The sequence below is a fragment of the Mesorhizobium sp. M0590 genome, from assembly GCF_040320905.1.
Lineage (GTDB): Bacteria > Pseudomonadota > Alphaproteobacteria > Rhizobiales > Rhizobiaceae > Mesorhizobium.
The window spans coordinates 281,076-336,595 of record NZ_JAMYQN010000003.1 but is presented as its reverse complement, the minus strand read 5'-3'; the positions used below and the strand labels follow the sequence as shown (position 1 = coordinate 336,595).

The 55,520-nt window shown below is 63.0% G+C and carries 55 protein-coding genes and 1 pseudogene (2 of these 56 cut by a window edge); 23 read left to right on the top strand and 33 right to left on the bottom strand.

The window, feature by feature from the left end:
- Both NKI52_RS08725 and NKI52_RS08720 read left to right on the top strand, forming a co-directional pair.
- Positions 1-1,295: part of an OmpA family protein coding region (locus NKI52_RS08725; RefSeq protein WP_502897746.1), annotated on the top strand (this coding region is incomplete at its 5' end). Its footprint begins 528 nt before the window's first position; the window shows 1,295 of its 1,823 annotated nt.
- 239 nt (positions 1,296-1,534) lie between these two features.
- On the top strand, positions 1,535-2,050 hold the full coding sequence (locus NKI52_RS08720; RefSeq protein ID WP_352683754.1) for a TIGR00645 family protein: 516 nt from the start codon (positions 1,535-1,537) through the stop codon (positions 2,048-2,050).
- 54 nt (positions 2,051-2,104) lie between these two features.
- Here the strand turns inward: NKI52_RS08720 and NKI52_RS08715 are convergent, their stop codons facing one another.
- From NKI52_RS08715 to NKI52_RS08705, 3 genes are all read right to left on the bottom strand, one after another.
- Positions 2,105-2,971 (bottom strand): SDR family oxidoreductase, encoded by an 867-nt coding sequence (locus tag NKI52_RS08715; protein ID WP_352683848.1) that lies wholly within the window; start codon positions 2,969-2,971, stop codon positions 2,105-2,107.
- A 114-nt stretch (positions 2,972-3,085) separates the two neighbouring features.
- Complete coding sequence (locus NKI52_RS08710; RefSeq protein ID WP_352623574.1) at positions 3,086-3,721, bottom strand: helix-turn-helix transcriptional regulator; 636 nt, start codon at positions 3,719-3,721, stop codon at positions 3,086-3,088.
- A 7-nt stretch (positions 3,722-3,728) separates the two neighbouring features.
- Entirely contained in the window at positions 3,729-4,598 is an 870-nt protein-coding gene (locus tag NKI52_RS08705; RefSeq protein WP_352623573.1) for a S1C family serine protease, read from the bottom strand.
- Between the two features lie 169 nt (positions 4,599-4,767).
- Here NKI52_RS08705 and NKI52_RS08700 point away from each other — a divergent pair, with 169 nt between their 5' ends.
- Positions 4,768-5,718, top strand: coding sequence for a S1C family serine protease (locus NKI52_RS08700; RefSeq protein ID WP_023678284.1), 951 nt, complete (start codon positions 4,768-4,770; stop codon positions 5,716-5,718).
- Here NKI52_RS08700 and NKI52_RS08695 read toward each other — a convergent pair.
- Positions 5,715-6,140, bottom strand: a complete 426-nt coding sequence (locus NKI52_RS08695) for a VOC family protein (protein WP_352697666.1) — start codon at positions 6,138-6,140, stop codon at positions 5,715-5,717. The two genes, NKI52_RS08700 and NKI52_RS08695, sit on opposite strands and share 4 nt — an antisense overlap.
- Before the next feature lie 66 nt (positions 6,141-6,206).
- Between NKI52_RS08695 and NKI52_RS08690 the strand changes: the two genes are divergently transcribed.
- Positions 6,207-6,833 (top strand): TetR/AcrR family transcriptional regulator, encoded by a 627-nt coding sequence (locus NKI52_RS08690; protein ID WP_352697664.1) that lies wholly within the window; start codon positions 6,207-6,209, stop codon positions 6,831-6,833.
- On the opposite strand, the gene NKI52_RS08685 is transcribed toward NKI52_RS08690, so the two are convergent.
- Positions 6,766-7,722, bottom strand: coding sequence for a LysR family transcriptional regulator (locus NKI52_RS08685; protein WP_352697662.1), 957 nt, complete (start codon positions 7,720-7,722; stop codon positions 6,766-6,768). The genes NKI52_RS08690 and NKI52_RS08685 overlap by 68 nt on opposite strands.
- Before the next feature lie 110 nt (positions 7,723-7,832).
- On the opposite strand from NKI52_RS08685, the gene NKI52_RS08680 reads away from it, so the two are divergent.
- The 3 genes and pseudogenes from NKI52_RS08680 (at position 7,833) to NKI52_RS08670 (ending at position 12,560) form a co-directional block, all read left to right on the top strand.
- Positions 7,833-8,477 carry an FMN-dependent NADH-azoreductase gene (locus tag NKI52_RS08680; RefSeq protein ID WP_352697660.1) on the top strand — a complete coding sequence of 215 codons (645 nt, stop codon included), beginning with the start codon at positions 7,833-7,835 and terminating at the stop codon, positions 8,475-8,477.
- Positions 8,478-8,608: 131 nt separating this feature from the next.
- Positions 8,609-9,987: pseudogene (locus NKI52_RS08675) on the top strand (3' terminal RNA ribose 2'-O-methyltransferase Hen1).
- Positions 9,984-12,560 carry a polynucleotide kinase-phosphatase gene (locus NKI52_RS08670; RefSeq protein WP_352570977.1) on the top strand — a complete coding sequence of 859 codons (2,577 nt, stop codon included), beginning with the start codon at positions 9,984-9,986 and terminating at the stop codon, positions 12,558-12,560. The pseudogene NKI52_RS08675 and the gene NKI52_RS08670 overlap by 4 nt, the downstream one beginning before the upstream one ends.
- An 8-nt stretch (positions 12,561-12,568) precedes the next feature.
- Here the strand turns inward: NKI52_RS08670 and NKI52_RS08665 are convergent, their stop codons facing one another.
- Complete coding sequence (locus tag NKI52_RS08665; RefSeq protein ID WP_023678291.1) at positions 12,569-12,859, bottom strand: HlyU family transcriptional regulator; 291 nt, start codon at positions 12,857-12,859, stop codon at positions 12,569-12,571.
- Positions 12,860-12,972: 113 nt separating this feature from the next.
- Positions 12,973-13,656: a PadR family transcriptional regulator gene (locus NKI52_RS08660; protein ID WP_352570976.1), complete on the bottom strand. Its 684-nt coding sequence runs from the start codon at positions 13,654-13,656 to the stop codon at positions 12,973-12,975.
- Between the two features lie 270 nt (positions 13,657-13,926).
- Between NKI52_RS08660 and NKI52_RS08655 the strand changes: the two genes are divergently transcribed.
- On the top strand, positions 13,927-14,184 hold the full coding sequence (locus tag NKI52_RS08655) for a DUF2798 domain-containing protein (protein ID WP_352570975.1): 258 nt from the start codon (positions 13,927-13,929) through the stop codon (positions 14,182-14,184).
- Between the two features lie 62 nt (positions 14,185-14,246).
- On the opposite strand, the gene NKI52_RS08650 is transcribed toward NKI52_RS08655, so the two are convergent.
- The 5 genes from NKI52_RS08650 to NKI52_RS08630 all read right to left on the bottom strand — a co-directional run bounded on the left by NKI52_RS08650 (position 14,247) and on the right by NKI52_RS08630 (position 20,224).
- A complete protein-coding gene (locus tag NKI52_RS08650) occupies positions 14,247-14,627 on the bottom strand; it encodes a thiol-disulfide oxidoreductase DCC family protein (RefSeq protein ID WP_352457540.1) in 381 nt (126 codons plus the stop codon).
- A gap of 210 nt (positions 14,628-14,837) precedes the next feature.
- Positions 14,838-15,131, bottom strand: coding sequence for a GYD domain-containing protein (locus tag NKI52_RS08645; RefSeq protein ID WP_023678296.1), 294 nt, complete (start codon positions 15,129-15,131; stop codon positions 14,838-14,840).
- A gap of 206 nt (positions 15,132-15,337) precedes the next feature.
- A complete protein-coding gene (gene rpoD, locus NKI52_RS08640) occupies positions 15,338-17,359 on the bottom strand; it encodes an RNA polymerase sigma factor RpoD (protein WP_023678297.1) in 2,022 nt (673 codons plus the stop codon).
- Positions 17,360-17,733: 374 nt separating this feature from the next.
- On the bottom strand, positions 17,734-19,695 hold the full coding sequence (dnaG, locus tag NKI52_RS08635; protein WP_352567921.1) for a DNA primase: 1,962 nt from the start codon (positions 19,693-19,695) through the stop codon (positions 17,734-17,736).
- A 157-nt stretch (positions 19,696-19,852) separates the two neighbouring features.
- Positions 19,853-20,224, bottom strand: coding sequence for an RcnB family protein (locus NKI52_RS08630; protein ID WP_352567922.1), 372 nt, complete (start codon positions 20,222-20,224; stop codon positions 19,853-19,855).
- A 378-nt stretch (positions 20,225-20,602) separates the two neighbouring features.
- Between NKI52_RS08630 and NKI52_RS08625 the strand changes: the two genes are divergently transcribed.
- From NKI52_RS08625 to NKI52_RS08615, 3 genes are all read left to right on the top strand, one after another.
- Entirely contained in the window at positions 20,603-22,267 is a 1,665-nt protein-coding gene (locus NKI52_RS08625) for a Na/Pi cotransporter family protein (protein WP_352638252.1), read from the top strand.
- Positions 22,268-22,398: 131 nt separating this feature from the next.
- On the top strand, positions 22,399-22,608 hold the full coding sequence (locus NKI52_RS08620; protein ID WP_023678301.1) for a DUF2061 domain-containing protein: 210 nt from the start codon (positions 22,399-22,401) through the stop codon (positions 22,606-22,608).
- A 128-nt stretch (positions 22,609-22,736) separates the two neighbouring features.
- A complete protein-coding gene (locus NKI52_RS08615) occupies positions 22,737-23,918 on the top strand; it encodes an MFS transporter (protein WP_352450716.1) in 1,182 nt (393 codons plus the stop codon).
- Between the two features lie 2 nt (positions 23,919-23,920).
- Here NKI52_RS08615 and NKI52_RS08610 read toward each other — a convergent pair whose 3' ends face one another.
- Positions 23,921-24,478, bottom strand: coding sequence for a GNAT family N-acetyltransferase (locus NKI52_RS08610; protein ID WP_352697658.1), 558 nt, complete (start codon positions 24,476-24,478; stop codon positions 23,921-23,923).
- Between the two features lie 56 nt (positions 24,479-24,534).
- Complete coding sequence (locus NKI52_RS08605; RefSeq protein ID WP_352697656.1) at positions 24,535-24,984, bottom strand: GatB/YqeY domain-containing protein; 450 nt, start codon at positions 24,982-24,984, stop codon at positions 24,535-24,537.
- Between the two features lie 318 nt (positions 24,985-25,302).
- On the opposite strand from NKI52_RS08605, the gene carA reads away from it, so the two are divergent.
- Positions 25,303-26,520, top strand: a complete 1,218-nt coding sequence (gene carA, locus NKI52_RS08600; protein ID WP_352567928.1) for a glutamine-hydrolyzing carbamoyl-phosphate synthase small subunit — start codon at positions 25,303-25,305, stop codon at positions 26,518-26,520.
- A gap of 54 nt (positions 26,521-26,574) precedes the next feature.
- Here carA and NKI52_RS08595 read toward each other — a convergent pair whose 3' ends face one another.
- The 3 genes from NKI52_RS08595 to mntR form a co-directional block, all read right to left on the bottom strand.
- A complete protein-coding gene (locus NKI52_RS08595; RefSeq protein ID WP_352567929.1) occupies positions 26,575-27,843 on the bottom strand; it encodes a TCR/Tet family MFS transporter in 1,269 nt (422 codons plus the stop codon).
- A 150-nt stretch (positions 27,844-27,993) separates the two neighbouring features.
- Complete coding sequence (gene ypfJ / locus NKI52_RS08590; protein WP_352567930.1) at positions 27,994-28,911, bottom strand: KPN_02809 family neutral zinc metallopeptidase; 918 nt, start codon at positions 28,909-28,911, stop codon at positions 27,994-27,996.
- Between the two features lie 225 nt (positions 28,912-29,136).
- Positions 29,137-29,592: a manganese-binding transcriptional regulator MntR gene (gene mntR, locus NKI52_RS08585; RefSeq protein WP_023678308.1), complete on the bottom strand. Its 456-nt coding sequence runs from the start codon at positions 29,590-29,592 to the stop codon at positions 29,137-29,139.
- Between the two features lie 236 nt (positions 29,593-29,828).
- Between mntR and NKI52_RS08580 the strand changes: the two genes are divergently transcribed.
- Both NKI52_RS08580 and NKI52_RS08575 read left to right on the top strand, forming a co-directional pair.
- Positions 29,829-31,196 (top strand): Nramp family divalent metal transporter, encoded by a 1,368-nt coding sequence (locus NKI52_RS08580; protein WP_352450711.1) that lies wholly within the window; start codon positions 29,829-29,831, stop codon positions 31,194-31,196.
- Between the two features lie 153 nt (positions 31,197-31,349).
- Positions 31,350-32,003 carry a dihydrofolate reductase family protein gene (locus NKI52_RS08575; protein WP_352697653.1) on the top strand — a complete coding sequence of 218 codons (654 nt, stop codon included), beginning with the start codon at positions 31,350-31,352 and terminating at the stop codon, positions 32,001-32,003.
- A 53-nt stretch (positions 32,004-32,056) separates the two neighbouring features.
- Here the strand turns inward: NKI52_RS08575 and NKI52_RS08570 are convergent, their stop codons facing one another.
- Positions 32,057-32,926 (bottom strand): LysR family transcriptional regulator, encoded by an 870-nt coding sequence (locus NKI52_RS08570; protein WP_352697651.1) that lies wholly within the window; start codon positions 32,924-32,926, stop codon positions 32,057-32,059.
- A gap of 92 nt (positions 32,927-33,018) precedes the next feature.
- On the opposite strand from NKI52_RS08570, the gene NKI52_RS08565 reads away from it, so the two are divergent.
- Entirely contained in the window at positions 33,019-33,618 is a 600-nt protein-coding gene (locus tag NKI52_RS08565; protein WP_352697649.1) for a LysE family translocator, read from the top strand.
- A gap of 11 nt (positions 33,619-33,629) precedes the next feature.
- Here the strand turns inward: NKI52_RS08565 and NKI52_RS08560 are convergent, their stop codons facing one another.
- Positions 33,630-34,421 (bottom strand): SDR family NAD(P)-dependent oxidoreductase, encoded by a 792-nt coding sequence (locus tag NKI52_RS08560; protein ID WP_023678313.1) that lies wholly within the window; start codon positions 34,419-34,421, stop codon positions 33,630-33,632.
- Positions 34,422-34,618: 197 nt separating this feature from the next.
- On the opposite strand from NKI52_RS08560, the gene NKI52_RS08555 reads away from it, so the two are divergent.
- Complete coding sequence (locus NKI52_RS08555; RefSeq protein WP_023678314.1) at positions 34,619-35,077, top strand: MarR family winged helix-turn-helix transcriptional regulator; 459 nt, start codon at positions 34,619-34,621, stop codon at positions 35,075-35,077.
- 37 nt (positions 35,078-35,114) lie between these two features.
- Here the strand turns inward: NKI52_RS08555 and NKI52_RS08550 are convergent, their stop codons facing one another.
- The gene (locus NKI52_RS08550; RefSeq protein WP_352586884.1) at positions 35,115-36,293 is read right to left on the bottom strand and encodes an MFS transporter; all 1,179 of its coding nucleotides are present in this window, start codon (positions 36,291-36,293) and stop codon (positions 35,115-35,117) included.
- A 193-nt stretch (positions 36,294-36,486) separates the two neighbouring features.
- On the opposite strand from NKI52_RS08550, the gene NKI52_RS08545 reads away from it, so the two are divergent.
- Both NKI52_RS08545 and NKI52_RS08540 read left to right on the top strand, forming a co-directional pair.
- Positions 36,487-36,840: an ArsR/SmtB family transcription factor gene (locus NKI52_RS08545; RefSeq protein WP_352457526.1), complete on the top strand. Its 354-nt coding sequence runs from the start codon at positions 36,487-36,489 to the stop codon at positions 36,838-36,840.
- A gap of 94 nt (positions 36,841-36,934) precedes the next feature.
- On the top strand, positions 36,935-37,681 hold the full coding sequence (locus NKI52_RS08540) for a metallophosphoesterase family protein (protein WP_352648573.1): 747 nt from the start codon (positions 36,935-36,937) through the stop codon (positions 37,679-37,681).
- Between the two features lie 86 nt (positions 37,682-37,767).
- Here the strand turns inward: NKI52_RS08540 and NKI52_RS08535 are convergent, their stop codons facing one another.
- On the bottom strand, positions 37,768-40,194 hold the full coding sequence (locus NKI52_RS08535; RefSeq protein WP_352697647.1) for a DNA/RNA non-specific endonuclease: 2,427 nt from the start codon (positions 40,192-40,194) through the stop codon (positions 37,768-37,770).
- A gap of 263 nt (positions 40,195-40,457) precedes the next feature.
- Between NKI52_RS08535 and NKI52_RS08530 the strand changes: the two genes are divergently transcribed.
- Together NKI52_RS08530 and carB are read left to right on the top strand one after the other, a co-directional pair.
- The gene (locus NKI52_RS08530) at positions 40,458-41,321 is read left to right on the top strand and encodes an SH3 domain-containing protein (protein ID WP_352697645.1); all 864 of its coding nucleotides are present in this window, start codon (positions 40,458-40,460) and stop codon (positions 41,319-41,321) included.
- A gap of 360 nt (positions 41,322-41,681) precedes the next feature.
- The gene (carB, locus tag NKI52_RS08525) at positions 41,682-45,185 is read left to right on the top strand and encodes a carbamoyl-phosphate synthase large subunit (RefSeq protein WP_352697643.1); all 3,504 of its coding nucleotides are present in this window, start codon (positions 41,682-41,684) and stop codon (positions 45,183-45,185) included.
- 1 nt (position 45,186) lies between these two features.
- On the opposite strand, the gene NKI52_RS08520 is transcribed toward carB, so the two are convergent.
- The 7 genes from NKI52_RS08520 to NKI52_RS08490 all read right to left on the bottom strand — a co-directional run bounded on the left by NKI52_RS08520 (position 45,187) and on the right by NKI52_RS08490 (position 49,378).
- On the bottom strand, positions 45,187-46,350 hold the full coding sequence (locus NKI52_RS08520) for a branched-chain amino acid ABC transporter substrate-binding protein (protein WP_352697641.1): 1,164 nt from the start codon (positions 46,348-46,350) through the stop codon (positions 45,187-45,189).
- Positions 46,337-46,468, bottom strand: a complete 132-nt coding sequence (locus NKI52_RS08515; RefSeq protein WP_352697640.1) for a hypothetical protein — start codon at positions 46,466-46,468, stop codon at positions 46,337-46,339. Before NKI52_RS08515 ends, NKI52_RS08520 begins: the two co-directional genes overlap by 14 nt.
- 139 nt (positions 46,469-46,607) lie before the next feature.
- A complete protein-coding gene (locus tag NKI52_RS08510; protein WP_352697638.1) occupies positions 46,608-46,937 on the bottom strand; it encodes a Rid family hydrolase in 330 nt (109 codons plus the stop codon).
- Positions 46,921-47,385, bottom strand: a complete 465-nt coding sequence (locus NKI52_RS08505; protein WP_352697636.1) for a DUF6644 family protein — start codon at positions 47,383-47,385, stop codon at positions 46,921-46,923. Before NKI52_RS08505 ends, NKI52_RS08510 begins: the two co-directional genes overlap by 17 nt.
- Complete coding sequence (locus NKI52_RS08500; protein ID WP_352697634.1) at positions 47,386-47,769, bottom strand: DUF6152 family protein; 384 nt, start codon at positions 47,767-47,769, stop codon at positions 47,386-47,388. It abuts the gene before it with no gap.
- Positions 47,770-48,120: 351 nt separating this feature from the next.
- Positions 48,121-48,609 carry a GNAT family N-acetyltransferase gene (locus tag NKI52_RS08495; protein WP_352697633.1) on the bottom strand — a complete coding sequence of 163 codons (489 nt, stop codon included), beginning with the start codon at positions 48,607-48,609 and terminating at the stop codon, positions 48,121-48,123.
- Positions 48,602-49,378 (bottom strand): transglycosylase SLT domain-containing protein, encoded by a 777-nt coding sequence (locus tag NKI52_RS08490; RefSeq protein WP_352697631.1) that lies wholly within the window; start codon positions 49,376-49,378, stop codon positions 48,602-48,604. The genes NKI52_RS08495 and NKI52_RS08490 overlap by 8 nt, the downstream gene beginning before the upstream one ends.
- Positions 49,379-49,585: 207 nt before the next feature.
- Here NKI52_RS08490 and NKI52_RS08485 point away from each other — a divergent pair, with 207 nt between their 5' ends.
- The gene (locus tag NKI52_RS08485; protein WP_352586862.1) at positions 49,586-50,158 is read left to right on the top strand and encodes a methylated-DNA--[protein]-cysteine S-methyltransferase; all 573 of its coding nucleotides are present in this window, start codon (positions 49,586-49,588) and stop codon (positions 50,156-50,158) included.
- 52 nt (positions 50,159-50,210) lie between these two features.
- Here the strand turns inward: NKI52_RS08485 and NKI52_RS08480 are convergent, their stop codons facing one another.
- The gene (locus tag NKI52_RS08480) at positions 50,211-50,537 is read right to left on the bottom strand and encodes a hypothetical protein (protein WP_023719370.1); all 327 of its coding nucleotides are present in this window, start codon (positions 50,535-50,537) and stop codon (positions 50,211-50,213) included.
- 300 nt (positions 50,538-50,837) lie between these two features.
- Here NKI52_RS08480 and NKI52_RS08475 point away from each other — a divergent pair, with 300 nt between their 5' ends.
- On the top strand, positions 50,838-51,050 hold the full coding sequence (locus NKI52_RS08475) for a cold-shock protein (protein WP_023678332.1): 213 nt from the start codon (positions 50,838-50,840) through the stop codon (positions 51,048-51,050).
- A 332-nt stretch (positions 51,051-51,382) separates the two neighbouring features.
- Here the strand turns inward: NKI52_RS08475 and NKI52_RS08470 are convergent, their stop codons facing one another.
- From NKI52_RS08470 to NKI52_RS08460, 3 genes are all read right to left on the bottom strand, one after another.
- Complete coding sequence (locus tag NKI52_RS08470; RefSeq protein ID WP_352586860.1) at positions 51,383-51,991, bottom strand: glutathione S-transferase family protein; 609 nt, start codon at positions 51,989-51,991, stop codon at positions 51,383-51,385.
- Positions 51,992-52,253: 262 nt separating this feature from the next.
- Complete coding sequence (locus tag NKI52_RS08465) at positions 52,254-53,108, bottom strand: EAL domain-containing protein (protein ID WP_352586858.1); 855 nt, start codon at positions 53,106-53,108, stop codon at positions 52,254-52,256.
- Positions 53,105-53,998: an EAL domain-containing protein gene (locus tag NKI52_RS08460; RefSeq protein WP_352697629.1), complete on the bottom strand. Its 894-nt coding sequence runs from the start codon at positions 53,996-53,998 to the stop codon at positions 53,105-53,107. Before NKI52_RS08460 ends, NKI52_RS08465 begins: the two co-directional genes overlap by 4 nt.
- 202 nt (positions 53,999-54,200) lie before the next feature.
- Here NKI52_RS08460 and NKI52_RS08455 point away from each other — a divergent pair, with 202 nt between their 5' ends.
- Positions 54,201-55,403 carry a pyridoxal phosphate-dependent aminotransferase gene (locus NKI52_RS08455; protein WP_023678337.1) on the top strand — a complete coding sequence of 401 codons (1,203 nt, stop codon included), beginning with the start codon at positions 54,201-54,203 and terminating at the stop codon, positions 55,401-55,403.
- Between the two features lie 6 nt (positions 55,404-55,409).
- Here the strand turns inward: NKI52_RS08455 and NKI52_RS08450 are convergent, their stop codons facing one another.
- Positions 55,410-55,520 carry the end of a (R)-mandelonitrile lyase gene (locus tag NKI52_RS08450; protein ID WP_023678338.1) on the bottom strand. The gene runs 285 nt beyond the window's last position, so the window shows 111 of its 396 coding nt (coding positions 286-396); its start codon lies off the right edge, out of view; its stop codon occupies positions 55,410-55,412.

Genomic DNA, 55,520 nt, shown 5'->3' with positions numbered 1-55,520 from the left:
AGAAACGTGGCAAGAGGCCTGTCGGCGAACAGCCGGTGACAGGAGAGCAACAGCCCTCGACCGGCGAACAGCCTTCGACTGGCCAGGCCGCGCCTGTCCAGGGTGAAAATCCGGTCCAGGGTGAAGCCCAGGCCAATCCGAACGAGGCACCTGTTCTGGACAGCCAGAAGGATGTCTTGCGCAAGCGCAAGGGTGGCAAGGAGCGCGGCCAAAATGCCGGTAAGCAGCAGGGCAACCAGCCCGCCCAGCAGGGCGAGAACCAGGTGGAAGCCCCGAAGCCGGCTCCGGTCGATCAGGGGCCGCCGCCCACCGACGACCGGGCAGCCCAGCGGGAGATCAAGCCTGAAAAGATCGTTCCGGTGACCGAGGAAAAAGGCAAGCGCGTCGAGCGTGCGCCGGACATCGAGGATGTTCGTCGTCGTCCGCGCCCCCAGGGTGCCAACGTCGTCAGGGAATTCGGCGACCGCGTCATCCTCCAGTTCAACAACCAGACGTTCGTCGAAAGCAGCGATGCACCGCGCATGCACCGCGGCGCCAGGAATGTCTATTATGAGGACCTGTCGGGCGATCGCACCCGGGAAATCGTCGAGCGTGACAATGGTGTCCGGATCGTCACCATCCGCAACCGCTACGGCGACGTCATCCAGCGTTCACGCATCGCGCCCGACGGCCGCGAATATGTGCTGAGCTATGTCGACGAGCGGAACTATGACGATGATGCAGACTGGCGCGACCCGGGCGACGACCTGCCGCCGATGCGCCTTACCATCCCGCAAGAGGAATACATTCTGGATTCCGAAGAGGTCGAGGATCCGGACGACTACTACACCTTCCTCGAACGGCCGCCGGTCGAGAGGGTCCAGCGCCTCTATTCGATCGACGAGGTCAAGCGCTCGGCCCGCGTGCGCGACATCGCCCGCCGCATCGACCTCGACACGCTCAACTTCGAATTCGGTTCGGCCTCGATTTCCGACACCGAGGTCCAGAAGCTGGAGGGTGTTGCCAACGCCATGGACAAGCTGCTGAAGAAAAACCCGGCCGAGAGCTTCCTGATCGAGGGCCATACCGACGCTGTCGGCACACCGGAAGCGAACCTTGCTCTGTCCGACCGCCGCGCCGAGGCGGTCGCCGAAGCCTTGACCAACGCCTTTGGCATCCCGCCGGAGAACCTGACGACGCAGGGCTATGGCGAGGAGTATCTCAAGGTCAACACGTCGGGACCCAACCGCGAGAACCGCCGCGTCGCCATCCGCCGGATTACCCCCCTGGTAGCGCCGGTGGCCAGCGCCCAATAAACCGCAATGTGAACCGCGCGATTTGATCAACCATTGAATCGCGCGGTCATCAATCTTGAAACGCGCGGTTACCCATCCCAGATTCTGGAAAGGGCGTTCCCTGCCCTGTCCCGACTCCAGCGGGACACACGAGCCCCGCCGGTTCCCCTCCCCGGCGGGGTTTCGTTTTTTTGAAACCTTGCAAACCGCCGCAGCCTGCCCGAAATACGGCGCTCCGACAACGGAGCCCGAATCGCCGCATGAAGCGCCTCGAACTCGCCATCGAATCGATCATTCTCGCCTCGCGCTGGCTGCTGGTCGCCTTCTATCTCGGACTGGGTGCGGCACTTGCCATCTATGCCGTGTCCTTCGGCAAGAAGCTGTTCGAGTTCGTCTCCGTCGCCTTCACGCTCGATGACACCGACACCATCCTGAAAATACTCGGCCTCATCGATGCCGCGCTGGTCGCCTCACTGGTGGTGATGGTGATCATCTCGGGTTACGAAAACTTCGTCAGCCGCTTCGATGAAAATGACGGCAAGGTGCATTGGCTGGGCACGATCGATGTCGGCTCTCTGAAGGTCAAGGTCGCCTCGACAATCGTAGCGATCTCCTCGATCCACCTCTTGCAGGTGTTCCTGAACTCGGTCTCCTACACGACCGACCAGCTGATGTGGCTGACCATCATTCATCTGGCCTTCGTTCTGTCGGCACTGATGCTTGCCTATATCGACCGGCTGATGGGTCTTGGCAAAGCCAAGAAAGCCGGGGAGTGAGCACGCGTCTGTGCCGGTCTTTTGAGAGATACTTCTGTAGCGAGATACTTTCCGTCAGTAGATACCTTTGATTTTGGTATCCGACCGGCCGAACACCTCGTCCGGCACAAAAAAGTCGGCGGCGAGCGGGCCTGTCGCACCCGGCGCATAGGCCGAGAAATCGCTGACGCCCTCAGCGCGCAGCACTTCTTCGTCAATGTAGAAATTGCCGGTCGCTTCACGCGACGGCCTGACCAGGATGGCGTATGCCGCATCGGCCATGATGTCGGGCGAACGGCTCATCGCCGCCACCGTCGCCCCGCCCAGGAGGTTACGCACCGCCGCGGTGTCGATGGTCGAGATCGGCCATAGCGAATTGACCGCAATGCCATCCCTGGCGAACTCGGCGCTCATGCCCAGCGTGCACATCGACATGCCGAACTTCGCCATCGTGTAGGCGACATGGTTCTTGAACCACTTGGCCTTCATGTCGAGCGGCGGCGCCAGATTCAAGATGTGAGGATTTTCCGCCAACCTCAAGTGCGGAATGCACATTTTGGAGACGAGAAAAGTGCCGCGCGCGTTTATCTGGTGCATCAGATCGTAGCGCTTCATATCAGTCTCCAGCGTGCCGGTGAGTTGGATGGCACTGGCGTTGTTGACGCAGATATCGATGCCGCCGAACCTCTCCACGGTCTTGGCGACCGCTTCGGCGACCTGTTCTTCATCCCGAATGTCGCACAGCACCGGCAGCGCCTTGCCGCCGGCCTGCTCGATCTCGTGCGCCGCCGTGTAGATCGTCCCGGGCAGCTTCGGATGCGGCTCGGCGGTCTTGGCCGCGATCGTCACATTGGCGCCATCGCGCGCGGCGCGCAGCGCAATCGCCAGCCCGATGCCGCGCGACCCGCCGGAGATGAAAAGCGTCTTTCCCTTGAGCGACATCCTTGCGCCTTCCTGCAACATGAAAGACACGATCCTTGCGCGGCTGAGAACCGCCGCGCAAGGCCCAACACACCGCATGCGGGTTACGCTGCGTCGGCCTTGAGACAATCTGAGCTAGACCAGCACCAGGCCCTGCCGCATGGCGATGGCAATCGCATCGGTGCGGTTGGCGGCACCGAGCTTCGTCAGAATCGCTGCGACATGGAACTTCGCCGTATGCACGGAGATGTTCAGCCGCCGCGCGATGACCTTGTTGGGGGCGCCCTCGGCCAGCAGCGCCAGCACCTCGCCTTCCCGCGGCGAAAGCGTCGGCCGGACGATATGCTCGTCAGTCGGTTCCTCTTCGAACCGGTCGCTGTCATGGAAGATCAAATCGTGATGCCGATCGGATAGAGCATGGCTGTCGCGCGAAATCCGGTAGCCCGCAGCCGCGAGCCGCGCGGCGGCGGCGATCAGCAACTCGTCCGCTTGCACCGGCAGCACGGCAAACACTGTATCGGCCGGCCGTTCGCGGGCCGCTCGCGACGATAGCAGCACGCGAGGCATAGCCGCGTCGACGAGCCCGCCTTGTAGCCCATGATCACCGACGATGGCGACATCCGCCGCCTCACGCCCGTCGACTTCGCCGGCCAGAACCGGCCGCAGATCATCGGTCGCGGCGAGAGCCGCAGACAGACTTCGTGCGCGCTCGGCGTCACCGAGCGCGATCAGCACCGTCAGCCGTCTGCCAGCGACCTCACCGCTTACCATCAATCCCTCAGCTCAGTGGTTTTTCACCGATGGTCAGGGAAACCTCACGATTCTCGCCGCCGCGCACCACGCCGAGTGTCACCAAGGCACCGGCGCTGTCCGGCCCGAGCTTGCGGATCAGCTCGCGCGGCCCATGCACCGTCTCTGCGTTCCACGACACGATGATGTCGCCGAGACTGAGACCGGCTGCTTTCGCCGGCCCGTTATCGTCGAGGCTCATCACCATGGCGCCCTGTGTATCACCATTGCGGACCGGATGCAGGCCGGCGCCAAGATAGCCGCGCGCCACATGACCCTTCTCGCGCAGCGTCGTGACTGCCCGCTCGATCGTTTCGTAAGGCATGACCAGCGCCCGCCGGCGTGGCCCGAACAGCAGCATGCCGATCAGTCCACCCTTGGCGTCGAGCACAGGGCCACCCTCGAAACGGCCGCCGGCATTGACGGCAAGATTGATGCGCCGGTCGATCGTGCCGCCGCGCATTGAACGCCAGGCCGGGCCGACCTCGCCGACCGTACCGAAGGTAGCGAGCGAGGTGCCGTCGCTATTGCCCGCCACGACCGCCAGGTTGCCCGGCCGCACCGCATCCGCCTTTACCAGTGACGGGGCGCCCGGCGCGCCGGCCGGTTTCAAAACGGCCGTGCCGGTGGACGGGTCGCGGCCGACCAGTTCCGCCTTGACGGCTTCGCCCGAAGAAAACGTCAGCTCGATCTCCTCGCCGGCCTCGACCGCCTCCTCGGCAGTGACGAAATAGCCGTCCCGCCAGTGGAAAGCAGTTGACGTCCGGTGGTGCGTCGCGAAGCTGGCCGTCGCTGGTGCCGCGGCTGCCGCGATGTCGGCAATGGCGTCGGAAAACGTGCTCAGATTGAAATCGCTCATGATTTATCTCCTGGGTTCTTCGTGACCCAGATATCGCCCGGCAGGGCGATGGCGGATACTCGCCTGACGGCTAGTTGGGCATTTGACTGGCCATCTGGTCAGGTCGCGGCCGGTCCGGCCGCTCCGCACATATAGGCATTGTTCATCTTGTTCCAAACGGAGCCCTCGGATGGCCCTGCCCGCCCAGCAATTGCAATATGACGATGCCCTTCTCGATGCCTATTCGGCGACGGTCGCCGATGCCGTCGACCGCATCGGGCCCGCCGTCTGCCGCATCGAGCGCATCGGTGGCCCGGGTGGCCATGGCTCCGGCTTCGTCATCGCGCAGGACGGGCTGGTCGTCACCAACTTCCACGTCGTCGGCGATGCGCGCAGCGTGCGCGTGTCAATGCCGGACGGCGCCTCCAGGGAAGGCCGCGTGCTCGGCCGCGATCCCGACACCGACATTGCGCTGGTGCGCGCCGACGGCAACTTTGCCGACGTTGCGCCGCTTGGCGATTCCAAGCGTCTGAGGCGCGGCCAGATCGCCATTGCCATCGGCAACCCGCTCGGCTTCGAATGGACCGTCACCACTGGCGTCGTCTCGGCACTCGGCCGCTCGATGCGTGCCTCCACCGGCCGGCTGATCGACGACGTCATCCAGACCGACGCCGCGCTCAACCCCGGCAATTCCGGCGGACCGCTGGTGTCCTCGGCTGGCGAGGTGATCGGCGTTAACACCGCGATGATCCACGGTGCGCAAGGCATCGCCTTCGCGGTTGCCTCCAACACCGCCAATTTCGTCATCTCGGAAATCATCCGCTTCGGCCGTGTGCGCCGTGCCTTCATCGGCGTTTCCGCCGACACCACCAACCTGCCGCGCCGCGCAGCCCTTTTGTCGCAAGTGTCGAGCAGCACGGCGGTGCGCCTGCGCACCGTCGAAAAGAACAGCCCGGCGGCCAAAGCCGGCCTCAGGGAAGGCGACATTATTGCCGCCATCGACGGCCGTCCGGTCACCGGCGTCGACGATCTGGTGCGCATGCTCGACGCCGAGCGAATCGGCCGCGAGACACTGTGCACGGTGGTGCGCCGCTCCGGCATTACTCAGGTCACCGTGATGCCGTTGGCGCGGGCGAGTTAGCGCGCCGCAGCACGCTGCGCATATTGCGCCATAAATTCTGGGCTCGCCGGGATCGGCCTGATCACGTCGATCAGCACGCCGTTGGGATCCTTGGTGATGAAATGGCGCTGGCCGAAGGGTTCGTCGCGCAGCGTTCGCAGGATCGGCAGGCCAGCGGCGGTGATCCGCTCATAGATGGCATCCGGATCCCTGACCTCGAAATTGATCAGCAGGCCAGATGTGCGGCCCCGCCCTTCCTCCGGGATCGTCTCATGATCGCCCTGGACGATGCCGAGGTTGACGCGACGGTCTTCGGCCGAGCGCAGATGCACGTACCAGTCGGCCTCAAACAGCGGCTTGAAGCCGAAATGCGCAACATAAAAGGCTGCCGTGCCGGCAACGTCGCTCGTCATCAGCACCGGATAATAGCTCGTCGTCCTCATCTTTCCTTCTCCCGGCAAATAACATACAGTCTGCATGTAAATGGCAATAACATACAGGCTGCATGTATGCAACAGGGATCTGCTCGTCGCTCCAACCGTGATCGCACCGCGGCGACACGCGCCGAGCTCATCGCCGCGGCTCGCAAACTGTTCACCGAAAAGTCCTATGCCGAGACCGGTACACCCGAGATCGCCGCCGCTGCCGGGGTTACCCGCGGCGCGCTCTATCATCACTTTGCCGACAAGCAGGCGTTGTTTGCCGCTGTGGTCGAACAGGAGGCGCAAGCCGTCTCGGAAGAGATCGAACGCGCGTCGCCGCCTTCGCTATTTGCCCGCGATGCGCTGATTGCCGGCTCGGATGCCTATCTGGCTGCCATGCGTGCGCCCGGCCGTACGCGGCTCTTGCTGCTTGATGGCCCGGCCGTGCTCGGCCGCGCCGCCATGGATGCGATCGACAATCGCCATGGCAACCGTTCGCTGCGCGAAGGCCTTGTTGCCGCGATGCGCTCGCACTCCATGACGAGACTGCCTGTGGAAGCACTGACCGCGTTGCTCGCAGCCGCCTTCGACCGCGCAGCGCTCGCCATCGAAACTGGAGCATCGATCGAGGACTATCGCGCCGTTCTCATGGCGGTGATCGACGGCCTGTCTCCGGCTGCTCCTCGGGTATCTCACCCGGTTCGAACTCGTTGAAACAGCCTAGCTGGCGCTTGAACTGGTCGATCAGCCAGGCGGCCGCCGGTTTCGGGCTGCGATCGGCGCGGTGCATGGCATAGAGCGGCGAGCGGACTTCGCTGTAAGGCTCGAGATCGAGTTCGACGAGCCGGCCGTTCGCCAGATCATCGGCGATCAGCCACCGCGGCAGCCCGCCCCAGCCCAGCCCCTCGCGCATCAGCACGTGCTTGGTGCGCACATCCGTCAGCCGCCAGGTGCGGTAGGCGAAGACGCCATAGTCACGCCCGCGCGTACGCTCGGACTGGTCCGAGACGACCAGTTGGATGTGTTCGCGGACATCCTCTAGCGCCACTGGTCTCGGCAGCAGCGCCAGCGGGTGATCAGGCGCTGCGGCTGGCACCAGGGAGAAGAAGCCGATGCGAAGCAGATTCACGTCCGTCTCACCCAGAAGCCCCCCGATGCCGAGATCGGCCTGTCCGCCGACAACATGATCGAGGATAAGGCCAAGCGAGCCGATATGCAGACGCAGCGTCACGGCAGGGAACTGCGCCTCGAATGCCTTCAGCACCCGAACCAGCACCGGCGACGGTAGCGTCACGTCGACCGACAGCGTAACTTCCGCCTCCAATCCCTGCCGGTATCCGTCGACACGCGAGCGGATGCGTTGCAGCACGCCGACCATGCGCCGCGCATCTTCCAGCGTCGCCTTGCCGACATCGGTCAGTTGCGGTTCACGCGTGCCCTCGCGCTCGAACAGCTTCAGCCCGAGCTGCGCTTCGAGGTTGGCGATGGCGTAGCTGATCACCGATTGCGCCCGATTCAATTTGCGCCCGGCGGCCGAGAAGCTGCCGGTCTCGGCCACCGCAACCAGGATCTGCAATTGGTCAAGCGTCGGGTTCGGTTGCATCGTTCAATCCACATTTTAGATGGATAATATACAAAATATACCAGTTTTTCAAATGGGTCTGCGCACACATGTTTGCCGGGAGATTTTGATCCAACACTGGAGACCCCATTATGTCCATCCTTCTTGTCACATCGAGCCCGCGCGGCGCTGCCTCGCACTCGACCCGAATTGCTACTGAATTCGCTGAAAAGCTTGTTGCCGCCGATCCGTCGAACACGCTTGTCGTGCGCGACCTCGTCGCCAATCCGTTGCCGCACATCGATGCCGATTATGCGACCGGCATCTACACGCTGGCCGAAGCGCGCACCTCACGCCAGGCTGAAGTCGTTGGCGTCTCCGATGTCGTGCTGGATGAACTGTTCGCGGCCGATACGGTGATTCTCGCCACCGGCTTCATCAACTTCAACATCTCCTCGACGCTGAAGTCCTGGGTCGATCACATTGCCCGTTCCGGCAAGAGCTTTGCCTATGGCGAGAACGGCCCCAAGGGGCTCGTCACCGGCAAGAAGGTCTACATCGTACTGGCTTCGGGCGGCATCTATTCCGAAGGTGCGGCCGTGCAGTTCGATCACGCCATTCCCTACCTGCGCAGCGTGCTTGGCTTCCTCGGCATGACCGATGTCGAGGTCATCCGCATCGAAGGAGTCGGCATGGGCGCCGATGCGGTGGCAGCAGCGCTGGCCAAGGCCTCGACCAAGGTCGACGCCATTGTGGCCGCGACCGGTAATGCCGAGCGCGTCGCCACCGCGGCGTAAAAGCGTCAGCATCGTCTGAATTGTACAAGGGCAGGCGCCCGGCGCCTGCCCTTGTTTTTCGTTAGCGACAGCCTGTGGTGGGCCACACAACCGCCATTGGTTATTCCGCTTGTCTGCGCTATCGGTCGCGGATGTTCCTTTCCGTTGCCACAACGCACCGTCCGGCCACCGATCTCGGCTTCTTGCTGCACAAGCATCCGGATCGCCTGCACGAGACCGACCTGTCTTTCGGCAAGGCGTGGCTGTTCTATCCCGAGGCAACCGAAGAGCGTTGCGAGGCTGCACTCCTGCTCGATGTCGATCCTGTGGGCCTGGTGCGGGGCAAGGGCCAGAAGGCCTGCTCGACCAATATGTGAACGACCGGCCTTACGCAGCATCATCCTTCCTGTCGGTGGCGCTGAATAAAATGCTGCGGACGGCGATGACCGGTATATCGAAGGAGCGCCAGGAACTGGCCGACAGCGAACTGCCGCTGGAAGCCGTGGTCACGCCACTGCCAATGCGCGGCGGTGAGGTTCTGGTTCGAAGTTTGTTCGAACCCTTGGGCTGGACAGTCGATCTGACGCCAATCGAAGGAATCGGGGGTGCTGCAGGCGAGCCCCGATACGGCCATCTGAAGCTGACCGGCACGGGCCGGCTCAGCGCCTTGTTGAATCACCTCTATGTGCTGATCCCGGTGATGGACGATGCCAAGCATTACTGGGTCGGCGAAGCAGAGATCGACAAGCTGCTGTCCAAGGGAGAGGGCTGGCTGGGAAACCATCCGGCCAAAGACCTGATCGTGCGCCGCTACCTTGGCAATCGCCGGGCTTTGGCCCGCATCGCCCTGGAGCGGCTAGCTCCCGAGACGGCTGGCGAGGCACAACCTGCCGAGCTGCGCGTCACGCCCGAGGAAGCGCTTGAGACGCCTATCCGGCTCAACGATCTGCGCATGGACGCAGTTGTCCACGCCATTCGGGCGACGGGAGGAACCACGGTTGCGGACCTGGGATGCGGTGAAGGCAAGCTGCTCGACAGGCTGGTGCGCGAGCGATGGATCCACAAGCTGTTCGGTCTGGATCCGGCGGCGCGCGAACTGGAATGGGCCGCAAAGCGTCTCAAGCTGAACGAATTAGGCGGGCCGCCCGAGGGCCGGGTCACGCTGCTGCATGGATCGCTGACCTACCGGGACAGCCGTTGGGCCGCAGCCGACATCGCCGTTCTGGTCGAGGTCATCGAGCATCTCGACGAGGACAGGCTGCCCCTGGTCGAACGCATCGTTTTCGGTGAGACGGCGCCCAAATCCGTCATCGTGACCACTCCGAATGCGGACTACAACGCTCTGTTTCCAAGACTGGTCTCTGGCGCATTTCGCCATCCCGATCACCGTTTCGAATGGAGCCGGGCTCAGTTCCAAGCCTGGGCGGCCAAAATCGGCGAGATCTATGGCTATGCAGCCACCTTCAGCGGTATCGGAGCCGAGGACCCGACCCTCGGCGCCCCCACACAGATGGCGGTGTTCACCCGATGAGAGAACCCGATAAGACCAACCTCACCATTCCTGACTTCGCCCTCGTCGTGCTGATCGGCTCGACCGGATCGGGCAAGTCGACTTTCGCCGCCAAGCATTTCCTGACGACCGAGATTATCTCCTCGGACCAGTGCCGGGCGCTGATCTCCGACGACGAGACCGACCAGGACGTCTCTGCGGATGCCTTCGATCTGGTTCGCGAAATAGCCGGCAAACGGCTTAAACACCGCAGGCTGGCCGTCATCGACGCCACCAATGTGCGAGCCGCCGACCGCAAGGCCTGGATTGAGCTGGCGCGCAAGTGGCACGCTTTGCCCGTCGCCGTGGTCCTCGATCCAGGCGTCGAGGTGTGCGTCGCACGCAATGCGGTGCGAGCCGACCGGCAGTTCGGCGCCGGGGTCGCCCAGCGCATGACAACCGAGATCCGCAAGGGTCTTGGCGCCCTGCAACGCGAGGGCTTCCGCCAAGTCTGGAAGCTTACCAGCGAGGCCAGCATCGACGCGGCCGAGGTGTCGCGACAGCCGCTGTGGACCGATAAGCGCGACGACCATGGCCCGTTCGATATCATTGGCGACATCCACGGCTGTTCGGATGAGCTTCATATCCTGCTCGCTCGATTGGGCTACAGCATCGTCTGGTCTGAGCATCAGGGCGACCGAACGGTCACCGTGGTCCCACCAGAGGGCCGCAAGATCGTCTTTGTCGGCGACCTCGTCGATCGCGGCCCCAACTCGCCCGACGTGCTGCGCATTGCCATGAGCATGGTCGCGGCTGGAACCGCATACTGTGTCCAGGGCAACCATGAAGGCAAACTCAGCCGCTGGCTAGAAGGCCGCAAGGTCACGGTCGCTCACGGCCTCCAGCAGACTGTCGATCAGCTAAATGCACAGGACCGAGGCCTGCGCGAGGCGCTGCCGGCCTTTCTCGACGGCCTGCGCAGCCATGTCTGGCTCGATGGCGGAGGCCTCGCCGTCGCCCATGCCGGCCTCAAGGAAGAGATGATCGGACGCGGTTCCGGCGCTGTGCGCGAGTTCGCTCTGTACGGCGAGACCACAGGCGAGACCGACGAGTTCGGGCTGCCCGTCCGCGCCGACTGGGCCGCGGCCTATCGTGGCAAGACGGCCATTATCTATGGACATACGCCCACGCTATCGGCTGAATGGGTCAACAACACCCTGTGCATCGACACCGGATGCGTATTCGGCGGCAAGCTGACGGCCTTGCGCTGGCCGGAACGCGAACTGGTCGAGGTGCCGGCAATCCAGACCTGGTCGGAGCCGATACGTCCGCTGGGCGGGTCCGGTCCCGGTAAATCGGCACAGGCCGACGCCGACGGCGTGCTCGATTATCAGGATGTCTCCGGTCGCCGTTGGATCGAGACCGGACTGAGGGGCCGGATTGTCGTGGCCGAGGAGAACGCGTCGGCAGCACTGGAGGTGATGAGCCGCTTCGCGCTCTCGCCGCAATGGCTGATCTATCTGCCGCCGACCATGTCGCCGTCCGAGACCAGCAGCCAGGACGGCTGGCTGGAACGTCCGGAGGATGCCTTCGCTTACTTCCGCGAGCGCGGCGTTGCGCAGATCGTGTGCGAGGAGAAGCACATGGGTTCGCGGGCAGTGATCGCGCTCTGCCGCAACGCGCAGGCGGCACGCAGCCGCTTCGGGGTCCCTGGCGACGAAACCGGCGCAATCTGGACCCGCACCGGACGCTCCTTTTTCAACGACAGTGCCATGACGGAGGGCCTGCTCGCCCGTCTCCGCGCCGAGGTCGACACGGCGGACCTGTGGAAGGAATTGAACAGCGACTGGCTGCTGCTGGACGCCGAGATAATGCCTTGGTCGGCCAAGGCCGGCAGTCTGATCGAAAGCCAGTATGCGCCTGTGGCCACATCCTCTGCCGCCGGTCTCAAGGCCAGCAGCGAAGCGCTGGCCCGTGCTATTGCGCGCGGCGTCGATGCAGCCGGCCTGAACGCACGCCTTGAAGACCGGGCCGTCCGCGCAGCCAAATACGCCACCGCCTGGGCGCCCTACGTATGGCCAGTTTCGGGCGTCGAGGACCTTAAGGCCGCGCCTTTCCACCTGCTGGCCAGCGAGGGACGTATTTGGTTTGACCAGGACCATGTCTGGCACATGTCGCTCGCGGACCGTCTGGCTGCCCGTGGCGGCGTGGTCACGCCGACTCGAAGGCGTATGGTTGATCTGGCCGACGGCGGCGCGTGTGCCGAGGCCGTCGCCTGGTGGGAAGCGCTGACTGGCTCAGGCGGCGAAGGCATGGTGGTCAAACCACGCGACTTCGTCAGCCGTGGCAAGAAGGGGCTCATCCAGCCGGCGCTGAAGGTCCGCGGCCCGGAATATTTGCGCATCATCTATGGTCCCGAATATGACGCGCCCGACAATCTCGTCCGCCTCCGAGAACGCGGCCTGGCCGGCAAGCGCAGCCTGGCGCTCCGGGAGTTCGCGCTTGGCCACGAAGCACTGACGCGATTTGTCGCCAAGCAGCCGCTACGCCGGGTTCACGAGTGTGTCTTCGCCGTGCTGGCGTTGGAAAGCGAGCCAATCGACCCAAGGCTGTAGTAGCCGATCTATCCGAAGATCTTTTCGCCTTGCTCGTCGACCAGCTGGATGCCCTTTTTAATCGAGATGTCGACGGCATCATCAAGCCCGGCAAAGCGGTCGGCGCGGATGAATTTGTGCTCCTTCATCACGCCGTCGATCTCCTTCGAAACCACGCCGCAGGTCTGGTACTGGCCCTCCGCCTTGTAGGGCGTGGCGCTGATCAAAAATCCCTTGTGCTCGATCTGCTTTGCCGGCGCCGCTGTCTTTGGCTCGGCGGCTTCGTTGCCTCCGCCGAAAAGACGCTTCAGAAAAGACATGGGGTATCCTCCAACGGCAATCATCCTGCACCACATAGCGCGGTGTAGGATGATTTTCAGTACCGGTCCTTGGCCGAGCGGGCAAGGGCCGCAGCTAGCTTGGCACTCAGAGATCAGTCGCGCGACAACGCTTCCAAGGCCTCTGCGGCAGCTTCCAATATGCTGATTGCCTCGGCCTGCTTTGCTTCAGGCGCATCGGCGATTTCGCCGAGCGCGGCGCGCAGCCGGTGGCGCACGGCGCGAAACTCGTCGCGCTTTTCCGAGCGGCCGCGGCCGCGCCGGCCGCCGTCCTCGCCTTCATCGTTCCAGCCGAACCAGTCGCGCGCCTTCGCCATCTTGCGGCCGAAGCGCTCGAGGTGGTCGAGCACGTGGTCGATCATCTCGCGATTTTCGTTGAGATGCGCCTGCCCCGCCTCGGTGATCGAAAACACCTTCTTGTTGCCTTCCGGCGCAGAAACGGCGTAGCCGGCCTCCTCCAGGAAGGTCAGCGTCGGATAGACCACGCCGGGGCTCGGGCTGTAGACGCCGCTGGTGCGCTCCTCCAGCGCCTTGATGATGTCGTAGCCGTGCCGCGGCGCCTCGGCCAGCAGCGACAGCGTGATCAGCTTGAGATCGCCGTCGGCCAGCATGCGGCCGGCGCGGAACATGTCGCCCGGCCCGCCGCGTCCGCCGCCTCTCATGCCATGCCCGAACGGGCCAAAGCCGCCGCGCCCACCGAACTTGCCGGCCATATGCATGAAAACGCGCTCGGCGTGTTCGCCAAAACGATGATGCCCGAAATGATCGCCTTTGTGCATTGTCTGCTCCTTGAGTTATGTCTTACGATATATCTCAACTAAGTGCCCGCCACGGTCGAGTCAAGATATATCTTACGATGTATCTGAAAATGGCACCAGCAGGATTGATTTCGCCAGCGAGGGCAGCTAGAGGGTGCATGAGGGCCGAAGGCCGCTCCGTAAGCGTCTGACGTGAAGCAACGCATCCACCCCGGTCGTTCCGGGCAGTTACGCCGACAATACCGGCGAATGGATGCAAGGCGACGAACCGGATGCTTCAGGGAAATCCAAATGACCATGAACACCCCGCGCAGTAAGCTGCCTGCGCGCTATGCCGCCGTGCTCGGCCCGCTGGTGCTGTCGTTGCTGATGACGTTCATCGTGTCGTTCATCTCGACACTGAAAAGCCTTGGCTTCCAGCCCGACATGCTGGCCACTTGGCTGACGGCTTGGGGTCTGTCCTGGCTGGTGGCCTTTCCGACGCTGCTGCTGGTGCTGCCGGCGGTGCGCTGCATCATTGGCTGGCTTTGCGAGCCCGCGGCTCGATAGCAGGGCACGCGAAAGGCCTGGAAACAATCTCCGGACCTTTCGGTGCGGAGCGAATAATACCGTTACCAGCGGCCTTTGCGCCGATTCCAGGCGTAGAGCAGATCGGCGAAACGATCATAGCCATAGCGCGTCAACGGCAGTGCGCCGGGATTGCCGAACAGCGTTGCGAGCCAGCCTTCGCCGGGCGTCGTCCGCCATACAGCAATGGCAACATCGGCGCCGGCCAGCAATTTGCCGTCGGCGTCGATCGCATACAGCCGGCGCCGGATGTCCTCCAGCCCGATGCCGTATCCGGCCAGCGCCGCCGGTTCGGCATTGATGTCGCGAAATTCGATCCGCCCGGCCTTGACCGCCTCGATCAGTCGCCGCTTCTGCCGGCTGATACCGGCATCGCAGACCGGACAGCGCGTATTGTACCAGACAGTCAGCAGAGGCTTGGCCATGTTTCGAAACGGCACCAGAGGACACGCACGGATTATCCGAGAAATGCCGTTGCGCCGCAACGTGACACGATACCGGCGGAATGGCCGGTTTCGCTGATCCAGGTCGCCCAAAGGGTACGCAGCGGTTTTACGATAACGACATGCATAAAAAGAAGAGCTTAAAGCGCGTCGCAAGGGCCGTTCAGCGCGACGCGCTTCAGGAGCAGCGGCTCACCCGAGCGAGGTGATGATCTCGCGATAGGCATCCTCCGGGAAAGCCTTGAGCGTCCGCGTCCTGACGTTGCCAGCCGTCGCCAGCATTAACGAGAAACGAGCCAAGACGGCATCGTCGGGCGCTTCGAGCACCGCCACCATGTCGCAATCCCCCATGGTGAGATAAAATGCCTTGAATGATCCGCCCATGTCTCCCAGCATCTTCTTGGCGGCATCGAGCCGCTTCGGCGACTCGCGCACGTTTTTGGCGCCTTGTTCCGTCCAGTTGATCAGCACGATGTAAGTTGTCATGGCACACCTCCCTCCGGGGCCACGGAGCACGGCGTCAACCGCCGGGGCGGGCATCCGGGTTTGTCGCCCAGAGAATGCGTCCGTCGCGGAATTATCCTCTCGTAGGGCACGACACGCAAGAGCGGCGCGTTCAATCGTGATCGCCTCTGCCCAAACGGAAAAGGGCGCCACCGGCGCCCTTGAAACTGCTTATCCGTCACCCGGCCTCAGCTGTCGAGGAAGCTTCTGAGCTTGCGCGACCGGCTCGGGTGCTTGAGCTTGCGCAGCGCCTTGGCTTCGATCTGACGGATGCGCTCGCGGGTGACCGAGAATTGCTGGCCGACCTCTTCAAGCGTGTGGTCGGTGTTCATGCCGATGCCGAAGCGCATTCTGAGCACGCGCTCTTCGCGCGGCGTCAGCGAGGCCAGCACGCGCGTCGTCGTCTCGCGCAAATTGGCCTGGATCGCCGCGTCGATCGGCAGGATCGCCATCTTGTCCTCGATGAAATCGCCGAGATGCGAATCCTCCTCGTCGCCAACCGGCGTTTCGAGCGAGATCGGCTCCTTGGCGATCTTCAGCACCTTGCGCACTTTTTCCAGCGGCATTGCGAGTTTTTCCGCCAGTTCTTCCGGCGTCGGCTCACGGCCGATCTCATGCAGCATCTGGCGCGAGGTGCGCACGATCTTGTTGATCGTTTCGATCATGTGCACCGGAATGCGGATGGTGCGCGCCTGGTCGGCGATCGAACGGGTGATCGCCTGCCGGATCCACCACGTCGCGTAGGTCGAGAACTTGTAGCCGCGGCGGTATTCGAATTTGTCGACCGCCTTCATCAGGCCGATATTGCCTTCCTGGATCAGGTCGAGGAACTGCAGGCCGCGATTGGTGTATTTCTTGGCGATGGAGATGACGAGGCGCAGATTGGCCTCGACCATTTCCTTCTTGGCGATCGCGGCTTCGCGCTCGCCCTTCTGCACCTGGTTGACGATCTTGCGGAATTCCTGGATCGAAATCGCCGTCTCGGTGGCGAGGTTCTGGATCTCGGCGCGCAGGTCGCGGATGGCGTCCTTCTCGTTCTTGGTGAATTCCTTCCAGCCGCGCGAAGTCAAATTGCCGATCGAGCGGGTCCAGTTCGGATCGAGCTCCGAGCCCTGATATTCCTTGAGGAATTCCTCGCGGCGCACGCCATAGCTTTCGGCCAGCCGCAACAGCTTGCCTTCGTTCTGCACCAGGCGCTTGTTGATGTCGTAGAGCTGCTCGACCAGCGCCTCGATGCGCGCCGTGTTCAAGGACAGCGACTTCACCGCCTTGATCAGTTGGTCCTTCAATTCCTTCAGCCGGCGGTCCTGACTGGGCGACAGCGTGCCGGCGGCGGCCAGCCGGTTCTCGACCTGCTGGTCCTGCAGCTTGCGCAGTTTCTTGTAGGTGTCGGCAATGACGTCGAGCGTCTCCATCACCTGCGGGCGCAGTTCCGCTTCCATGGCCGCCAGCGACAGGCTCGCCTCGTCATCGTCTTCCTCGTCGTCGTCCACCAGGCCACGCGTGTCGCCGCCGACATTGGTGATGTCGTCCTCGTCCTCGCGCGAACGGCGCGACTTTTCCTCGGTCTTGGCTTCCTCGATACGCTCGACAACCGGCGCCTGCTTGGCCTCCGGCCCGGCATAGGTCGCCTCGAGGTCGATGATCTCGCGCAGCAGGATCTTCGATTCGTTGAGCTCGTCACGCCAGATGATGATGGCCTGGAAAGTCAGCGGGCTTTCGCAAAGGCCCGCGATCATCGTCTCGCGGCCGGCCTCGATGCGCTTGGCGATCGCGATTTCGCCCTCGCGCGACAGAAGCTCCACCGAGCCCATCTCGCGCAGATACATGCGGACCGGATCGTCGGTTCGGTCGGTCGGCTCTTTCTTGGTCGTGGTGGCGGCGACGGCGGTGCCGGTCTGCTCGGCGAGCTCGTTGGCGTCTTCCTCGGCATCAGCGGCGGTGTCGGCGGCTTCGGGCTCCTCGCCCTGCTCGTCGTCCTCGACCACGTTGATGCCCATGTCGGAAAGCATGGCCATCGTGTCCTCGATCTGCTCGGAGGTCACTTCCTCCGAGGGCAGCACCGAATTCAGCTCGTCCATGGTGACATAACCGCGCTTCTTGGCGGCCTTGATCATCTTCTTGACAGCATCGTCGGAAAGGTCGAGCAGAGGGCCATCGGTCGCGGCCTCGCGTTCGGTCTCGACTTCTTCCTTTTCTTTTGTCGCCATAGTCTTTATTTTCTCCAAGCGGCTGAGTATCAAAGCCGCGTAAGCTGCCGGTCCGGTCAAATTGGATGCGCTCCTTCCAGAACGCGCTTTACCGGGCCAGTAACTGCATCTCTCGTTAAGTCCAGATTAACCCTGATATCTGTGGCAAGCTGACTGCCTGTCCAGTGATCAGTACCTTACATCGCTGCATTCCCGTCGATGCCGGGGCGGGTTAACGTTTCGAATCGACCTGATTCCGCCATTCTGCCGGAAGGTCAAGCGCCTCTCGCATGATTCGCATGAAAAAAGCGAATCAATTACCCGACTTAGAGCACCGCACGCTTGATTCAACGCGCAAGCACGGCCTTACATTTCAGTCTTCTGGAGGCTTCGATCTAAACGCGCCCAGCTCTGCCCGACGATACGCCAAACCCTTCGATCAGCGCTTCCGTTGCCTGCACATCACGAAATTGCGCCTGGATTTCGACCAGGTGCCGGTAATTTTCGTCCGTGGGATCGCTGGCGAGCGCTGCTTCCGCCTGCTTCAGCTCCTTATGTAAGGTGCGCGCGCTGCGCTGCAAGTGGAGAGCTTGGCTGAACGCATCGCGAGCATCGTCGAGTGCTGCCGTTTCCAGCGCCGGCCATTGCCGCGCACGTTTGATCAGCGCCACCGCGCGCTGCCAGATCTCACCGCAGCCGGCCCGCTCGATCGTCGCGATTACAGCCTCGCGGTTGTTGGCCATATCGTGCGCCATGGCGTCGAGGATGGCCGCATGCAGCCGCTTCAGATCGGAATTGGCGAGATCGAGGAACTCGACATGGGCGAAATTCTCGTCGATCAGCACGGGATGGTTGACGAGGGCCGCAATGATCGTCGCCTCGCGCACCGACATGCCCTCGCCGCCGCGTTTGACCAGCGCCGAGCGGCCGAGGCTTTCGGTGATCGCGGTGCGCCCACCGGCACCGCCGCCACGTGCAAACTGTCCGCCGGGTGCTGAGACCCTGCCCGGGAAGCGCTCACCGGGTCGTCCGTCCTGACGTCCCTGGCGTCCGCGCTGGGCACCGAAGAAGCTCTGCACGCGCTCGCGCATTTCCTGTTGGTAGTGATAGCGAAGGCTCTCGTCGCGGATGCGGCTGGTCAGTTCGCGTAGCGTCTTTTCGAGCTCCGCCCGCCGTTCCGGCGTGTCGAAGATGCCGCCGGCGGTCTCGCGCATCCACAAGAGGTCGGCCAGCGGCCGCGCCTCGGAAAGCACGGCGCGGAACGCATCCGGCCCGTCACCCTTGACCAGATCGTCGGGATCCTTGCCCTCCGGCAGCAGGGCGAAGCGCACGGAGCGGCCTGCCTGGACCGCCGGCAGCGCCATGTCGGCGGCGCGCCACGCTGCCTTCAACCCGGCTTGGTCGCCGTCGAAGCACAGCACCGGCTCGCCAGCCATGCGCCATAGAAGTTCGAGCTGGTTTTCAGTCAACGCGGTGCCGAGCGGCGCCACCACGTTTTCGAAGCCGGCCTGCGCCAGCGCGATCACATCCATGTAGCCTTCGACGGCAATGACGGTGCCGCCCTTGGCCAGCGCCCCCTTTCCCAGTGCTTGCCGCGCACGGGCGAAATTGTAGAGCACGTTGCCCTTGTGGAAGAGCTCCGTATCGGGCGAGTTCATATATTTGGCCAGCGCATCCGGCGCCAGTGCCCGCCCTCCGAAGGCGATGATCTTGCCCCTGGAATCCGGGATCGGGAACATGATGCGGTCGCGGAACCAATCATAGGAAACCGGGACGTCGTCGCCATGGCGCACCAGCCCGCACGCCTCGATGTCGGCCTTGGGGACACCCTTGGCGGCAAGATGCTCCTTCAGCGCATTGCGGCTGTCGGGGGCATAGCCGAGGCGGAAAGACTGCTGCGTCGCCGGTGTCAGCCCCCGGTCGCGCAGATAGGCGCGGGCCTTTGCCCCTTCCGGTCCCTGCAGCCGTTCCTGGAAGAACGCCGTCGCCATCTCCATGACGTCAGTCAGGCTGGCGCGTTCCTTTTCGCGCCGCTCCTCCTGGGCATCGCGAACCGGCATCGGCACGCCGGCCATGTCGGCGATCTTCTCGACCGCTTCAGGAAAGCTCATCCCGTCAAGTTCGGTCAGGAACTTGAAATGGTCGCCCGAAACCGAGCAGCCGAAGCAATGGTAGCGGCCCTTCTTGTCCTCGCAGTGGAAGGACGGGCTCTTCTCGCCATGGAAGGGACAGCACGCCCAATAGTCGCCGCGCGGCGCGTTAGTCTTCTTCCTGTCCCACGCGACGCGCTGGCCGATCACCGAAGAAATCGGCACGCGGTCGCGGATCTCGTCGAGGAAAGCAGGTGGAAAGCGCATGGGGGGACAGCCCGTTTGGCCTCCATATAATCACACGGGCGAAGCCCGACGACTCCTAATGGCGATCATACCCGGTTTTCACAGGCCAAAAAGAGAAGGCGGCCCGCGGGCCGCCTTCTCGATCTAAACCGACGCAGCGCGGTCAGCCGTTCCGGGCTCATTGCGCGGCGATAGCACCGAAGATCAGGCCGGAGAGAACGCTGACCAGCAGATAGTCGTTGCCGACCCGGATCCATTCCTGCCCGGGACCCGGACGGCGCAGGCCATAGTGGCGATAGTCGCGGATCGGCTGGTGACGCTTCCAGCTGGAATATCTCTGGCCGTTGCGCCAATGGCTGCGCTTCACGACGATCTTTTTCTTCACTACGACGCGCTTGTTCACGTCGACATGCCTGCCGGGCCTTTGCCAGTCGACCTGGCTGTAGTTCGACTGCGGCGCGTTTGGTGTGTTCAGAGGTGCAGCCTGGCCCTGCCAGGTGGTTGCAGCCAGCATCGAGAAGGCAATGGCGGAAAGAACGACGCGTTTCATGGCGGGTACTCCTTGGTTGTCGATGCCTAGGGAATAGAGCCGGACGGATGAACCGAAACTGAACACCGAGATTACGTTTTCGTAATGATTTCTTATATTTAGAACGACTAATTCAGCGCTACCTTTAAAGCTGGCATCCGCGAATGGACGCATGACCCGCCGCAACTCCGCAGTCTATGCAACCATTTTGTCAGCCATCCATTTCCGACACGCTCCGTCGCGTGCCAACAGGCGTCGGAACCGGGCAAAATTTATTATTCGGCTAAAATAAATCGGAGTAATATCAACCTCTGCAATGTCCACGATTCGCGCCCACTTTTGCACCCTTGACGTCACGGCGCCCGCGTCGCTGGCATCTGTTGGGTTGCGGGGTCGGGCATGAGTGGCTCTGTCGTTTTGCTGCACCTTGCCGGTGCGGTCGCATTGATGCTGTTTGCCACCCGTTTGGTGAAGACCGGCGTCGAGCGCGCCTATGGCGATGTGCTGCGCCACAAACTGCGCGCCACAATGCGCAATCCGTTCATGGCGGTTCTGGCCGGCTGCGGCCTGGCTGTCGCGCTGCAAAGCTCGACCGCCGTCACCTTGCTGGTCGGCTCATTCGCCGGCTCCGGTATTGTCAGCGGCATGTCGGGCCAGCTTGCGGTGCGCGGCGCCGAGATCGGCTCGGCACTGGTGGTCAAGCTGCTCACCTTCGATCTGTCGCTGCTGGTGCCGATCTGCCTGGTCGCCGGCACCGTCATGTTCATGGCCACCGAGCGGCGCGACTGGCGCCAGTTCGGCCGCATCCTGGTCGGCATCGGCCTGCTGCTTCTGTCGCTGGAGATGATCGGCCAGGCGTCGGAGCCACTGCGCCAGAGCACGCTGATGCCGCTCATCGTCGATTACTTCTCCGGCGATCCGGTCACCGCCTATCTTCTGGCGGCGTTGGTCACCTGGCTGTTCCATTCCTCGATCGCCGCGGTGCTGCTGATGGTGACGCTGGCCGGCCGCGGCTTCATCCCGCCCGAACTCGGCATCGTGCTGGTGCTCGGTGTCAATCTCGGCTCTTCGATCATTGCGCCGCTTCTAACCCGCAACGCAGAACCCGGCGTTCGTATCGTGCCGATCGGCAATCTCCTGATGCGCGGCATGGGTTCGCTGATCATGCTGATCCTGTTCCTGACGTTCAAGCCGCCGGTCGCCTTCTTGGGCAGCACGGTGCCCGAGCAGATCGTCAATGCCCACATTGTCTTCAACATCCTGATCCTGATCGCCGGCCTACCGCTGGCGAGCCTGGTCTATCGCGCCTCGGAAAGGATCGTGGCGTTGGGCACCAAGCCCCAGGCCGCCAACGCGCTCGACGTCGTCGAGCTTTCGGCGCTCAACGAAAGTGCGCTCGACGTGCCGAGCCAGGCATTGGCCAACGCCACCCGCGAGGTGGTGCGGGTCTGCGAAACGGTCGAGATCATGCTGAAACGGATCATCGAGCTCTATGAGAGCGCCGATGCCGACAAGATCGGCGCGTTGGCCGCACTCGACGACCGTGTCGACAGGAAGCACGCTGCGATCAAGCTCTATCTGGCCAAGGTCACCAAGAACCCGTTGAGCGAGGACGAGGCGCTGCGTTGCCAGGAGCTGATCGGCGCCTGCGTCAAGCTGGAGCAGGTCGGCGACATCATCGTGCGCAACATGCTGGTCCACGTGAAGAAGAAATTCGAGCGCGGGCTGGAGTTCACGCCGGAAGGCTGGCGTGAGCTTTGCGCCTTCCATGGCTTGGTGCTTGCCAATGCCAGGCTTGCCTTCAACGTGCTGGTATCCCGCGATCCGGAGACCGCTCGCCAGTTGGTGCTGGAAAAGGACCGGCTGCGCGACCGCGAGAAGGAAACCAGCCAGAGCCATTTCGTGCGGCTGCGCGACGGCACCCCCAAGAGCGTCGAGACCAGTTCGATCCATCTCGACACCATTCGCGACCTCAAGCAGATCAACTCGCTGCTCGCCTCGATGGCCTATCCCGTACTTGAAGAGCGCGGCCTGCTCACCGGTTCGCGGCTGAAGGCCGGATAGATTGCATCCACAGGCCGGGTAGCTTCAGAACATCGCCTAGAAAATTGCTGTTGGCCAATGCGCAAAAATTATCTTTGCGCCACCTCCTGTCTGTCGGCTAAAGATCGCCGCATCTACCGGAAGGAAAGTCGATGGACACCCATTCCCGCAGCTTCGCCAAAGCGCTTTCCTGGCGCGTCACCGGCACCATCGACACGATGATCATTTCGCTCGTCGTGACCGGAAGCATCAAGCTCGCCGCGGCCATCGGCCTGACCGAGGTCGTCACCAAGTCGCTGCTCTACTATCTTCACGAGCGAGCGTGGCTGAAAATTCCTTATGGAAGGAAGGCAGCCGCCTAGCTCTTGCCTCCGCGGCGGGCGCCTGACCGGCGATCAAGAAAAGCTAAAGCGGCGTCGACAATTTCTGGATTGCCCGCTGCCCTCATCCGTGGTTTGAGGCGACCTTATCCGAGGATCGCCTTTCCGCCATGCTCCCCCTCATTGCCCTGTTCATTGCCGCCTTCGCCTTCGGCACCACCGAATTCGTCATCGCCGGCGTGCTGCCGCAGGTGGCGGAGGGCCTTGGCGTCGCGATCCCGACCGCCGGCTATCTCGTTTCCGGCTATGCCGGCGGCATTGCAGTCGGCGGCCCGCTGCTGGCGCTCGCCACCAAAAGGTTCTCCCGCAAGGCCCTGCTGCTTGGACTGACTGCAGCCTTCACCATCGGCCAGGCCGCCTGCGCGCTGGCGCCCGACTTCGCTTCGATGCTGCTGTTGCGGATAGCGGTGGCCGTGGCGCATGGCGCCTATTTCGGCGTTGCCATGGTGGTGGCCGTCGGCCTCGTGCGCGAAGACCAGCGCGGCATGGCGGTGGCGCTGATCCTGTCCGGCCTCACCGTATCGAACGTAATCGGCGTTCCGGCCGGCACGGCAATCGGCAACATCTGGGGATGGCGTGCGACATTCTGGGTGATGTGCGCGCTCGGTGTGGTGGCCTTCACGGCAATCGGCGCCCTGCTGCCGCGCAAGACGGGATCGTCGAGCCCGTCGGCGAGCCTTGGAAGCGAGGTCCGCGTGCTCGCACGCCAGCAGGTCTGGACCTCGCTCATTATTATGCTGATGCTGATGATCGGCCAGTTCGGCCTGTTCACCTACATCACGCCGACGCTGCTTGAGGTCACAGGCCTCGACGAGAAATGGATACCTTGGGTGCTCTTGCTCAATGGGGTCGGCGCAACGATCGGCGTCTTCGTCGGCGGGCGGCTCGCCGACTGGAAGCTGATGCCGTCGCTCATCGCCATGCTTTTCCTACAGGCGGCAATGCTCGCCTTGATCTACGCTGTCAGCCCTTACCCGCTGCCGATGGTGATAGCGATCTTCGTCTGGGGCGGCCTCAACTTTGCCATCGGCACGCCGATCCAGACCCGCATCCTGACCTGGACCGCAGACGCCTCCAACCTTGCCTCGTCGCTCATCCCGTCGGGCTTCAATGTCGGCATCGCGCTCGCCGCATCGCTCGGCGCGGCGATGCTCAATGCCGGCTATGGCTATCGCAGCCTGCCGGTGGTTGGCGCGATCGCCATGCTGGTCGCGGTCGCGGTTGCGCTTGCCTCGCATGTCTGGGAATGGCGAAGCCGGGCTGCGCCGCCGCTGCCGGCTGCCGCCGAATAGGGCTACAGATCGATCCGGTAGCGCAGGCTTTCCGCGCCGCCATAGGCGGCGTCCTCGAAGAAACGCCCGACGAGCCGGCCGCCATTGGCCAGAACGACCTTCTGCGAGGGCACATTGTGAGGCTTGCAGGTGATTTCGACGAAGGGCAGGCCAACCGCCCTCGCCTCCACCAGCATCAGCCGCAGCGCCTCGGTCGCATAGCCGCGTCCCCGTTTCCACGGCACCACCGCATAGCCGATGTGGCCGAGCACATGCGACGGCAGCGCCGCGGTGCCGTGCTGCCAGCGCAGGCCGATTGAGCCTGCGACTTCCCCGTCCCAGATCCAGCGCCGGAATCCGGGCAGCCGCGGCACCGTCGAACCGTCGGGCAAGGTGATCGGCGGTCCCTTGCCATCGGAATCGTCGAGATCGCCAAGGAAAGTCGCTGGATCCTTTTCGATAGCCGCAAGCTGCTCGCGCGTCGCGTCGAGCAGCCCCACATTGTCCGGCGACCAGCCGCGCTCGAGGGCCGCCTTGTAGGACGGCAGGTGTTCAAGCGCCGGTTTGACGAGTTTGATCACGGGCGCGAGCTTTTGGCTGCCGGATTGCGGGCGCGACGGCAAGGGCCTTCGGCAGCTTACTGAAGCAGGCTCTTGACGATGCCGCTCGCCTCGGAAAAATCCATCTGACCGGCGTATTTCTCCTTGAGCGCCGCCATCACCTTGCCCATATCCTTGACGCCGCTGGCGCCGGTCTCGGCGATGGCGGAACGGACGGCGCTTTCCGTCTCGGCCTGACCCAGTTGCGTCGGCAGGAAGTCGCGGATGATGGCCATCTCGTCGCGCTCCTGCGCTGCAAGCTCCGGCCGCTTGCCGTCATCGAACGCCTTGGCCGATTCTTCGCGCTGCTTCACCATCTTGGCCAGGATCTGCAGGATTTCGTCGTTGCTGGCCGGCTCCTTGCCGGCGCCGCGATTGGCGATGTCGCGATCATGAATGGCCGCCTGGATCAGCCGCAATGTCGGCAGCCGGCGCTTGTCCTGCGCCTTCATCGCACTCTTCAGGGATTCGGCGATTTTGCCTCGCATGGTGCTTTCTCCTTCGAATGCCGCGGACAATAGTCGTGCCGATAGCTCAAGGCAAATTCGATAGCGTCCGGCAAACCGCTGATATTATTCGACGAAATAAATCCAGGCACGCACGGCGCGGCATCATTGACCGCCTTGGCGCCTTCCCCTATGTACTGGGCCTTGCATGAATTGAATTCTAGTGCACGTCGCCCAAAAATGCGTAGCGGTTTTGGCAACGACAGGCACAAATGAAAACTTAGCGCGCCGAGGCTGTGAGATCGCCGCTTCGCGCCTTTTGTTGCGCCGACTGAGGGCGCAACCTTTAGGAGTGCCGCCATGGCAACGAAGACAGCCGCGTCGACCCCCCCTTGGGCCAGCGAGAGGCCGACAGCCCTGCTGGTGCTGGCCGACGGCACTGTCATAGAGGGCCGCGGTCTGGGCGCCACCGGCTCCGCCGTCGCCGAGGTCTGCTTCAACACCGCGCTGACCGGCTACCAGGAGATACTCACCGACCCATCCTATGCCGGCCAGATCGTCACTTTCACCTTTCCGCATATCGGCAATATCGGCACCAATGACGAAGACATCGAGGACCTCAACCCGCTGGCCCGCGCCGGCGCCGTCGGCGCCGTGTTCAAGGCCGATGTCACCAACCCGTCGAATTACCGCGCCGGAACCGGTCTCGACCAGTGGCTGAAGAAGCGCGGCATCGTCGCACTTTCGGGCATCGACACGCGGGCGCTGACCGCGCTGATCCGCGAAAAGGGCATGCCCAATGCCGTCATCGCGCACGCGCCCGACGGTATCTTCGACGTCGATGACCTCAAGCGCCGCGCCGCCGCATGGTCAGGGCTTATCGGGCTTGATCTCGCCAAGGAGGTGACCTCCGGCCAGTCATCGGTCTGGCGCGAGACGCCCTGGGTCTGGAACGAGGGCTTTGGCGAACAGGCTGATCCGTCGATGCACGTCGTTGCCGTCGACTACGGCGTCAAGCGCAACATATTGCGCCTGCTGGCCGGCCTCGGCGCCAAGGTCACTGTGGTGCCGGCAAAAACCGGCGCCGAGGAGATCCTGGCGATGCGGCCCGACGGCATTTTTCTATCCAACGGCCCCGGCGATCCGGAAGCCACCGGCGACTACGCCGTTCCGGTCATCCAGGATCTGTTGAAGACCGAAATCCCGCTTTTCGGCATCTGCCTCGGCCACCAGATGCTGGCGCTGGCGCTGGGCGGCAAGACCGCAAAAATGCATCAGGGCCACCACGGCGCCAATCATCCTGTCAAGGACCACACCACCGGCAAGGTCGAGATCGTCTCGATGAACCATGGCTTTGCCGTCGACGCCGACTCATTGCCGAGCGGCGTCGAGGAAACGCATGTCTCGCTGTTCGACGGTTCGAATTGCGGCATTGCGCTCACCGGCAGGCCGGTCTTCTCGGTCCAGCATCATCCCGAAGCCTCGCCCGGCCCGCAGGATTCGCACTATCTGTTTCGCCGCTTCGTCAATCTCATCCGCGAAAAGCGCGGCGAGCCGGCACTGGCCGAGCGTGTTTAGCGCATGCGCAAAAACGGATTTGATTGACGGCGCCGGCCGGGCTCCCGGCGCCGATCAAGCCCCGTCCGTCACCGCTTCCTGCGCGTGCATGCGTTTGACTTCCTTCGGCGTCGGCTTGGCCACCCTGGTGACGAAGACGACGAGCGCCAGCGTGAGGAAAATCGCGCCGAGCAGATACGGGGCACCGCCGAAAGCTACGGGCGCGCTCGGCCCCGTGAACCAGGAAAAGATCGCCGTATAAAGCAGCGGTGTGATGATCGAGGTGATCGAGAAGATCGAGGTCATTGCGCCCTGGAGTTCGCCCTGGGCGGAAGGTGGCACCTTGGCGGCCGCAAGGCTTCTGAGCGGCGGGTCGGCCAACGCCTCGAGACATCCGACGACGATCACTGCATAGATCATCCAGCCTTGTGACGCGAAGGCGTAGCCGAAGGCGCTGAGTGCGGTAAATGCCAGACCGATTACCGCCGTCTTCCACTCGCCAAGCTTAGGGATCACGCGCGGCAGGACTGTCGCCATGACGATCGCCCCGCACAGGCCGAAGGCGCCGAGCGAGAAGCCGATCTGTTGTTCGCTCCAGCCATAGCGATAACTGGAGACGAACGACCAGACCGCAGGATACATCATGTGCCCCAGCGTCATCAGAAAGAAGACAAGTCCGATCCAGCCGATACCTTCGTAGTTGCGCATCTGGACGAGCGTGCCGACCGGGTTCGCGCGTTTCCACTCGAAGCGGCGACGGTGCTTGTTATCAAGTGTTTCCGGCAACAGAAACAGCGCGATCAGAAAGTTTGCGAAAGCAAGCCCGGCAGCGAAATAGAACGGCACACGCGGCCCGAACGTGCCGAGCAACCCGCCCAGAACCGGCCCTATGACGAAGCCGACGCCGAAAGCAATGCCGAGCAGGCCGAAATTCTTCGCACGATTTTCGTCGGTCGAGATATCGGCAATGAACGCCGATGTCGTGGAATAACTGGCGCCGGAAATGCCGGCCAGCACGCGGCCGATGAACAGCATCGGATAGGACCAGGCGATAGCGCAGATCAGATTGTCGATAGCGAACGTCAGCACCGAGGCGAGCAGAATTGGCCGCCGCCCGAACCGGTCGCTCAACCCGCCCATCACTGGTGCGAAAACGAACTGCATTGCCGCATAGACGAAGAACAGCCAGCCGCCCTCGATAGCCGCCTCGCTGATGCCGACGCCGGTCAATTCCCTGAGATAGGCCGGCAGCACCGGCATAATGATGCCGAAGCCGATGACGTCGAGCAGCAGGGTGGTGAAAACAAGCGCAAGGCCCCGCCTGGCGGTTTTGGGGTCTATCATGATGGTATCTCCTCGGGCCGCCCGAGCGAACGGGAACACACCTTATAGGCGAGCACATCGCTGGGAACAATGAGGGAACGGGCCGAGTGCTTTCATCCTGACATCCCCTGACTGCGATCCAGTCTCTCGGATTACGAGAAAACCGGCGGCTCAGATCGGGTTGTTGAACGTGTCGCAGTCCGAAAGCTTGCCGTTCTGGAAGCCTCGCGCCAGCCAGGTCTGCCGCTGCTGCGACGTGCCGTGGTTGAAGCTTTCCGGCACGACGTAGCCCTGCATCTTCTTCTGCAGCGTGTCGTCGCCGATCTGCTTGGCGGCGTTCAGTGCCTCCGCCATGTCGCCCTGCTCCAAAATGCCCTTCTGACCGGTGAAATGCGCCCAGATGCCGGCAAAGCAGTCGGCCTGCAACTCGACCTGCACCGACATGTGGTTGGCGTCGGCTTCGCTCATATTCTGCCGCATCTGGTTGAATTTGGGCAGGATGCCGACCAGGTTCTGCACGTGGTGGCCGACCTCATGCGCGATCACATAGGCCTGTGCGAAATCGCCCGAGGCACCGAACTGCTGATCGAGCTGCTGGAAGAAGGTGGTGTCGAGATAGACTTTGCGATCGTTGGGACAGTAGAATGGTCCGGCCGCTGACGAGGCAGAGCCGCAAGCAGAGCCGATCCGTCCGCTGAACAGGACCAGTTTTGGATCTTGATAGGTCAGGCCCTCGGACTGAAAAATACCGGTCCACGTGTCCTCGGTCTCGGCCAGCACAGTCGACACGAACTGCTTCATCTCGTCGGAGGCGGGCGCACCGGTGCCGCCGCCTTGCGCACCGCTATTGTCGGTGATCTGACCGCCGCCGGGCTGCAAGCCGCTGTTATCGAGGATCTGACTCGGGTCGAAGCCGAAATACCACCCTGCCAGGAAAATCAACCCTACGATGATAATGCCCGACATGCCGCCGCCGCCGGCGCGACCGCCGATCGGGATGCGAAACTGCCCCGGCCCGCCGCCAAGCCCGCCGCTCTGGCCGCGCTCGTCCTCGACATTGTCACTCTGACGACGGCCCTTCCAGAGCATGGCAACCCCCGTGATGCAATTTTCCGGCCGATCGGGCCGTGTCCCGGTTCGATCGGACACGACAACAATTATCTCAACGGTTACGCCAAGTCACAGTATTTTTCGTGCGAACAAGCAATGCTTGCTGACGCTTGCCTGCTCTGGCCGAGACATCGCAAGGTCTGTGCCGTTCACCCTGCTCATGGGAAGCGAGAGTCGCGCGAAGAGATACGCTGGCCGTGCTTTTCAGCGGGCGGCGATTATTGCCTTGCGAAAGGCTTCGAGCGTCTCGGCGCTGACATGATGCTCGATGCCCTCGGCGTCGATGCGCGCCGTCTCGGCGCTGACCCCGAGCGAGCGCAGGAAGGCCTCGACGGTCTGGTGGCGAATGCGGCTCTCTTCCGCAACCTTGCGGCCGGCATCGGTCAGGAACACGCCGCGATAAGGCTTCCGGGAGACCAGCCCGTCGGCGCACAGCCGCGTCAGCATTTTCGCCACCGTCGGCTGAGCGACGCCGAGCCGTGCCGCGATATCGACCTGGCGCGCCTCGTTGCCATCCTCGATCAGGTCGGCGATGAGCTCGACATAATCCTCGACCAGCGCGCTGCGGCGCGCTTCACGCGTCTGCCTGAAGCCTTCCGAGTGGATTTCTGCGTCAGGCAGCGGCTTTTCGCGAGGAACCGGTCTTTTCTTCAGCGCCAATACGCGCTCCTCCCGGCAGTTTGAATCGACATTGCGGTCATAACACGGAACCCTATTGGTTCTGGCCGTTTATTTCCATTCGGTGGCCGGCGCAACCGGCGTTCACTGCCGTTCCGGCCGCACGGCCAAGCGGCCACAAGAAAAAGCTCAGACAATGAAATATAGCATATTGCATAATGTTCAGCCGTGGCATAGATAAGGAGACAACATCGATCGTTCCAGCGGAAAGCCATTTCATGTCGGAAGCCGAAGCCACCTCAGCCCCCCGGTCCATGTGGCGATTTGCCCGCCCGGAGGACGACGAGCAGCCCAGCCTTCGCGAAGTCAACGCAACGATCGCGGTGCCGCACTCGGGGATCTGGCTTCGCCGGCTGTTCGCCTTCATGGGGCCGGGCTACATGGTTTCGGTCGGCTATATGGATCCGGGCAATTGGGCGACCGACCTCGCCGGCGGGGCCCAATTCGGCTACACGCTGCTTTTCATCATCATGTTGTCGAACCTGATGGCGATCCTGCTGCAGGCACTCGCCGCCCGGCTCGGCATCGCCACCGGCCGCGACCTTGCGCAGGCGTGCCGCGCCTATTATCCGCGACCGGTCAATTTCATGCTTTGGGTCGCTTGCGAATTGGCCATCATTGCCTGCGACCTGGCCGAGGTCATTGGCACGGCGATCGCCTTGCAACTGCTGTTCGGGATTCCGCTGATCGGCGGCGCCATTATCACCGCGCTCGATGCCTTCCTGCTGCTGCTGCTGATGAACAAGGGCTTCCGTTTCCTCGAGGCCTTCATCATAGCGCTTTTGATTATCATCTTCGGCTGCTTCGCCATTCAGATCTTTGCCGCCGCCCCGCCGGTCGGCTCCATCCTGCACGCGATGTTCGTGCCGTCGTCCGAGATCGTCACCAATCCGGCCATGCTCTACATCGCCATCGGCATCATCGGCGCCACGGTGATGCCGCACAATCTCTATCTGCATTCCTCGATCGTGCAGACCCGCGCCTATGAGCGCACCGATCGCGGTAAGCGCGACGCCATCAAATGGGCGACGACCGACTCGACCATCGCGCTGATACTGGCGTTGTTCGTCAATGCTTCCATCCTGATCGTGTCGGCGGTGGCGTTCCACGGCACCGGTCATCATGACGTTGCCGAGATCGGCCAGGCCTTCGAGCTTCTGTCGCCGCTGCTTGGCCTCGGCATCGCTTCCATCCTGTTTGCCGTAGCGCTGCTCGCCTCCGGCCTGAACTCGACGGTGACGGCGACGCTCGCCGGCCAGATCGTGATGGAAGGGTTCTTGCGGCTGCGCATCCCGCAATGGGCGCGCCGCCTGCTGACGCGCGGCATCGCCATCATCCCGGTGGTGGTGGTCACCGCGCTCTATGGCGAGAAGGGAACCGGCCAGTTGCTGGTCTTCAGCCAGGTAATCCTGTCGATGCAGCTCCCCTTCGCTGTCGTACCGCTGGTGCAGTTCGTCTCGGACAAGCGCAAGATGGGCAATTTCGCCATTTCCCGCGCCGTTGCCGTGCTGGCCTGGGTGGTCGCCGGGCTCATCCTGGTGCTCAACTTCAAGCTGCTCTACGATACGGTCGTTGGCTTGGGCTGAGCGTTCTCGGCTCCAAGCTGAGACGATAAGGTCGGCAGTCATCCGCCCTTCCAACCCTGGAAATTTGCCGGCCGCTGTCGGATAAATGTCCGTTCGCCCGTCCTTGGCTCGAACTCCGGCCATGACGGCACGGATCAGGGAAAGGGAGCTCCAATGAGGAAGATCATCGCCGCAACATTCGTCAGCCTCGACGGCGTCATGCAGGCGCCCGGCGGCCCGCAAGAGGACCCTGTCGGCGGCTTCAAATTCGGCGGCTGGACGTTTCACTACTGGGACGATGTGATGGGCGCCGCGATGGGCGAGACGTTTTCAAAACCGTTCGCGCTGCTTCTCGGCCGCAAGACTTACGACATCTTCGCCGCCCACTGGCCTTATCAGAAGAATGATCCGATCGCCGACATCTTCAACGCCGTCACCAAATATGTGGCGACGCACAGGCCGGATTCGCTGTCCTGGCAAAACAGCCAGCCGCTCGGCAGCGACGTCGTGGCGACATTGCGCCGGATGAAGCAGGAGGACGGCCCCGACCTGCTCATTCAGGGATCGAGCGAGCTGATCCAGACCTTGCTCGCCAATGACCTGATCGACGAGATCAACTTGCTGATCTTCCCGCTGGTGCTGGGCAAGGGCAAAAAACTGTTCGGCAGCGGCACGATACCTGCCGCCTTCAAGCTGACCCGTTCGCAGGCATCGACCACCGGCGTCCTCATGGCGAGCTATGAACGCTCCGGCGAGATCAAGACCGGGTCATTTGCCACGGAGCAGCCGTCCGAAGCCGAGATCGAGCGGCGCAAGAACTGGAAGTAGATGCCGCGGGGCGATCAAGGACGGCTGAACACTGGCCGTCCTTTTTGCTGTTTTTAAGCCGCCTCTCGTCGCCCTGCCAACCCATCGCGGAGGTGGCCCGCGAATGCCAGTGCAGCCGGCGCGACGTCGTGCTTCGGCAAATGCAGATTGATCGAAAAATTCGGCAATGACGGCAGCTCCGGATCGTTGGCCAGAATGTCAAGGTCGACAGGCACGGTCGACGCCAACCAGGTGGTGACGGCCAAGTCCGAACGCACTGTCGCCGTCGTCGCGTCGATGCTGCCGTTTTCGAATACGGTGCGCCATTCCAGCCCATGCTCGTTAAGCGCCTCCAGCACCACCGGGCGGAACGCACAGGTCTCGGCGACCATCGAAACCGGCAAGGGGCGTTTGCCGCGGGCGGCGCCGCCTTTGGCGCCGACCCAGACCAGCCGGTCGACAACAAGGCATTCGCCGGCCGACCGACCGATCGGCTCCTCGATCACCGCGAGCTCTATCGTGCCGGTCGCCAAGGCTGCGGCCAACTCTGGCGACGAAGCACAGACAAGCGAGATCTCGACCTGCGGATAGGCTTCGGCATAGGCCTTCAGCACCGGCGCAAGCAAGGTGCCGACAAGGTCGTACGGCACGCCAAGCCGCACCTGACCGGCAACTGCATCACCCGCCATCTCCGCCAGGATCTCGTCATTGAGGGAAAGCAGGCGCTTGCCCTTGCCGAATAATCGCTCGCCGGAGCGGGTCAGCCGCAATCCACGCCGGTCGCGCTCGAACAGGCTGCAGCCGAGAACCTCTTCCAAGCGCTTGATCTGCTGGCTGACGGCGCCTTGCGTCAGATGCAACGCATTGGCTGCTGCCGTCATGCTGGCCTTATCGGCAACGGTGACGAAGGTTCGGATCAGGGCAGTATCGAGGTTGCGGAGCATTCGGCTATTATATTTGCTAATACAGATCATAGCAAACATTGCATTTACTGATGAGCCAAACAGCCTACCGTGCAGGCTTCAAAGGAAGCAGCATGTTTGAAACCGTCCTTCCCCTCGTCCTGTTCGCGCTGGTCTCAACCTCAACGCCCGGCATGGCCACGACCTTATCGACGGCGTCCGGCGCGCAGTTCGGCTTTCGCCGCTCTATCCCGCTGATGGCCGGGAGTGCGGCCGGCCTGGCCACGGTGGCTGCGGCAGGCGCTGCCGGGCTCGCCGGTCTGCTGGCCGCCGCTCCTTCGCTGCAACTGGCAATGAAGATGGCCGGTACCCTCTATCTGACGTGGCTTGCCCTCAAGATCGGCCGCAGCAGTCCGCCCAATCTGGACGTGGCCATGGCAAAGCCGAACAGCTTTTTGGGCGGCGCCGGCCTGCAATGGATGAACCCAAAGGGCTGGGCCATGGGGCTGGGAGCGGCGGCATCCTTTGCCGCGCTCGCCAACGGGCCGCTGCGGCTCGCCGTGCTGCTCGGCACGGTCTTCGGTCTTGCAGCGGCCCTCTCGCTGGCGGCGTGGTGCGTGGCGGGCACGCTGCTCGCCCGGTTGCTGCGAACCGAGCGGCAGTGGCGCATGCTCAACGCCGTGCTTGGCCTGCTGCTGGCCGCCTCGATCATTCCTATGTGGCGGACAGCGTAAGATCAGTTATTTCAGGCAGCGTAGCGTGCCGCCGGCTTGCCGGCCAGCAGGCTGCCGAAGAAACCTTGCCGCGCACCAAGATAGGATTCCAACCCAGCCGGATCGGAGAGCCCGGGCGCGGTGACGGTTTCGCCCTTGGCCAGGCCGACAAGCGCTGCATCGACCAGATCGTCGGCAGTCATAACGATCTCTGCCGGCAGGTCGGCAATATCGCTTCCGGCAACTTCCCAGAACTCGGTCCGCGTAGCCCCCGGCAGCACGACCTGTATGGCGACCTTGCTGTCGGCGACTTCCCGCTGCAAGGCCTCGGTGAAGTTGACGACATAAGCCTTTGTGCCGCTGTAGATGCCGCCGAACGAGGTGTCGAAGGCCAGCACCGACGCGATGTTAACGATGGCACCGCGGTTGCGCGCCAGCAGCTCCGGCAGGACCGCGCGGGTCAAACGAGTCAAAGCCACGACATTGACCTTGATCATGCGCTCGGCCACATCAGCGTCGGCCGTTGCCACCATCTGCGCGCCGCCAAGGCCGGCATTGTTGACCAGCAGCGTCACGCTGTCGTCGGTTGATATCGCCTGCTCGACCCGTCGCAGATCGCCGTCGTCGGCCAGGTCGGCGCTGATGACGCCGACCTTGATGCCATACGCGTAGCGGAGCCTCTCCGCCAATTCCTCCAACCGATCGGCGCGCCGCGCCACCAGCACCAGATCATAACCTAGGCCGGCGAGCCGGTCGGCATAGACCGCGCCGATGCCGGACGAGGCGCCGGTGACGACCGCTGTACCTTTGTCCTGATTGCTCATTGTCTTGCTCCTTCTGGTTCGATTCCAAATGCCAGTGCCGCACGGCAACACACCCTGCTTCGACTGGCACACGAATTATTGGCATATGCCACTATTTGAACGTAGGCATATGCCACCATCTTGTCAATCCGGGGAGCAAGGACTATTTCTGGTTTGCATCGAGGGGTCCCTTCCGGTCCCTCATCGGAAATCCGCCAATGTCCCAAACCACCCTGCCCGGCCTGGCGCTTTGCAATAACGCCATGCTGCGCCGCGCGACGCGGAAACTCGGCCAGTTCTATGACGATGTGCTGGCCCCATCGGGTCTGAAGGCCACGCAGCAGGGCCTGCTTTATCAAATCCACGTCGGCAACGAACCGACGATGGGTGCCATTGCCGCGGCCCTCGTCATGGACCTGTCGGCCCTCGGTCATACGCTGAAGCCGCTGATCCGCGACGGTTATGTCGAGACCTTCGCCGACCCTGCCGACCGCCGCATCAGGCGCGTCAGGCTGACACCGCAGGGCCGGACCAAGCTCGAAGAAGCCCTGAAGCTGTGGCAAGTCGCTCAGCAGCGCTTCGAGGAGATGTTTGGCAAAGAGCAGGCGGCAAGCCTGCGAGCGGCGCTGGACGAAATCGCCGCGCTGAATTTTGACGCACCGCCGGCCGCGACTTGAACTATCGGCGGCCGGCAGCCAAGCTCCACTGGCAGCCTTATTCGGCCGGCATCGCCACCGGTCGCGCCGCCAGGTGGCCCGCCAGCACGACGCCCAGACCGACGATCGGGAATGCCGCCGCGACCACACCGAGGTCGGCCGGTGCGCCATAGCGCAGCACCGCGGCGCCGACCACGGCGCCCAGTGCCACGCCGAGATAGAGCGCCGAAGCGTTCAGCGACAGCACGATTGGCGCGGCATCGGGCGCCAGCTTGATGATGCGGCTGGCCTGCGCCGGCGGGAATGCCCAGCCGACGATGCCCCACGGCACCATCATGGCCATCAATGCCGGCCCGGCGATCTCACGCGGCAGGAACATCGGGATCAGCGAAAACGTGACCAGCATCGCGGCACTCAGCGCCAGTGACCAGCAGACGGTGCGCGTCGCGCCGAAACGGTCGGCGGCCTGACCGCCGCCGATATTGCCGATGACCGCGCCAACGCCGAAAGCGAGCAGCATTCCGGGAAGCGCGATCGGGTTCAGTCCGCCGCCTTCGATCGCGAGCGGCGCGACAAAGGCAAAGACGGTGAAGGCGCCGATCAGGGCCAGGATGGTCGTCACCAGGATAGGCATGACGCCGGGGCGAAGTGCCGCTGCCAGCCGCATCCGGAGCGGCAGCCTGGTGCCGACGATGCCGCGCGGCAGCCGGTACCACAGGATCGCGCCGGCGAGCGCACCAAGGCCGGCAATGGCAAAGAAGGTGCCGCGCCAGCCGGCAACCGTCGCAACGAGCGCGCCGAGCGGTGCTCCGACCGCGACCGCAACCGTAGTGCCGCCGACGACCACGGCAATGGCGCGGGCGCGGTGATGATCGTCGACAAGCGCAACGGCCGTTCCCTGTGCGGTCGCCGCGAACAAGCCTGACGACAGCGCCATGACGATGCGCGCGATCAACAGCAATTCGAAGGAGGAGCTTAGCGCCGCGGCGACGTTGCCCACCACGAAGAACACCAGCGTCCACAGGATGACGCGGCGCCGGTCCCATTCGCCGGTCAGCGTTGCCAGGATCGGCGTGCCGATCGCATAGGCGAGCGCAAACGCGGTGATCAGCGTGCCGGCGAGCGGAACGGAGATGGCGGCATCCTTTGCAATGTCGGGCAAAAGGCTGGAGATGACGAAACCTTCGGTCGAAATCGTGAACGATCCGAGCGCAAGCCAGATGAGGCGCTTATCCATGGCAATTTCCTTAGTTCAAAGGTTATTGAACAATTGGACATAACAGGGCATGATGTCAATAAACCCGCTGCAAAATAGCCGAACCATCCTGACAGCCCGGTGTCAGGACGGAGCGACGGGACGAAACTATGTGTCCATTAGCCACGAGAGGAGATGCGTTGAAATCGGCTCCGAATGTGCTTAATTCCTGGGCATGACCTTGCCCCATCCCACCGCCGACCAGATCAGCCTGCCGAACGTGCTTGCCGTGCTCGGCGACCCGACGCGACTGGCCATCGTGCGCTATCTCGCCAGCAAAGAGGGCGTGCCGCTGAATTGCAGCCGGTTCCTCGATCTCTGCTCGAAGACCAATCTGAGCTACCATTTGGCCAAGCTGCGTGAGGCCGGCGTCACCCGCACCGAGGCGGTTGGAACCAGCCGGCTGATCACGCTGCGCCGTGACGATCTCGACCGCCGCTTCCCGGGCCTGCTCGACAGTGTTATTGCCGCGGCCGGCGACGCATCGTTGCCGGCGGTCGGCGGCCACGAGATCGAAGTCCGCGCCTGAACGACCCGAAGCTGGGTTCCGCTCTCGCCCGCCTCGCGAGGCGAGCGAAGTAGCTTCACCCGCCCTCCAGCCATTCCAATTAACGGAGCCTGCCATGCGCATTGCCGTCCTCGCCGACATCCACGGCAATGTCCTGGCGCTCGACGCCGTGCTCAACGATCTGCGGCAGCGCGGCGGCGCCGACCTCATCGTCAATCTCGGCGATTGCGTTTCCGGCCCGCTCTGGCCGCGCGAGACCATGGAGCGGCTCGAGAGGCTCGACCTGCCGACGGTGCGCGGCAACCACGACCGCCGCGTTGCCCGCGACCCACTGGACGACGCCATGTGGCCTTCCGACCGCTACGCGTACGAAAGGCTGACGGCAGCCCAGCGCGAGGCGCTGTTCGCGCTGCCGCTAACGCTGGACGTGGCGCCCGGCGTACTCGCCTTCCACGCCCGACCCGACCACGACGAAAAATACCTGACTGACGCGATCGTCGACGGCCGGCTGGTGCGCGCGCCGCTGGCCGCCATCGAGCGGCGGCTCGGCGCGATTGATGCCGCCTGCCGTATTATTCTTTGTGGCCACAGCCACCGCAGCGAGCTGATCCGCATTGCCGGCGGTCCGATCATTTTCAACCCAGGCAGCATCGGCTGCCCGGCCTATCACGACGATACGCCGCCGGCGCATGTCTCCGAGCAGGGCTCACCGCACGCCCGCTATGGCATCGTCGAACTGCACCCCGATCGTTTCGAAGCCATCGCCGTCGATTATGACCACGAGGCGGCGGCGCGCCAGGCCGAGCAGGCGGGACGGCCCGAATGGGCTCACGCGCTGCGCACCGGCTTTATGTCGGGCTGAGCTTGCTCATCCCAGGCTGAGCTCGCTCATCCCTAGCTGAACGGATGACCGCCTTCGAGCGGCAGAAGTCGCGACCGGTCCAATCTTCAGTCGTCAGACGCCGATCGCTTCGATCGCTTGGCAGGACGTCGGGTGCTGGCCGCCGAAGTCTTGGACGTCGAAGTCTTGGACGTCGAAGTCTTGGTCGCCGAAGGCTTTGGCCGTGACGTCTTGGGCGCTAGTTGCGTTGGGTTGAAAGTCTGTGCTGGGGCGGATTCGGAACCGGCCCGAATGTCGGCGTCGCGCACCTGCTGGCCAAAGTTCAGGCCGGTCAGCTCTTCAATCTCGGCCACCGTCGAAAGGAACTCCGATACCCTGGCAATTTCAAGCGGGTCATCGAATGCCTCGGCACGCTCGCCGAACGCTTCGGGCATCACTTCCAAAACCGGCTTCTGGTCCGCCAGCAGCGCGATGGCGCGCAGGCCAGCTTGATCGGACCACAGCGCGATCTTCCAGAACTTCAGCGGAACATGGCTGTCGAAGCGGTAGGGAGGATCGTCCTCGCCGAACACTGGCCCGGCAAACACCGTGACACGGCCTCGCGTCGTATAGGCGTTGCGCAGCACATAGGTTTCTACCGCGCGCCATCTCAACTTCCCTTTGGAGCCGGGATGGTCAAGCGAGCTTCCTTGATTGAAGAAGCCGACTTGCGGCGCAGCATTGGTATAAAAGAACGTGTCGCGTTCTGCCGCGACCGCCTCCTGATCGACGCCCCAGGCGGGGTCGCCGCGAAGTGTAATATGGCCCTTCTGGAACATTCGAGCGATTCGTTCCTTGGATTTTGCGACCGGAAATCCAGGCACATTCTGGCTCGAATAGAATTCCTGGTTCATCTGCTCGCCAAGGTCGATGCGCCGATCCGGCCGGAAAGCATCGCTGGCTTCCGAACCGGAAATCGACTCCACCCCCAATTCGACAAGCGACGGGTTGTCGATGACCGTCTTGTCCTCACGATTGACCGCCTTGGTGCGGGATCCATCGATATTGCAGGCGGTGACGAAGGCAAGCCTGCGATCGGCGTTCATCAAGATCGAAAAATGATGGTAGCGCAATTCGTGTGGGTCCTCTCCCGGTTTGGCAAGAAGGTTTTTGGCCAACCGGTAGGGTGAATTGGCAACCGTCGGCATTGCCAGGACAAAGCCCGGTATGAAGCCGGGCTCATACCCTCCACGATCGTCGAAATCCTCTGTTTTCCAACCCGCGGCCTCGGCGATGGCCACCTTCCCGGGTTCGCTTGCCGGGCCTTTGCCGTCGCTTCGTCTCGCATCGCCTCCGTCGCGGTCGATCAGCGGCGCCCGGACATTTATCTCGACGGGAAAAGTCCAGGTGACCGAGCCATCGGCATTGTGTCTCGTCGCCGGCGGATTGCGATCCGGTTCCGGCCGCTGCACCGGCTTGTCCGGCACATCTTCGCGAATATCGGCGTTCAGCCGAACTGTCTCGTCCATCATGCGCGGCATGCCGGCCCAAATCGCCAGAGCTTGCGAAACCGCCGATGCCGAGGAGCCCGGCAGCTTGGACTTTCTAGCACCCAGATCGTCAACGATGGCGCTGATCCGTATGCCTTCGTTGATCTCGCGCGCAAGCGCATAGCCACCTATGCCCGTCACCTCGTGGAACGGGCCAGCCCAATGGTGCAGGGCAATAGGTTCCCATTCATTGTTGAAGACCGGTGAACCGGACGAACCCTGTTCGGTGTCGGCGACATAGTGCAGCACTTGCACCGTTTCGTCGCGGGCCACCAGCCGGTTTTCACGCAACACCAGTTCCTTGAAGCGGCCATCGGGATGCTGAACGATGTTGGCGATTTCGCCGAGCATATGCTTGTCGCGCGCATCCGACAGCGAGATAAAACCGAACTCCCCCAGTTCCTTTGGACCGGAACGCCGCTCGCCGACTCCGATCAGCGTATAGTCCAGACCCTCTATGCTATCGGTCACGAAACAGGATTCAGGATCGAACAGGAACGTCGTCGGCGTACGCACGGCATTCGCACCGTCCTGCTCATAATCGAACTGAACCTGGAAGCGCCGGGAACCCGCCGGCGACGAAATCACATGGTTGTTTGTGAGGAACAGCCTTGGCCCGACCAGAAAATCCGATCCTTGTGGATTGCCGTTGAGAAAGGCAACGCGGCCAACCGCATCGGCAGCACGGCGCCCACGCTCGAGGAATGCGATCCCGATGAAATCGAGCGTTGGGCCGAGAATTGCCTCCGGCCCTGGCTGCTTGGCGGCGGCCTTTCTTTCCCCGGCAGACCTCATGTCGATCGCTGCCGATATCATCTCCGCTTCGGTGCGGCTGAGCGACGCCTTTACCTGCAACCTGTCGAGGCGCCTGGAGAGGGTCTGTTCGGCGGCCAGCGGATTGCCGTTGGCGATGTGACCAAGTGAAGCCTCAATCTCGGCGCGCGTTTTCTTGATACGCTGGCGAACTATGTTTTCCACCTGCGCAAATATTTCAAGGTCGACCATATTGCCCTCCTCAACCTTACTTGAGAGAGTGCATATTTACATGAAATGTGCAATATTTTGCCGGCTGTTAGTTCACGGAAGTGGCCTGGTCGCGATTCAACACGCGGCACCTTTTCGGGCTTACACAGCGCCGCCTCGTCGCCTATAAAAACCGGCTGGCGTGCGATGGCGCTTTCGTGCCTGGCCGCGCCTTCGGCAATTGAACCTACCGCCCATGGCAGATGATTAGGCGCACAGTAACACTCCCGACGACGCTGCTTGCGATGGTTGCCGCTCCGCTGATGCTGGCGGAGTTGCCGGCCAACGGCCAGGAGCCGGAGCCCATCATCTCGATTGTGACGGGTCTTGCTCCGGATGATCTCCTGAACGTGCGCGCCACGGCGTCGGCCATGGGCAAGGTCGAGGCGCGGTTGCCGAGTGGATCGAGCGTGAAAAATCTCGGCTGCGGCGACGTCAGCGGCCACAAGTGGTGCAAGGTCCAAGACATTGACGACCCGAAGCTGAGCGGATGGGCTCCCGCACGCTACCTCGACCCTATTAATCCCCAGCAAGTGACGCCCCAGGCGGCAGCCGATACGGAGAGCCCTGCCTCTCAACCGCTGCCCGACCTGACAACGCGCCTCGGCGCAACCGGTCCCGAAACGGCGCTGAACTCCGCTGACGCAATCGGCAAGGTGGCGATCGAGGATGCTTACCGCTTGGCCCTGGCCGCTGGAAACCCCTCGACTGGACAGGTTGATGGATCGCCGCCCGTGGCTGCGGACCCCGTCCGGAATTTCGGCGCGGCCAACGCGGCGCCCCCGGCCGACGCACAGACCGTTGCGCGGCTTCAGCCGCCGGGGACACCGGTACCCGGTGCCGGCAACGCCATCCCCTGCGCGCGCTATCTCGGCCAGCCGATGACCAGCTGCAAGGCAGGCGTGGTGCGCACCGGCGACAAGACCGACGTGACCGTGACCTGGCCCGATGGCGGCACGCGCATCATCAGCTTCCAGGCCGGCAAGCCGGCCGGTGCGGACGCGCCCGGCGAATTCCGCTTCACCCGCGAAGGCAGCCTCAACATGATCCGCGTCGGCGCGTCCGAACGCTTCGAGATTACGGACGCTTTCGCGTTGGGAGGCAGATAGATTCGAGACGCCGGCGGGACAGCGCCCCCCTCTGTCCTGCCGGACATCTCCCCCACGAGGGGGGAGATTGGCTGTTTCGCTGACGGCGCCTCTTTTTGAGGTTGGCGATTGGCGAAATCAAAGGTGAAGGCCGATCTCCCCCGCGTGGGGGAGATGTCCGGCAGGACAGAGGGGGGCGCGACGGAACGAGACGCTTGTTTGCTCAGGCAGCCCCGCACAAAGCCGCATTTTAGGGGCTTACATCCGGCAAAACTCTTCCCTATAAGGCCCTCCTAGCCTGATACCAGAATCGCGCGCACAACCGGCCGGGTCATCCCGTCCGGCTTTTTGTGCAAGCCGCCCGCCGAACGGACCCTCGACATGCCAAGACGCACCGACATCAAGTCGATCCTGATCATCGGGGCCGGCCCCATCGTCATCGGTCAGGCCTGCGAATTCGACTATTCCGGCACCCAGGCCTGCAAGGCGCTGAAGGAAGAGGGTTTTCGCGTTATCCTGGTCAATTCCAATCCGGCCACCATCATGACCGATCCGGAGCTGGCCGACGCCACGTACATCGAGCCGATCACGCCCGAAGTGGTGGCCAAGATCATCGCCAAGGAGCGGCCGGACGCGCTGCTGCCGACCATGGGCGGCCAGACCGCGCTCAACACCGCTTTGTCGCTGCGCCGCATGGGCGTGCTCGACCGCTACAATGTCGAGATGATCGGCGCCGACGCCACCGCAATCGACAAGGCCGAGGACCGCGCTTTGTTTCGCGAGGCGATGAACAAGATCGGCCTGGAAACGCCGAAGTCGATGCTGGCCAACGCCACCGACGTCAAGAATGCTGACCGCAAGACGCACGAGGCCGAGCGCGCAGAGTTGAAGGCCGAGAAGCCCGAAAACCTCGACGCCGCGCTCGACGCGCTGGAGACGCGCTGGAACCTCGGCGAAGGCGACCGCAAGCAGCGCTACATCAGCCACGGCATGGCGATCGCCGCGCAGGCGCTCGACCATGTCGGCCTGCCCGCAATTATCCGCCCCTCCTTCACCATGGGCGGCACCGGCGGCGGCATCGCTTACAACCGCGCCGAATTCTTCGAGATCGTCCAGTCCGGCCTCGACGCCTCGCCGACCACCGAAGTGCTGATCGAGGAGAGCGTGCTCGGCTGGAAAGAGTATGAGATGGAGGTCGTCCGCGACAAGGCCGACAACTGCATCATTATCTGCTCGATCGAGAACATCGACCCGATGGGCGTGCATACCGGCGATTCGATCACCGTCGCCCCTGCCCTGACGCTGACCGACAAGGAATACCAGATGATGCGCAACGCCTCGATCGCGGTGCTGCGCGAGATCGGCGTCGAGACCGGCGGCTCCAACGTCCAGTTCGCCGTCAACCCGGCCGACGGCCGCCTGGTGGTGATCGAGATGAACCCGCGCGTCTCGCGTTCGTCTGCGCTCGCCTCCAAGGCGACCGGTTTTCCGATCGCCAAGATCGCCGCCAAGCTCGCCGTCGGCTACACGCTGGACGAGCTCGAGAACGACATCACAGGCGGAGCAACGCCGGCCTCATTCGAGCCGAGCATTGACTATGTCGTCACCAAGATCCCGCGCTTTGCCTTCGAGAAGTTCCCCGGCGCCGAGCCGGTGCTGACCACATCGATGAAGTCGGTCGGCGAGGTCATGGCCATCGGCCGCACCTTCCAGGAATCGCTGCAGAAAGCGCTGCGCGGGCTGGAGACCGGCCTGACTGGTCTGGACGAAATCGAGATCCCCGGCATCGGCCATGGGACGACAGCTGCCAGCCATGTCGATGACCGCAATGCCATTCGCGCCGCCTTGGGCACGCCGACGCCGGACCGGCTGCGCATGGTGGCGCAGGCGATCCGCATGGGCACCTCGCTGGAAGACGTGCACGCAATGTGCAAGATCGACCCGTGGTTCCTCGAACAGATCGCCGGCATTCTCGACATGGAAGCGCGCATCCGCGAGCATGGCATTCCGGAGGATGCAGCCAATCTGCGCATGCTGAAGGCGATGGGTTTCTCCGATGCCCGCCTCGCATCCCTGGTCAGGAAGGACGTTGAAGAGATCCAGAAGATTCGCGAAAAACTCGACGTTCATCCGGTCTACAAGCGCATCGACACTTGCGCCGCCGAGTTTGCTTCGCCCACCGCCTACATGTATTCGACCTATGAGGTGCCGTTCGCCGGCGCGCTCGCCAACGAGGCGCAGGTCTCATCGCGGAAAAAGGTCGTCATCCTCGGCGGCGGCCCCAACCGCATCGGTCAGGGCATCGAATTCGACTATTGCTGCTGCCACGCCGCGTTTGCGCTGCGCGACGCCGGCTTCGAGGCGATCATGATCAACTGCAACCCGGAGACCGTGTCGACCGACTACGACACCTCCGACCGGCTCTATTTCGAGCCGCTGACGCCGGAGGATGTGCTGGAGATATTGCGCGCCGAGAAGGCGTCCGGCGAGCTGGTCGGCGTCATCGTCCAGTTCGGCGGCCAGACGCCGCTGAAGCTCGCCGATGCGCTGGAGAAGGCCGGCATCCCGATCCTCGGCACCTCGCCCGACATGATCGATCTGGCCGAGGACCGCGACCGCTTCCAGAAGCTGTTGCACAAGCTCGGCCTCAGCCAGCCGAAGAACGGCATTGCCTATTCGGTCGAGCAGGCCCGCCTTGTCGCTGGCGAGCTCGGCTTCCCGCTGGTGGTGCGCCCGTCCTATGTGCTCGGCGGCCGCGCCATGCAGATCATCCACGACGAGAGCATGCTGCAATCCTATTTGCTCGACACCGTGCCCGGCCTGGTGCCGGAGGACATCAAGCAGAAGTACCCCAACGACAAGACCGGCCAGATCAACACCCTGCTCGGCAAGAACCCGCTTCTGTTCGATACCTATCTGTCGGGCGCAATCGAGGTCGATGTCGATTGCCTCTGCGACGGCAGGTCGACTTACGTCTCCGGCATATTGGAGCATATCGAGGAGGCCGGCATCCATTCCGGCGACTCGGCCTGCTCTCTGCCGGTGCACTCGCTGCCTTCCGAGCTGGTCGACGAGCTGGAGCGCCAGACGGCAGCGCTTGCCCGCGCGCTCAATGTCGGCGGGCTGATGAACGTGCAGTACGCGATCAAGGACGGCACCGTCTATGTGCTGGAGGTCAACCCGCGTGCGTCGCGCACCGTGCCTTTCGTCGCCAAGACCATCGGCCGGCCGATCGCGAAAATTGCCGCCCGCATCATGGCCGGCGAAAGCCTGGAAGACGCCTTCGCCCATTACGGCGCCATGCCCGACCCGCGCAATCCCGGCCACATCGCGGTCAAGGAAGCGGTGTTCCCCTTCGCCCGCTTCCCCGGCGTCGACATATTGCTCGGCCCGGAAATGCGCTCGACCGGCGAGGTCATGGGCCTCGACCGCGACTTCGCGCTGGCCTTCGCCAAGAGCCAGCTAGGCGCCGGCGTCGACCTGCCGCGGTCCGGCACCCTGTTCGTCTCGGTGCGCGACGAAGACAAGAAAGGCATACTGCCGGCGGTCAAGCGCCTCGCCGGCCAGGGCTTCAAGGTGCTCGCCACCTCCGGCACCGCCCGCTTCCTCGCCGAGAACGGCGTCGCGGCGGAGAAAATCAACAAGGTGCTGGAAGGCCGCCCGCACATCGAGGACGCCATCCGCAACCGCCAGGTGCAGATCGTCTTCAACACCACGGACGGCCAGAAGGCGGTGTCGGACTCAAAATCGCTGCGCAGGGCAACGCTGATGCAGAAAGTGCCGTACTACACGACGCTGTCGGGGGCTGCCGCGGTGGCTGAGGCGATTGCGGCGCTGCGGGCGGGGAGCCTGGAGGTTCGGCCGCTGCAGGAGTATTTTGCGTAGGCTATGGGGATTGGAAATCCATCATGAGTGTGCCGTCTCCCCGCCTTTTCCAGACGTACATTGTTACGTCACGCTGATTTCGGTCTCCCTTCGCGTCGAAGGTCAGGTTCCCCAACACGGTCGGAATTGGTTGGCCGGATTTTATAGAAGCCGCAACAGCCCTTGGCGCCTGACCACCTGCCATTTCGATACCCTTGGCCGCCACTTGGACTGCCGCATAGGACTTCAGCGTGTAGTCTGCCGGCTCGAATCCTTGAGAACGAAAGCGCGCGACAACGTCGGCTGCGGCAGGATTGCCCCGGTCCTCGAGCGAAAATGCTATTAGCACGCCTTCCAATGCGGGCCCCGCTTTCCCGGGCAGATCGTGAACTAGAGCTCCATCTCCGGAGATGAACTGAACCTTCAGCCCAGCTTCCTTGGTTTGGCGAACGAGCGGACCAAAATCGTCGGCAAGCCCCGCGAAGAAGAGAACTTCGATCTTCATCGATTTAAGTTTGCTGATGAGGTCTGCAAAATCGCCTTGGCCGGGTTTGATCTTTTTGGCCAGCTTTTCAGGATGCCCCTTTGCTCGCAGCGCTTTTCTTGCCTTGTTCGCTAAGCCATCACCATAGGGCGTACCATCGCTAACGATGGCAAGATTTTGTGCTGAGAAATGATCGGCCATATACTCGCCGGCAAACATCCCCTGAACATCGTCACGACCGACCGTGCGAACAACATTCCAAAGTTTGAATTCGGTAAGAGCGGGATTTGTCGACGCGGGGCTGACCATCAAAGTGTTGTTCTTGGCATAGATCATCGCGGCAGGGACAGAACTGCCTGAGTTGAAATGGCCGATAACAAAGCGAACCCCCTCTTTTGCCAATCTCTTGGCGAGGGCTATCGCGGTGGCTGGCGTATACTGATCATCGAGCACGGTGAGTACTATCTTGCATCCTCGTACCCCGCCCTTGGCATTAATGTCATCTACAGCAAGTTGAGCGCCCCGCCGCATCTCCTCACCGTCATACGCCCAATCGCCGGTCATAGGACCGACCACTGCCATTGGAATATCGGCGCATTTTGCAGTGGCGGGTTGAGGCAACGCCATAAAAGCGACGAACATCGCCAGCGGCAGCCTGATCCATAAAAATGTCTGGTACTTTCGTAGGCTAATCCACAACATCGACGACGGCTTCCTTCACGATTTTGTTCTTTGCTCTCTCCAACTTGCTTGCAGCCTTGCGCATCCTAGCTACAGCTTCCTTCGCCTTGTCGCCGTCAATTGTGTCGCGTTTGATCACTTCATTTTCGACAAGCTGAAGCGACTAATTTTTTCGGTAGCTTGTTCATGACTCGCCCTCCCTATCCCCAGATGGATTTGAAGACGACTTTACTTTAAAGACAAGCGGAAATTATCCCGGAAGGGCAGAAGTTGAAGCTTCACGCCACCGCTACGCACTCGATCTCGATATCAAACTCCATCGGCCACGAGGCCACCGGCACAAAACTCCGCGCCGGCGAGTTCGTCGAAAAATACTTCGCATAAACGCGGTTGATGGCGTTGTAGAAGCCGGAATTGACGGCGTAGATGCGCACCGTCACCACGTTGTCGAGCGAGGTGCCCGCCGCTTCAAGGCAATGTTTCAGCGCCTTCAGCGACGCCTCGGTCTGCGTTTCGATGTCGCCGCGCACCATCTCGCCTGTTACCATGTCGACAGGCGGCGTCGCCGAGATGAGCACGACGACGCCCGGCCTAGCCAAGAAATCCAATAAACCGTCCGGCGAAAAGCACGGACGTCCACAGCACCAGCGAAAGCACAGCCAGCACGGTCGCGGCCCCACCAGCCGGCTCGTCGCCGCCTTTTACGCGGCGCATGAAGGCAAGGAAGTTGGCGCCGGCGAGGAGGATGAGTGTCATCTTGGCAAGGAAGATCGGCATCGCCGCATATTCGCTCGCCCTGACCGAAAACAGCAGCGAACCCGTGACCAGCGCACCGCCAAACGCGACCAATGCGGTGCGGCGCAGCAGCGCGACGAACGCCGCCTGCGGCAGTGAGCGGAAGGCGCCCAGGATCCTGAGGTCCATGAGCCAGACGCAGGTCAGCAGCACGCCGATCGACATGATGTGCAGCGCATTGACGATTGGGTAAGCGACGAAAGAAGCCTTCAGCCCCCACGCGAAGGCGAGTTGCTCGATGCCGGCAAAAAACCCGTCCATTCAGGCCGGCGGCACGCGGTCGGGATAGACATCATAGGTCTTGCCGCCGACGATGACGCGGACTGCCTTCATGCGTTTTTCGTTTTCGTCGCGCGAGCGGTTGCCGATCGCGGTCACCTCGTCGCCGACCTTGGCGACCTCCTCGGTGAAGCCGGCGGCGATCGTGCGGGACGGCGGCGCCATCTCCACCCGCCAGGCTTCTCCCTCCGCATCGACGTCCAGCGTGGCATGCGGGTTGCCGATATAGATGGCCGTTATCTTGCCCCGGAGTTCGAAAAACCCGTCCTGCGTCCACGACCAGCCGTGATGGGCATAGGCCGCGGTGCCGGCGGCAAGGATCACCGCCGCCGCCAGCGTGACGCTCCGGTTGAAAGGTGACAGCATCGCTCGTCTCCTCGGTACCGGCACTAGAGGGTAGGTCAGCGCGCCGCAGCGTCAAATCACATGAGGCCTTTTGGGTCGCTGCGCTCCACAGCCATGTAACGGCATGGATCCTAGGGTCTGCGCTCCCGCTTCGCGTTCGCTCCGCCCTAGGATGACGAAGCGCGGGTAGGCTTCCAGCCAATCTCCAACGCCCGCGATTGGCCTTTATGCCACTGTGCCCTTCGTCATCCTAGGGCGGAGCAGGAGCGAAGCGACGTCGCGGAGACCCTAGGATCCATGCCGTTACCTTCGAGCGTCGCAGCCTGCTCGAATATCAACGCACTTACCCGAAGCCGCTCAGCCCCCGACCTCTCACCCCGCCCAATCCACCTCGACCATCCCCAGCCGCTGATAGAGCCGCACTGCGGCGGCGTTCTCCACCGTATTGGTCTTGAGATCGACATGCGCAGCACCCCTTGCCTGAAACACCGCAAACGCGTGCCGCATCAGTGCCTCGGCGATGCCGTTGCCGCGTGCCTCCGGGTGGACGGCAAGGTCCTTGACGAAAGCCCGTGTCCAGCAGAGCGCCGCGCCCGCCAGCCGGCCCTTGCGGTCGATGACCAGGAAACACAAAGCTGGGTCGAATTCCGCGTCGGCCGAAATGCGTGGCCACCATTCGTCGAACGGCCCGTCGGCGCCGTCGTCGAACACCGCGGTCAACAGCGCATGCAAAGCGAGTGCATCGGCGGCTTCGAAGGCGCGCATGAAAAAACCTTCGGGCCAGCGCGGCGCCAGAAGCGTGTCGTCGAGGATCTTGCGCAGGCGGATGTCGTTTGGCGCCGGCGGGCGCGGCTCAGGCATCGGGTTGCATGCGGCGGCGCAGGCTATCGCTGCCGAGGCCGGTTTCGCCCAGCATCCCCTTGCGCTTGGCGTCGTAATAATAGCCGCTCTGGTAGAGCCGGTCGGCGCGCTTGGGATTGCCGCCTGAGACCAGCCAGGCGCCGCGCAGATATTTCACTGCATATTTCAAATTGGTCTCGGCATCGAACAGGCCGCTTGCCGGCCCGTCATAGCCCATGCCGCGCGCCGTCGCGTGCTTGATCTGCATCAGCCCCCAATGGCCGTGATTGTAGGCTTTCGGGTTGAAGGTGCTCTCGCGGTTGACGACGCTGCGCACCAGATCGACCGGCACCTGGTAGAGCGCGGAATATTTCTCGATCAGCCGCTCGATCTCGCTGCGGCCGCCGGCGTTCGACTGACCCTCGGTGGGGTCGGTCGCGGCCAGAACGGCCGGGTTCTGCGGCACCGTGTAGGAAACCGGCTGAACGCCGGGCATGGCCGCGGTCTGTTGGGTGACCGGCATGGCGACGGCTGGCGTCGCGGTAACAGGCTGGGCATTGGCGGTCATGACGGCGGGGGTAGTTGCCGCCAGCGGCGTCGGCCCGGCAAAGGCGGCGGCCGGCTCGACCGGCAGCGCCGCCGTCTGGGCGACGCCGGACGGTTCCGGCAGCACCGAAACCGTGTCGGGCAGCGCCATCGTAAAGCCGGCGTCGGTATTGGCCTTATTTTCGGTAAAGGCCGGCGCCGGGGTCACCGGCGAAGTCGAGGTGCAGCCGCTGAGAGCGGCCACGGCCAACACCGCCACTAGGACGGGAAAGAGAAATTTTGCTGGCAAGCCGCGCTCGGGTCCGGTTCGTCGGGTGTTAAGAAGTCCTTACACCAGCATCTTTCCCCGGGCAATCCGCGGCATTCGACCGTTTTCGGGTGGCGAGCCGGGCCGGGAAATGCGATATTGTTCTGGATTTGTACTTCGAAGGATTCCGGAAAGGAGCACGCCATGGACGCCTCTCATGCCACCGCCGGCCACGCGGTCTTCGAAACCGTGCTCGGCTTCATGGGCATCGCCTGGAGCGAAGCCGGACTGACCCGGCTCTGCCTGCCGCAGCGCAATCGCGACGCGGTCGAGCGCCGGCTGCTGCGCCATGCCTCCGACGTCGAACAAGCCGTGAAGCCCGAGCCGCAATGGGTTGCCGAGCTGATCGCGTCGATCAAGGCCTATGCCGCCGGCGAGGATATCGATTTCTCCGGCGTGCCGGTCGATCTCAGCGGCGTCGACGAGTTCCGCCTGGCGATCTATGACGCGGCGCGAAAACTCGCCTTCGGCGAAACCACCACCTATGGCGAACTGGCCAAACGCGCCGGCCATGCCGGGCTGGCGCGTGAGACAGGCGCCGCACTCGGCGCCAACCCGGTGCCGCTGGTCATCCCCTGTCACCGCATCCTTGCCGCCGGCGGCAAGATCGGTGGATTTTCCGCGCCCGGCGGCTCGGCTACCAAGGAAAAGATGCTGGCCATGGAAGGCGTACGCGTCGGCCCGCCACCGCCGGCGCAGGTGTCGTTCGGGTTTTAGGTGTGCTGATATTCAGGCGAGGCCGGCACCCGGCGCACCATTTCGTCCCACTCTAATCCGGAAGCAGGCGCCGGCGGAAGCGCCGATCGATCTCCACCCGCTTGCATTTGTAGACGGTGCACGAATTCGTATCGGCGCTCGGCACCGAGGCCCGCGCCCTGACTTCGCCGATGTCGCAGAATTGCTGGCTCCGCACATAGCGGTCGTAGAGCGCCAGGCCCGGCACGCGCGCCGATCTGTAGCGCAGGATGACCGCACCCTCGCGCGCGATCGTCGCCTGCACCTTGCCGCAGCTCATGCGGGTCGGGTCGTAGCGCGAGACCGCCTGCGCCTCGGCGGCCACCAGCGTCAGGCAAGCGGCAAGCAGAACGATTTTCATGGCCCCTCTCCCCAAAACCCGGTCGCGCCCGAAGCCGGCGCGATCCTCCCGCGTCAGGCGCGCAGCGACGACGCTCTCACGCGATTGGGGCGGCCGTTGGGCAGGGTTGTCGCGGCGCCATTTTCCGCCCCGTCTTGTTTTTTGCGCGAAAGCATATTATATGCCGTCCATTGATATTTCGGCCGATCGATCCGGGCCTCGCGATCTTCGCGTTTGCTGACGTTCTATCTCCAAAATCTCGATACAAACCGGCTGGGTTTCGGTCCAGTCAAACTAAAGCAAACGTAAAGGACTATCGAAATGGCAACAGGTACGGTCAAGTGGTTTAATTCCACCAAGGGTTTCGGCTTCATTCAGCCTGACAGCGGCGGCGCGGACGTTTTCGTTCACATATCCGCAGTCGAGCGTGCTGGACTGTCGACCCTGGTTGAAGGCCAGAAGATCAACTTCGAGATCGAGCAGGACCGCCGCACTGGCAAGTCGTCCGCTGGATCTCTGAGCAAGGCAGCCTGATTTTGCGAATGGCGCGCGCCGGGCGATAGCCCGGGGCGCGCGGCAAGTCACGGATGTACTGGCGGTCGCGCGAGAAGCGCGCTGGAGCGAAAGACCCCGACAAGCCGAAGCAGCAGATTGCTGCCGGCCCGGCCAAAACGCTCCCGATCAGGCTACCAAGCATGGGAAGGCGGGATTTTGTCCCGCCTTTTTGCTGTCTGGATTTTAAACGCCGACAATTGGCGAAACCGGCGATACAGCTCCTTCTCCCCGTATAGTGACGGGGAGAAGGACGCTTTCGCCGAAGCTTTCGCCAATTGTCAACGTTGCTCAGCAAAGTCGGCGAGTTGCACTCAACCCACCCACTCCAGCGGCACATGCCCCGGGTCGGCCTCGACCCTTTTCAGCCAGGCGGCCACCGCCGGATAGGCGTCGAGCTGAAACCCGCCCGTCTCGGCCGTGTGCGTATAGGCATAGAGCGCGATGTCGGCGACGCTGAGCATATCACCGGCGAAGAAGCTGCTCCCGGCCAGGTGCTTGTCCATGACGCCGAGCGCCTTGTTGCCGCGCTCCAGCGTCAGCGCCAGCCGCTCGGGCGTTGCGTCCTTGGCTCTTTCAGGGAAGGTCAGCAGCGCCCTGCGCACGGCGATATAAGGCTCGTGGCTGTATTGCTCGAAGAACAGCCACTGATAGGCCAGCGCGCGTTCGTATCTGTCCGCCGGCAGAAACCGCGTGCCTTCGGCGAGATAGAGCAGGATGGCATTGGATTCGGCCAGCCGCCGGCCGTCGTCGAGTTCGAGCAGCGGCACCATGGCGTTCGGGTTTTTCGCGACATAGTCGGGCTTGCGCGTGTCGCCGGTGTGCGAGCTGACCTCGACATTGGTGAAAGCGATGCCGAGCTTGGCCATCAACAGGCGCGGCTTGTAGCAATTGCCGCTGTCGATCATTCCATAGAGTATCATCGGTACTGCCCCTTGCTCGCAACCACCCGTCTCAGGGCTTGATCCAGCCTCTATCGCGGCAGCGGCGGCTTCATCCAGTGATTTGTTTTGGCGTAACCATCAGCGCCGCTGATGCATTTCAGGATATATCGAGATTCAAGTCAGGCCGAGCCGAGAAGGGTGGGTTCCGAGAACCGGAGCGGAGCGTACTTTGGGTACGTGAGCACCGGAAGCGCAGGAAACCGCCGTTCGCAGGCCGGCATCACTTGAATCTCGACATATCCTAGCCGAATAGGGGGATGACGTTGTTGTCCCTGCCAAGCAGCCTGTCGATCGACAGAGGCTCCTCGTCGAACAGCGTACCGGCCAGCGCCGGCCGGGCAAGGTAAAAGCCCTGCAGCAGGTCGACGCCGCCATCCAGCGCGACGCGCAGATGCGTGGCGTTCTCGACGCCTTCGACCAGCACCTTGGCGCCACGGTCGTGCAGCGTCGAAACCAGCGGCCGGAAAAACCGCTCGGCGGCGGCATGGCGGCAGAATTCTGCGAACCAGGTGCCGTCGATCTTGACGATGTCGGGCTGCACCAGGGCTACCCTTTCTTCGGTCGAATGCCCGGTGCCGAAATCGTCGATGGCTATGCGGACGCCGTCGCGCCGCATCTCGCGCGCCAGGCTGACAAGCACCTTGTCGCCGGCCGCCTGCTCGGTGATCTCGCAGACCAGCATGCCGGGATGCAGGCCGAAATCCGCCAGATGCCTGGTCATCAGCCTGATTTCGGCCAGCGCCCGTGCGGGGTCATCGTTGATCAGCGGATTGTAATTGAAGAACAGGTCGAGCCCGTCGACGCCGATGTTGCGGAAGTTGCGCAAATGCAGCACCCGGCACATGGTTTCGACCAACAGCCGATCCGCTGCCGGCACACCTTCGAAGAAGATTTGCGGCGCCACCGGCCTGCCTGCGCGATGCGGCTCGATCAGTCCCTCGACCGCGACGGCGGCGAGAAACCTGCCGCGAGCCGCGAAGACCGGCTGGTAGGCGCTCCTCAGCCGGAATGCGCCATAGACGCCATATTCGATGCCGACCTCGTCGGCAAAGATCGCTTCGCCGACCTTGCGCCGCATGTCGGCCCGCCCGGTCACGATGCCACCCTGCGCCCGAAAGCCCGCATCGGTCGCCGCGAGGTCGAAACGGCCGTGGGCACTTTGTCCTTATCGGGCGACACCGCTGATGCCTGCCCGGCCTTGTCGAAGACGTGAAAGCTGGTCGGTGCAAGCTCCGGGCGTGCCAGCACGAAGCCTTGCACCATCGAGGCGCCCGACTTTTCGGCGAGCTCGAGCTGCCAGCCCGTCTCGATGCCCTCGAATACCGTCCGGATGCCTTGCTCTTCGAAGCTTGTCACCATAGCGGTCAGCAAGGCGAAGCCGGCACCGGACTCCATCAGCGTCATGATCCAGTCGGCGTCGAACTTGACGATGTCTGGCCTGAGTTCCTTGATGCGATTGATGTCGGACTCCTCGGCGCCGTAATCGTCGACGGCAATGCGCAAACCATTGCCCCTGAGCGCCTCGACGAAATTGTAGAGCGTTTCCTGCGACGCCGATTTCTGCTCGGTGACCTCGCAGACGACGCGGCGCGGATCGATGTCGGCCTCGTGCAGCACCAGCCGCATGTCGCGCAGCGCCTTGTCGGCGATGCTGCGGTCGGTGAACACCGATGGATCGAAATTGATGAAGATGGAGGCGTCTCGCGGCAGGCAGGCGCTGGCGTTCAGAAGGTGCAGCGTCCGTGTCAGCGCCTCGATATGCAGGCGGTCGACCGCCGGACAGCTGTTGAAGAAACTCATTGGCGGCTGCGGCTCGCCTTCGCGGAACGGCCGGATCAGCCCCTCGAACGCGACGACGGAAAGCTTGCCCTTGTTGAAGGCGAAGATCGGCTGGAACGCGCTTTGCAGCGTATAGACCCCCCAGACACCGCTGGCGGTGCCGTCATCATGGCGGATGATATGGGCAAGCCCGATGCTGCGCGTCACGGTTCCTCGCTATGCGAGACTGGCGGACCGGCCACGGTCCTGCCGTTCAAGCTTTTACCGATCGTTGGTGAATTTATTGTTGCCAGCATTGCGCGCTGGCTCATTCGACAATGCCTGCGCTGGGCTTGCGCTTGAGAAGACGATGCGACATGAGAGGCGCCGCGGCGCCTTCGCCCGCCGGTCTTTTCTGGAGATATCTGTCATGGCCTTTCTTGCCGACGTCCTTTCCCGCGTAAAGCCTTCCGCGACCATCGCGGTGACGCAGAAGGCGCGCGAGCTGAAAAACGCCGGCCGCGATGTGATCGGGCTGGGCGCCGGCGAGCCGGACTTCGACACCCCCGACAACATCAAGCACGCCGCGATCGAGGCGATCCGCCGCGGTGAGACGAAATATCCGCCGGTATCCGGCATTGTGCCGCTGCGCGATGCGATCGCAAAAAAATTCAAGCGCGAGAACAATCTCGACTACCGGCCGGAGCAGACCATCGTCGGCACCGGCGGCAAGCAGATCCTGTTCAACGCCTTCATGGCGACGCTGAACCCCGGCGACGAGGTGATCATCCCGCGCCCCTATTGGGTCAGTTATCCCGAAATGGTGGCGATCTGCGGCGGCACCTCGGCCTTTGCCGACACCTCCATCGACAACGGCTTCAAGCTGACGGCGGCCGTGCTGGAAAAGGCGATCACGCCGCGCACCAAATGGCTGTTGATGAACTCGCCGTCGAACCCCTCGGGCGCAGCCTACACCGAAGCGGAACTCAAGAGCCTGGCCGACGTGCTGTTGAAGCACCCGCATGTCTGGGTGCTGACCGACGACATGTACGAGCACCTGACTTATGGCGACTTCGTCTTCAAGACCATCGCCGAGGTCGAGCCTAAGCTCTATGAGCGCACGTTGACGATGAACGGCGTGTCGAAGGCCTATGCCATGACCGGCTGGCGCATCGGCTACGCGGCAGGCCCGGTGCCGCTGATCAAGGCGATGGACATGATCCAGGGCCAGCAGACCTCCGGCGCCTGCACCATCGCCCAATGGGCGGCGGTCGAAGCGCTGAACGGCCCGCAGGATTTCATCCCGAAGAACAAGGCGATCTTCCAGGGCCGGCGCGATCTCGTCGTCTCGATGCTCAACCAGGCGCGCGGCATCACCTGTCCGTCGCCGGAGGGTGCGTTCTACGTCTATCCCTCCTGTGCCCAGCTGATCGGCAGGAAGACCAAGAGCGGCAAGGTGATCGACAGCGACGAAACCTTCTGCTCGGAACTGCTCGAGGCCGAGGGCGTGGCGGTTGTTTTCGGCTCGGCCTTTGGCCTCGGCCCGAACTTCCGCATCTCCTACGCCACGTCGGAGGCTCTGCTCGAAGAGGCCTGCACGCGCATCCAGCGCTTTACCGCCGCGCTGGTCTGAGACGTTTCAGCCGCCATACTGCTCGTCGTTCACCTTCTCCAGCCAATCGACATGCACACCCTCGAGCGCCTCCTGCATGGCGATGTGGGTCATCGCCGATTTGGGCGCGGCGCCGTG

Excerpts from the sequence above, each read along its gene's own strand:
- NKI52_RS08685 (WP_352697662.1), bottom strand. The coding sequence starts at position 7,722 with ATGCAACCGAACCCGACGCTTGACCAATTGCAGATCCTGGTTGCGGTG.
- NKI52_RS08650 (WP_352457540.1), bottom strand. The coding sequence starts at position 14,627 with ATGGCCAAGCCTCTGCTGACTGTCTGGTACAATACGCGCTGTCCGGTC.
- NKI52_RS08630 (WP_352567922.1), bottom strand. The coding sequence starts at position 20,224 with ATGAAACGCGTCGTTCTTTCCGCCATTGCCTTCTCGATGCTGGCTGCA.
- NKI52_RS08645 (WP_023678296.1), bottom strand. The coding sequence starts at position 15,131 with ATGACAACTTACATCGTGCTGATCAACTGGACGGAACAAGGCGCCAAA.
- NKI52_RS08575 (WP_352697653.1), top strand. The coding sequence starts at position 31,350 with ATGAGGAAGATCATCGCCGCAACATTCGTCAGCCTCGACGGCGTCATG.
- NKI52_RS08620 (WP_023678301.1), top strand. The coding sequence starts at position 22,399 with ATGGACACCCATTCCCGCAGCTTCGCCAAAGCGCTTTCCTGGCGCGTC.
- NKI52_RS08520 (WP_352697641.1), bottom strand. The coding sequence starts at position 46,350 with ATGTTGTGGATTAGCCTACGAAAGTACCAGACATTTTTATGGATCAGG.
- NKI52_RS08715 (WP_352683848.1), bottom strand. The coding sequence starts at position 2,971 with ATGTCGCTCAAGGGAAAGACGCTTTTCATCTCCGGCGGGTCGCGCGGC.
- NKI52_RS08485 (WP_352586862.1), top strand. The coding sequence starts at position 49,586 with ATGGACGCCTCTCATGCCACCGCCGGCCACGCGGTCTTCGAAACCGTG.
- NKI52_RS08690 (WP_352697664.1), top strand. The coding sequence starts at position 6,207 with ATGCAACAGGGATCTGCTCGTCGCTCCAACCGTGATCGCACCGCGGCG.
- NKI52_RS08655 (WP_352570975.1), top strand. The coding sequence starts at position 13,927 with ATGACCATGAACACCCCGCGCAGTAAGCTGCCTGCGCGCTATGCCGCC.
- NKI52_RS08545 (WP_352457526.1), top strand. The coding sequence starts at position 36,487 with ATGACCTTGCCCCATCCCACCGCCGACCAGATCAGCCTGCCGAACGTG.
- NKI52_RS08605 (WP_352697656.1), bottom strand. The coding sequence starts at position 24,984 with ATGCGAGGCAAAATCGCCGAATCCCTGAAGAGTGCGATGAAGGCGCAG.
- NKI52_RS08500 (WP_352697634.1), bottom strand. The coding sequence starts at position 47,769 with ATGCTGTCACCTTTCAACCGGAGCGTCACGCTGGCGGCGGCGGTGATC.
- NKI52_RS08660 (WP_352570976.1), bottom strand. The coding sequence starts at position 13,656 with ATGCACAAAGGCGATCATTTCGGGCATCATCGTTTTGGCGAACACGCC.
- NKI52_RS08680 (WP_352697660.1), top strand. The coding sequence starts at position 7,833 with ATGTCCATCCTTCTTGTCACATCGAGCCCGCGCGGCGCTGCCTCGCAC.
- NKI52_RS08720 (WP_352683754.1), top strand. The coding sequence starts at position 1,535 with ATGAAGCGCCTCGAACTCGCCATCGAATCGATCATTCTCGCCTCGCGC.
- NKI52_RS08550 (WP_352586884.1), bottom strand. The coding sequence starts at position 36,293 with ATGGATAAGCGCCTCATCTGGCTTGCGCTCGGATCGTTCACGATTTCG.
- NKI52_RS08455 (WP_023678337.1), top strand. The coding sequence starts at position 54,201 with ATGGCCTTTCTTGCCGACGTCCTTTCCCGCGTAAAGCCTTCCGCGACC.
- NKI52_RS08535 (WP_352697647.1), bottom strand. The coding sequence starts at position 40,194 with ATGGTCGACCTTGAAATATTTGCGCAGGTGGAAAACATAGTTCGCCAG.
- carB (WP_352697643.1), top strand. The coding sequence starts at position 41,682 with ATGCCAAGACGCACCGACATCAAGTCGATCCTGATCATCGGGGCCGGC.
- NKI52_RS08530 (WP_352697645.1), top strand. The coding sequence starts at position 40,458 with ATGGTTGCCGCTCCGCTGATGCTGGCGGAGTTGCCGGCCAACGGCCAG.
- NKI52_RS08580 (WP_352450711.1), top strand. The coding sequence starts at position 29,829 with ATGTCGGAAGCCGAAGCCACCTCAGCCCCCCGGTCCATGTGGCGATTT.
- NKI52_RS08615 (WP_352450716.1), top strand. The coding sequence starts at position 22,737 with ATGCTCCCCCTCATTGCCCTGTTCATTGCCGCCTTCGCCTTCGGCACC.
- NKI52_RS08710 (WP_352623574.1), bottom strand. The coding sequence starts at position 3,721 with ATGGTAAGCGGTGAGGTCGCTGGCAGACGGCTGACGGTGCTGATCGCG.
- NKI52_RS08705 (WP_352623573.1), bottom strand. The coding sequence starts at position 4,598 with ATGAGCGATTTCAATCTGAGCACGTTTTCCGACGCCATTGCCGACATC.
- NKI52_RS08475 (WP_023678332.1), top strand. The coding sequence starts at position 50,838 with ATGGCAACAGGTACGGTCAAGTGGTTTAATTCCACCAAGGGTTTCGGC.
- NKI52_RS08565 (WP_352697649.1), top strand. The coding sequence starts at position 33,019 with ATGTTTGAAACCGTCCTTCCCCTCGTCCTGTTCGCGCTGGTCTCAACC.
- NKI52_RS08595 (WP_352567929.1), bottom strand. The coding sequence starts at position 27,843 with ATGATAGACCCCAAAACCGCCAGGCGGGGCCTTGCGCTTGTTTTCACC.
- carA (WP_352567928.1), top strand. The coding sequence starts at position 25,303 with ATGGCAACGAAGACAGCCGCGTCGACCCCCCCTTGGGCCAGCGAGAGG.
- NKI52_RS08555 (WP_023678314.1), top strand. The coding sequence starts at position 34,619 with ATGTCCCAAACCACCCTGCCCGGCCTGGCGCTTTGCAATAACGCCATG.
- dnaG (WP_352567921.1), bottom strand. The coding sequence starts at position 19,695 with ATGCGCTTTCCACCTGCTTTCCTCGACGAGATCCGCGACCGCGTGCCG.
- NKI52_RS08695 (WP_352697666.1), bottom strand. The coding sequence starts at position 6,140 with ATGAGGACGACGAGCTATTATCCGGTGCTGATGACGAGCGACGTTGCC.
- NKI52_RS08495 (WP_352697633.1), bottom strand. The coding sequence starts at position 48,609 with ATGCCTGAGCCGCGCCCGCCGGCGCCAAACGACATCCGCCTGCGCAAG.
- rpoD (WP_023678297.1), bottom strand. The coding sequence starts at position 17,359 with ATGGCGACAAAAGAAAAGGAAGAAGTCGAGACCGAACGCGAGGCCGCG.
- NKI52_RS08700 (WP_023678284.1), top strand. The coding sequence starts at position 4,768 with ATGGCCCTGCCCGCCCAGCAATTGCAATATGACGATGCCCTTCTCGAT.
- NKI52_RS08625 (WP_352638252.1), top strand. The coding sequence starts at position 20,603 with ATGAGTGGCTCTGTCGTTTTGCTGCACCTTGCCGGTGCGGTCGCATTG.
- NKI52_RS08480 (WP_023719370.1), bottom strand. The coding sequence starts at position 50,537 with ATGAAAATCGTTCTGCTTGCCGCTTGCCTGACGCTGGTGGCCGCCGAG.
- NKI52_RS08560 (WP_023678313.1), bottom strand. The coding sequence starts at position 34,421 with ATGAGCAATCAGGACAAAGGTACAGCGGTCGTCACCGGCGCCTCGTCC.
- NKI52_RS08665 (WP_023678291.1), bottom strand. The coding sequence starts at position 12,859 with ATGTCTTTTCTGAAGCGTCTTTTCGGCGGAGGCAACGAAGCCGCCGAG.
- ypfJ (WP_352567930.1), bottom strand. The coding sequence starts at position 28,911 with ATGCTCTGGAAGGGCCGTCGTCAGAGTGACAATGTCGAGGACGAGCGC.
- NKI52_RS08670 (WP_352570977.1), top strand. The coding sequence starts at position 9,984 with ATGAGAGAACCCGATAAGACCAACCTCACCATTCCTGACTTCGCCCTC.
- NKI52_RS08570 (WP_352697651.1), bottom strand. The coding sequence starts at position 32,926 with ATGCTCCGCAACCTCGATACTGCCCTGATCCGAACCTTCGTCACCGTT.
- NKI52_RS08505 (WP_352697636.1), bottom strand. The coding sequence starts at position 47,385 with ATGGACGGGTTTTTTGCCGGCATCGAGCAACTCGCCTTCGCGTGGGGG.
- NKI52_RS08540 (WP_352648573.1), top strand. The coding sequence starts at position 36,935 with ATGCGCATTGCCGTCCTCGCCGACATCCACGGCAATGTCCTGGCGCTC.
- NKI52_RS08470 (WP_352586860.1), bottom strand. The coding sequence starts at position 51,991 with ATGATACTCTATGGAATGATCGACAGCGGCAATTGCTACAAGCCGCGC.